The organism is Acetivibrio straminisolvens JCM 21531 (genome assembly GCF_000521465.1).
Classification (GTDB): Bacteria; Bacillota; Clostridia; order Acetivibrionales; family Acetivibrionaceae; genus Hungateiclostridium; species Hungateiclostridium straminisolvens.
The window spans coordinates 1-41,332 of the sequence record NZ_BAVR01000033.1; the positions used below are offsets into that span (position 1 = coordinate 1).

At 35.6% G+C, this 41,332-nt stretch carries 31 protein-coding genes, 2 tRNA genes and 7 pseudogenes; 21 read left to right on the top strand and 19 right to left on the bottom strand.

What is annotated here, in order from left to right:
* Positions 1–358 precede the first annotated feature (358 nt).
* Positions 359–3,139: a glycoside hydrolase family 9 protein gene (locus JCM21531_RS09800; protein WP_054847055.1), complete on the top strand. Its 2,781-nt coding sequence runs from the start codon at positions 359–361 to the stop codon at positions 3,137–3,139.
* A gap of 144 nt (positions 3,140–3,283) precedes the next feature.
* On the opposite strand, the pseudogene gyrA reads toward JCM21531_RS09800, so the two are convergent.
* The 11 genes and pseudogenes from gyrA to rpmH all read right to left on the bottom strand — a co-directional run bounded on the left by gyrA (position 3,284) and on the right by rpmH (position 13,529).
* Positions 3,284–5,766, bottom strand: a pseudogene (gene gyrA / locus JCM21531_RS09805) (DNA gyrase subunit A).
* Between the two features lie 248 nt (positions 5,767–6,014).
* Positions 6,015–6,850: pseudogene (gene noc, locus JCM21531_RS09810) on the bottom strand (nucleoid occlusion protein).
* A 173-nt stretch (positions 6,851–7,023) separates the two neighbouring features.
* The gene (gene rsmG / locus JCM21531_RS09815) at positions 7,024–7,752 is read right to left on the bottom strand and encodes a 16S rRNA (guanine(527)-N(7))-methyltransferase RsmG (RefSeq protein WP_038289377.1); all 729 of its coding nucleotides are present in this window, start codon (positions 7,750–7,752) and stop codon (positions 7,024–7,026) included.
* Positions 7,753–7,771: 19 nt separating this feature from the next.
* The gene (locus tag JCM21531_RS25075; protein ID WP_500784528.1) at positions 7,772–8,371 is read right to left on the bottom strand and encodes a tRNA modifying enzyme MnmG family protein; all 600 of its coding nucleotides are present in this window, start codon (positions 8,369–8,371) and stop codon (positions 7,772–7,774) included.
* 147 nt (positions 8,372–8,518) lie between these two features.
* A pseudogene (gene mnmG, locus JCM21531_RS25080) lies at positions 8,519–9,662 on the bottom strand (tRNA uridine-5-carboxymethylaminomethyl(34) synthesis enzyme MnmG); the annotation flags it as partial.
* A gap of 21 nt (positions 9,663–9,683) precedes the next feature.
* The gene (mnmE, locus tag JCM21531_RS09825) at positions 9,684–11,063 is read right to left on the bottom strand and encodes a tRNA uridine-5-carboxymethylaminomethyl(34) synthesis GTPase MnmE (RefSeq protein ID WP_038289379.1); all 1,380 of its coding nucleotides are present in this window, start codon (positions 11,061–11,063) and stop codon (positions 9,684–9,686) included.
* A 205-nt stretch (positions 11,064–11,268) separates the two neighbouring features.
* A pseudogene (jag, locus tag JCM21531_RS09830) lies at positions 11,269–11,888 on the bottom strand (RNA-binding cell elongation regulator Jag/EloR).
* Complete coding sequence (locus tag JCM21531_RS09835) at positions 11,889–12,755, bottom strand: YidC/Oxa1 family membrane protein insertase (protein WP_038289382.1); 867 nt, start codon at positions 12,753–12,755, stop codon at positions 11,889–11,891.
* 20 nt (positions 12,756–12,775) lie between these two features.
* Positions 12,776–12,991 carry a membrane protein insertion efficiency factor YidD gene (yidD, locus tag JCM21531_RS09840; RefSeq protein WP_038289385.1) on the bottom strand — a complete coding sequence of 72 codons (216 nt, stop codon included), beginning with the start codon at positions 12,989–12,991 and terminating at the stop codon, positions 12,776–12,778.
* A complete protein-coding gene (gene rnpA, locus JCM21531_RS09845) occupies positions 12,973–13,338 on the bottom strand; it encodes a ribonuclease P protein component (RefSeq protein WP_038289388.1) in 366 nt (121 codons plus the stop codon). Before rnpA ends, yidD begins: the two co-directional genes overlap by 19 nt.
* Positions 13,339–13,394: 56 nt before the next feature.
* The gene (rpmH, locus tag JCM21531_RS09850; RefSeq protein WP_038289391.1) at positions 13,395–13,529 is read right to left on the bottom strand and encodes a 50S ribosomal protein L34; all 135 of its coding nucleotides are present in this window, start codon (positions 13,527–13,529) and stop codon (positions 13,395–13,397) included.
* Positions 13,530–14,158: 629 nt separating this feature from the next.
* Between rpmH and dnaA the strand changes: the two genes are divergently transcribed.
* From dnaA to JCM21531_RS09915, 13 genes and pseudogenes are all read left to right on the top strand, one after another.
* On the top strand, positions 14,159–15,490 hold the full coding sequence (gene dnaA, locus JCM21531_RS09855; protein ID WP_038289394.1) for a chromosomal replication initiator protein DnaA: 1,332 nt from the start codon (positions 14,159–14,161) through the stop codon (positions 15,488–15,490).
* Between the two features lie 320 nt (positions 15,491–15,810).
* The gene (gene dnaN, locus JCM21531_RS09860) at positions 15,811–16,914 is read left to right on the top strand and encodes a DNA polymerase III subunit beta (RefSeq protein WP_038289396.1); all 1,104 of its coding nucleotides are present in this window, start codon (positions 15,811–15,813) and stop codon (positions 16,912–16,914) included.
* A gap of 11 nt (positions 16,915–16,925) precedes the next feature.
* Entirely contained in the window at positions 16,926–17,132 is a 207-nt protein-coding gene (gene yaaA, locus JCM21531_RS09865; RefSeq protein WP_038289399.1) for a S4 domain-containing protein YaaA, read from the top strand.
* Positions 17,133–17,151: 19 nt separating this feature from the next.
* Positions 17,152–18,259 (top strand): annotated as a pseudogene (recF, locus tag JCM21531_RS09870) (DNA replication/repair protein RecF).
* Between the two features lie 160 nt (positions 18,260–18,419).
* Entirely contained in the window at positions 18,420–18,686 is a 267-nt protein-coding gene (gene remB / locus JCM21531_RS09875) for an extracellular matrix regulator RemB (RefSeq protein ID WP_038289403.1), read from the top strand.
* A gap of 60 nt (positions 18,687–18,746) precedes the next feature.
* Complete coding sequence (gene gyrB, locus JCM21531_RS09880; RefSeq protein WP_038289405.1) at positions 18,747–20,672, top strand: DNA topoisomerase (ATP-hydrolyzing) subunit B; 1,926 nt, start codon at positions 18,747–18,749, stop codon at positions 20,670–20,672.
* Positions 20,673–21,840: 1,168 nt separating this feature from the next.
* Positions 21,841–22,616: pseudogene (locus JCM21531_RS09885) on the top strand (ParA family protein).
* The gene (locus tag JCM21531_RS09890) at positions 22,613–23,485 is read left to right on the top strand and encodes a ParB/RepB/Spo0J family partition protein (protein WP_038289408.1); all 873 of its coding nucleotides are present in this window, start codon (positions 22,613–22,615) and stop codon (positions 23,483–23,485) included. The pseudogene JCM21531_RS09885 and the gene JCM21531_RS09890 overlap by 4 nt, the downstream one beginning before the upstream one ends.
* A gap of 414 nt (positions 23,486–23,899) precedes the next feature.
* The gene (locus JCM21531_RS09895) at positions 23,900–24,406 is read left to right on the top strand and encodes a DUF4446 family protein (protein WP_038289450.1); all 507 of its coding nucleotides are present in this window, start codon (positions 23,900–23,902) and stop codon (positions 24,404–24,406) included.
* A 21-nt stretch (positions 24,407–24,427) separates the two neighbouring features.
* Positions 24,428–25,168, top strand: a complete 741-nt coding sequence (locus JCM21531_RS09900; RefSeq protein WP_038289412.1) for a tetratricopeptide repeat protein — start codon at positions 24,428–24,430, stop codon at positions 25,166–25,168.
* Positions 25,169–25,274: 106 nt separating this feature from the next.
* Complete coding sequence (serS, locus tag JCM21531_RS09905) at positions 25,275–26,546, top strand: serine--tRNA ligase (protein WP_038289415.1); 1,272 nt, start codon at positions 25,275–25,277, stop codon at positions 26,544–26,546.
* Between the two features lie 226 nt (positions 26,547–26,772).
* Positions 26,773–26,863: transfer RNA gene (locus tag JCM21531_RS09910), tRNA-Ser, on the top strand.
* Between the two features lie 9 nt (positions 26,864–26,872).
* Positions 26,873–26,964: transfer RNA gene (locus tag JCM21531_RS09915), tRNA-Ser, on the top strand.
* 110 nt (positions 26,965–27,074) lie between these two features.
* On the opposite strand, the pseudogene JCM21531_RS09920 reads toward JCM21531_RS09915, so the two are convergent.
* The 3 genes and pseudogenes from JCM21531_RS09920 to JCM21531_RS09930 all read right to left on the bottom strand — a co-directional run bounded on the left by JCM21531_RS09920 (position 27,075) and on the right by JCM21531_RS09930 (position 30,441).
* Positions 27,075–28,473: pseudogene (locus tag JCM21531_RS09920) on the bottom strand (MFS transporter).
* Between the two features lie 281 nt (positions 28,474–28,754).
* On the bottom strand, positions 28,755–29,684 hold the full coding sequence (locus JCM21531_RS09925) for a stalk domain-containing protein (RefSeq protein WP_038289419.1): 930 nt from the start codon (positions 29,682–29,684) through the stop codon (positions 28,755–28,757).
* Between the two features lie 187 nt (positions 29,685–29,871).
* Positions 29,872–30,441: an S-layer homology domain-containing protein gene (locus tag JCM21531_RS09930; protein WP_038289422.1), complete on the bottom strand. Its 570-nt coding sequence runs from the start codon at positions 30,439–30,441 to the stop codon at positions 29,872–29,874.
* A 217-nt stretch (positions 30,442–30,658) separates the two neighbouring features.
* Between JCM21531_RS09930 and JCM21531_RS09935 the strand changes: the two genes are divergently transcribed.
* Positions 30,659–31,189 (top strand): DUF1269 domain-containing protein, encoded by a 531-nt coding sequence (locus tag JCM21531_RS09935; RefSeq protein ID WP_038289425.1) that lies wholly within the window; start codon positions 30,659–30,661, stop codon positions 31,187–31,189.
* 69 nt (positions 31,190–31,258) lie between these two features.
* On the opposite strand, the gene JCM21531_RS09940 is transcribed toward JCM21531_RS09935, so the two are convergent.
* Positions 31,259–32,971, bottom strand: a complete 1,713-nt coding sequence (locus tag JCM21531_RS09940; RefSeq protein WP_038289428.1) for a VanW family protein — start codon at positions 32,969–32,971, stop codon at positions 31,259–31,261.
* A 337-nt stretch (positions 32,972–33,308) separates the two neighbouring features.
* Complete coding sequence (locus JCM21531_RS09945) at positions 33,309–34,580, bottom strand: M14 family metallopeptidase (protein ID WP_038289431.1); 1,272 nt, start codon at positions 34,578–34,580, stop codon at positions 33,309–33,311.
* A 184-nt stretch (positions 34,581–34,764) separates the two neighbouring features.
* On the opposite strand from JCM21531_RS09945, the gene JCM21531_RS09950 reads away from it, so the two are divergent.
* The 6 genes from JCM21531_RS09950 to JCM21531_RS09975 all read left to right on the top strand — a co-directional run bounded on the left by JCM21531_RS09950 (position 34,765) and on the right by JCM21531_RS09975 (position 38,822).
* The gene (locus JCM21531_RS09950; protein ID WP_038289434.1) at positions 34,765–35,088 is read left to right on the top strand and encodes a YaaL family protein; all 324 of its coding nucleotides are present in this window, start codon (positions 34,765–34,767) and stop codon (positions 35,086–35,088) included.
* Between the two features lie 162 nt (positions 35,089–35,250).
* Positions 35,251–35,529: a pro-sigmaK processing inhibitor BofA family protein gene (locus JCM21531_RS09955; RefSeq protein ID WP_038289437.1), complete on the top strand. Its 279-nt coding sequence runs from the start codon at positions 35,251–35,253 to the stop codon at positions 35,527–35,529.
* A gap of 260 nt (positions 35,530–35,789) precedes the next feature.
* Complete coding sequence (locus JCM21531_RS09960) at positions 35,790–36,368, top strand: 2-oxoacid:acceptor oxidoreductase subunit gamma family protein (RefSeq protein WP_038289439.1); 579 nt, start codon at positions 35,790–35,792, stop codon at positions 36,366–36,368.
* Positions 36,365–36,673, top strand: coding sequence for a 4Fe-4S binding protein (locus JCM21531_RS09965; protein ID WP_038289441.1), 309 nt, complete (start codon positions 36,365–36,367; stop codon positions 36,671–36,673). The genes JCM21531_RS09960 and JCM21531_RS09965 overlap by 4 nt, the downstream gene beginning before the upstream one ends.
* A 16-nt stretch (positions 36,674–36,689) precedes the next feature.
* The gene (gene porA, locus JCM21531_RS09970) at positions 36,690–37,874 is read left to right on the top strand and encodes a pyruvate ferredoxin oxidoreductase (protein ID WP_038289442.1); all 1,185 of its coding nucleotides are present in this window, start codon (positions 36,690–36,692) and stop codon (positions 37,872–37,874) included.
* Between the two features lie 12 nt (positions 37,875–37,886).
* On the top strand, positions 37,887–38,822 hold the full coding sequence (locus JCM21531_RS09975; protein ID WP_038289444.1) for a thiamine pyrophosphate-dependent enzyme: 936 nt from the start codon (positions 37,887–37,889) through the stop codon (positions 38,820–38,822).
* 86 nt (positions 38,823–38,908) lie between these two features.
* Here JCM21531_RS09975 and JCM21531_RS18350 read toward each other — a convergent pair whose 3' ends face one another.
* The 3 genes from JCM21531_RS18350 to JCM21531_RS09985 all read right to left on the bottom strand — a co-directional run bounded on the left by JCM21531_RS18350 (position 38,909) and on the right by JCM21531_RS09985 (position 40,775).
* Positions 38,909–39,031 (bottom strand): cyclic lactone autoinducer peptide, encoded by a 123-nt coding sequence (locus JCM21531_RS18350; protein ID WP_094184775.1) that lies wholly within the window; start codon positions 39,029–39,031, stop codon positions 38,909–38,911.
* A 94-nt stretch (positions 39,032–39,125) separates the two neighbouring features.
* Positions 39,126–39,965, bottom strand: a complete 840-nt coding sequence (locus JCM21531_RS09980; protein WP_038289446.1) for a hypothetical protein — start codon at positions 39,963–39,965, stop codon at positions 39,126–39,128.
* 90 nt (positions 39,966–40,055) lie between these two features.
* Positions 40,056–40,775 (bottom strand): helix-turn-helix domain-containing protein, encoded by a 720-nt coding sequence (locus JCM21531_RS09985; RefSeq protein WP_038289448.1) that lies wholly within the window; start codon positions 40,773–40,775, stop codon positions 40,056–40,058.
* Positions 40,776–41,332: the final 557 nt, after the last annotated feature.

Below are 41,332 nucleotides of genomic sequence, written 5' to 3' on the forward strand. Positions count from 1 at the left end.
CTCATTTTAATTCGTCTGCAAGATTACTATGCCAAGATTTTTATGTATTAAATTTTGCTGCTTCGCAACAAGAGACATTATTTTAAAAATGAATTTCTATAGTGAAAAGTATTTAAGCTCTATTTGTGTATAAATCCAAACTCAATCTGCAACGGATTATCCGGGCATTTTAACAAAAATGCCTTTTTATATTTTAACCAGATTGCAATAATTTCTCTTGGGGAGGTGACAAACTAAACGTCAAACGGAAAGTTCATAAATAAGCTATATAAAAAATTTATTGGGGAGAGTGAAAACTGAGTATGAAAACAGACTTAATGACTGTAAAAAAGTACAGATTATTCTTTTGATAATCTGTATGTTAAGTTCGATTGTTGCCTTACCTTCATACGTATCTGCCGAAACGGAATTCAATTTTGCAAAAGCATTGCAGCTGTCTCTTTATTTCTACGATGCAAATAAATGCGGTGAAGGAATAACCGGAGGAAGGCTTGAATGGAGAGGGGACTGTCACGTAGAGGATAAGGAAGTTCCTCTGATTCCAATGACAGAAGATTATTTCGGTACCAATATGTCACAGGAGTATATTGATAAATACAGACATATATTTGACCCCGATGGAGACGGTACCGTAGACCTAAGCGGTGGAATGCACGACGCCGGAGACCATGTAAAGTTTGGACTTCCGGGTACATACGCAGCATCAACCGTAGGTTGGGGTTTCTATGAATTTAGAGATGCTTTCGAAAAAGTTGGCGTAGACGATCATGCTAAAGAAATTTTGAGATGGTTTAATGACTTTTATCTTAAGGCTACTTTTTTAGATGAAGACGGAAATGTAATTGCTTATTGTTATCAGGTGGGAGAAGGAAATATCGACCACAACTTCTGGAATCCGCCTGAACTTCAAGACTCAAAGGTTCTTGATTTGTTTGCAAGACCCGCTTACTTTGCAACCCCTGAAACTCCTGCAAGTGACCAATGTGCAGGTGCTTCGGCTTCCCTTGCAATAAATTATCTCAACTTTAAAGAGGAAGACCCTGAGTATGCCCAAAGATGTCTGGATGCTGCCATTGCCCTTTACGATTTTGCAAAGAAATACAGAGGACTTGGTGAATCCGGAGGATTCTACGGTTCTTCTTATGACCATGACGAATTGGCATGGGCCGCTGTTTGGCTCAACATTGCAACCGGGAACATGGAATACATAGATGATATTGTTTCAGTTGACAGCGAAGGATTTTATACAGGTTACATGCAAAGAATCATTAGAGACACTACCAACTCATGGCAAAACATATGGGTTCACTGTTGGGATACTGTATGGGGCGGAGTATTTGCAAAGCTTGCTCCTATAACAAATACAGAAAGAGACTGGTATATCTTCCGCTGGAATCTGGAATATTGGTCCGGAATTCCCCATGAAAATCCCAATGACACAACATTCCTTGCCAAGAGCCCTGCCGGCTACAGCGTTGTAAATGCTTACGGATCTGCCAGGTATAATACGGCAGCTCAGCTCTGTGCTCTTGTTTACAGAAAATATACAGGCAGAACCGATTTTGCCGATTGGGCAAAGGGTCAAATGGAGTATATTATGGGTGATAACCCTATGAACAGAAGCTATATTGTAGGTTATTCCGAAAACAGTGCAAAACACCCGCACCATCGTGCAGCACATGGTTCGAAGACATTAAGCATGCTGGATCCCGAAGAGCATCGTCATACACTGTGGGGAGCATTGGTTGGAGGTCCTGACCTTGATGACTTCCACGTGGACGAGACCCCGGACTACGTATACAATGAAGTTGCGGTAGACTACAATGCTGCTTTTGTAGGAGCTTGCGCAGGATTATACCACTATTACGGGGAAGAATTAGGCCATAAACCTATTCCGTACTTCCCTCCAAAGGAAGACCCTGTTGAGGAGTATTACATAGAAGCAAAAGTTGAACAGGAAAACAAAGAAAGAACCCAGGTAACCATTAAAATCTATAATGATACTTGTCGTCCGCCGCGTTTTGAAACCGGTATGATGGCACGTTATTTCTTCAATATTTCCGAACTTTTGGATGCGGGTCAAACCCCCGAAGATTTGACGGTAGAGATTTATTACGATGAAAACAATGCAAGTTATGACGGTCCTGCAACTATGAGAGGTCCTGTCAAGTATGATGACAGCGGTACTTATTATGTGGAGTTTGACTGGACCGGCCGTATTATTTACGGTACCCGTGAACTTCAATTTGCACTGATATCCAAACAGGATTCCAACTACAAAAGCAACTGGAATCCGGAAAATGACTACAGTAGAGAAGGATTGGGCAAAGAATATATTAAAACCGAAAGAATCCCTCTATACCTACACGGTGAAAAAGTATTTGGAAATGAGCCTGAAAAAATTTCACCATCGCCGACACCGTCACCTAGCCCGGGTGTTACACCATCACCACAAAAGCCTTCTTTAGAAGTTCTATACAAATACGGCGATACGGAAGCAGCTACAAAGGATATCAGAGGTTCTATCAAGGTAAAAAATACCGGGACCAAACCGGTTAACCTTTCAGATGTAAAGGTACGCTACTGGTTTACCAAAGATTCGGCCTCAAGTCAGGAATTTGTATGTGACTATGCTCATTTATCCGAAAACATGATTACGGCTAAATTTGTTGACCTCGAAAATCCGGTAGAAAATGCAGATAACTATCTTGAGATTGGTTTCGACAGCAGTGCAGGTATTTTGGGACCTGGCTCCGATACCGGAGAAATTCAGTTCAGAATTGTCAAGGGCGGTTTTGAATCCTATGATCAGTCCAACGATTATTCCTGCAACACTAAAGCAAAAGATTTTATTGCAAATCCGAATATAACTGCGTATGTGGATTCAGTTTTAGTATATGGAAATCCGCCGATAGATGAGGAGGTTGTTGTTATAGTGTATGGAGATTTAAACGGAGACGGAAAAGTAAACTCTACTGATCTGTCCCTTATGAGAAAACGAATTGTCAGGGAAATTGACAAGTTTGATGTTCCCGATACACATGCAGACTTGAATTTAGACGGAAAAATAAACTCTACCGATTATTCTATATTGAGAAGATATATTTTAAAAGCAATTGATGAATTACCTTTAAAATGATAAGCAAGTAACTCCAACAAAACCATAGAGTCGGAAAGCAAGTTCTTTCCGGCTCCTTTTTATTTAGCATACCTTTGTTCCGCCACCGGAAAAATAAGCCTTCCCGGCCGGGAGGCTTATTTTTTCCATATTTACATATTTAATTTATTCTTTTTCTTCATCATCTTTTTCTTCTTCATCTTCATTTGCTATTCTCGCAATGCTTACAACAGAGACACCATCATCCATTCTCATGAGAGTTACGCCTTGAGTTGCTCTTCCTAAAATACTTATATCTTTTGCCTTTATTCTTATAATGCTTCCATCAGAGCTTATCATCATTACATCGTCATCTTCAGACACAAGCTTCATGCCGGCAAGCTTTCCGGTTTTCTCGGTAACCCTGTAAGTAAGAATACCTTTGCCCCCTCTAATCTGGACCTTGTATTCATCAAGCTCCGTCCTTTTACCAAAGCCTTTTTCGGTCACTACAAGTACGCTGGCATTCTCAATATCTGCGCTCATGCCCACTACTTCATCATCTTCATCAAGTGTAATGCCTTTTACTCCCTGTGCCGCTCTTCCCAATGGTCTTACATCTTTTTCGTTGAATCTTATAGACATACCTTTTCTGGTTACCAGCAGAATATTCTTTGTTCCGTCAGTAAGCCTTACATCGATAAGCTCATCATTTTCTCTCAGGGAGACAGCCGTAAGTCCGCCTTTTCTAATATTGTCATATTCCATTAAATCCGTCTTCTTCACTATGCCGTGCTTTGTTGCCATGAACAAATAGAAGCCTTCCTTGTATTCAGATATAGGAATTACTGTAGTAACCTTTTCATTCTGGTCAAGCTGCAGAAGGTTTACTATTGCCATTCCTTTTGCCTGCCGCCCGGCTTCAGGGATCTCATAGGTTTTTAATCTGTAAACCTTACCCTTGTTCGTAAAGAACAGCAAATAGTCGTGGGTTGAAGTTATAAACAGGTGCTCAACGAAGTCTTCTTCCCTGGTACTTAGTCCCATTATTCCTTTGCCGCCTCTTTTTTGGCTCTTATAAGTACTGGTAGGAAGTCTCTTTACATACCCAAAATGAGTAAGGGTTACAACATTCTCCTCAACTTCGATAAGGTCTTCAATTTCTATTTCATTTTCATCGGGAATAATTTTTGTCCTTCTTTCATCCCCGTACTTCTGCTTTATTTCCCCAAGCTCTTCTTTTATGATATTTAATACCATAAATTCATTTGCAAGAACGTCTCTATAATATTTAATCTTCTCCAAAAGCTCATTATACTCATTGTCGATCTTTTCTCTTTCTAGAGCTGTAAGTCTGCCCAGTCTCATATCTACAATTGCCTGTGCCTGTTTTTCGGTAAATCCGAATCTTTCTATCAATGCCTGTTTGGCATCGGATTCATTTTTTGAACTTCTGATTATATTAATTACCTCATTGAGGTTGTCTATGGCAATTTTCAATCCTTCCAAGATATGAGCCTGGCTTCGGCCTTGTCAAGATCAAATTTTGTCCTTCTTACTATTACATCAACCTGATGCTGGATATAATAGTCTATGGCTTGTCTTAAATTAATAACTCTTGGCTCAAACTTCTTTTCGTTATTTAGGACAAGCGCTACCATATTTACATTAAATGCATCCTGCATTTGAGTATTTTTGTAGAGCTGATTTAAAACAATATTTGCATTTGCATCTTTTTTAAGTTCAATAACAATTCGCATTCCGTCCTTGTCAGACTCATCTCTTAAATCTGCAATACTGTCTATTCTCTTTTCTTTTACCAAGTCCGCTATTCTTTCAATTAATCTGGCTTTATTGACCTGGTACGGAAGCTCTGTTACAACTATCCGCTGCTTGTTGCCCGACATCGGCTCAATAGAGGTAACAGCTCTTACAACGATTTTTCCTCTTCCTGTGGCATATGCGTCTTTAATACCCTGCTTTCCGACTATTGTACCGGCTGTAGGAAAATCAGGACCCTTTATTATCTTCATAAGCTCATCAAGAGTCACTTCCGGGTTGTCTATTACTTTAATTACTCCGTCAATAACTTCAACCAAATTATGAGGAGGTATATTGGTAGCCATGCCCACAGCAATACCTGAAGAGCCGTTTACCAATAAATTTGGAAATCTTGAAGGCAACACTACCGGCTCTAAGTGATGATCGTCAAAGTTCGGCTTGAAATCAACAGTATCTTTGTTAATGTCCCTGAGCATTTCCATAGAAATCTTGGACAGCTTTGCTTCGGTATACCTCATCGCAGCCGGAGGGTCTCCGTCAATAGAACCAAAGTTGCCGTGTCCGTCAATCTGCATATACCTTAAGGAGAAGCTTTGAGCCATACGCACCAAGCTGTCATAAACTGCCGCATCTCCATGGGGATGATATTTACCCAAAACTTCACCGACGGTTGTGGCACACTTTCTATATGCCTTGTCCGGAGTAAATCCTAAACCATACATCGCATAAAGTATCCTTCGGTGAACAGGCTTAAGACCATCCCTTACATCGGGCAGAGCACGGTCAACAATTACGCTCATGGCATAATCAATAAAAGACTTTTTCATCTCCGACTCAATATTAACAGGTATTATCCTTTGCTCTTTTATATCCTTTGTATCCGACATTAAAATTTACCTCTCTCCTATATTTAAAAATGGAATATAATTAACAAGTTAGCAACACAACAGAAATAACTATAAAGCCCTTTGATAATTAAGAATAATATCCATAACATATATTTTAATAGAGTTTTAAAAAACTGTCCACTTTTTTCACAATTTCAACAATTTCACTAACCAAAATGGTACAAAAAACAGGTATGATAATAATCATTCCCTGCTTTCTGTAAAATAATACTATTTTTAGCCGAATCCTATTTTGGAATCCTTATAACAAACTCAACATAATTTCCCCTGTCAAACTGGGCAGCTTTTGCGTCCACTCCAGACTTTTTCATAAGGATTATTGCCTGTTTTATGGTATTTATAAATATACGTATATCTTTAATTGCTCTCGTAAACTTTATTTTGTTTTTCTTCTCATTTTCCTGCTGCATTGTATATTTCTCTATCGCCTTTTCAACAAGCTCTTCGGTCTTCTTTACATTAAGGCCCTTTTCACATACTTTCTTTAAAACCTTTAATTGAAGCTGTTCGTCATGAAGCTTTAAAAGGGCTCTTGCATGCCTTTCGGTAAGATTGTTGTCCGCCAATATTTTTTTCACTAGCGGAGGAAGTTTTAAAAGCCTTATTTTATTGGCTATGGTTGATTGGCTTTTGCCTATTTTGCTGGCAAGCTCTTCCTGGGTAAATCCGTGCTCATTTATTAGATTGCTGTATCCTTCAGCCTCTTCCATATAACTTAAGTCTTCTCTCTGTAAGTTTTCGATAAGTGCCAAAACCGCAGAATCGTTGTCGTCTACATCTACAACAATACAGGGTATGGTGGTAAGCCCTGCCATAGTGGCGGCTCTAAGCCTTCTTTCCCCTGCTACAAGCTCGTACATATTGGCCGATATTTTCCTTACATTAATGGGTTGAAGAACTCCATACTGCTTAACCGACTCGCATAATTCTTCCAAAGCTAATTTGTTGAATTGCTTTCTGGTTGATAGGGATTTGGTCTTATGTTTTCAATATTCACATAAATAATGTTTTTTTGTTCTTCTTCCTTCTTTGCTCTTGCAACTTGTAATCTGTTTTCCAACATAGGGCACCATCCTTTGTAAATTAATTTTGTTTTTATCCTTAGTTAAACTTAAATTTGTTACCATTAAAAGTTAATTAATTTATAAAGGAGATATTCGCCCGCTATTTTGCAATTCCTTTTTTTTAAACAAAGAATCGTTCGTCCAAATGCGCTATATTACTGCATTTTGAGACTTATATCAATGGATTTTTTGATGGTTTGCCCGACTTTCTCGGATATTTTGTCGGAGTTTGTCTAAACTTTTTTACGATGACGACATTTCTTTTAATATCACTAAACGGCAGATTGAACTCCAAGACATCCTCAATCTTTCCTCCAAGTATGTCCAAGGCTTTTTTGGAATTTTCAATTTCCTCCGTGTTGCTTCCCTTCATAGCAATAAAATAACCTCCAACCTTGACAAAGGGAAGACAGTACTCCAATAAAACAGGCAAATTTGCTACTGCCCTTGCAGTAGATATATCGTACTTTTCCCTGTAATCCGGATCCAGTCCCTTGTCCTCGGCCCTTGAATGTACGGAGGATATTTCCTCAAGATTGAGAATGTTTATTACTTCATCCAAAAACTTAGTCCTTTTTTCTAGGGAGTCCAATAGCTTAACCTTAAGTTCCGGAAAAACTATTTTTACAGGAATGCCCGGAAATCCGGCTCCTGTACCGACATCAATCAATGTTGATTTTCTGTCTTTGATAATTGGGCATATGCTTATGGAATCGATAAAATGCTTTAATATTATCTCTTCTTCATCTTCTATGGCAGTGAGATTCATCTTTTCATTCCATTCCTTCAGCACACCCATATATGTAAAAAATTTATCAACCTTTTCATTGTCAAGTTCAACACCAAAGCCGGATGCTCCTTTGATTAGAAGCTCTCTTAACTCCAATTCCCTTTCACCCATCGTAGAAACTCTCCTATTTTTATGATTTTTGCCTTCTTTTTTGCTCAAGATATACAAGCAGCACCGAAATATCCGCAGGAGACACTCCCGAAATTCTCGATGCCTGACCTACCGATTCGGGCTTAATCTTGTTAAGCTTTTGCCTTGCCTCAAGTCTAAGTCCGTTTATCTCATCGTAGTCTATATCCTTGTCCAGCTTTTTTTCTTCAAGCTTTTTAAACTGCTCAACCTGCTGCATTTGCCTTTTTATATAGCCTTCATATTTTATTGATATTGATACCTGTTCTCTTACTGCAAAAGTCAAATTAGGCCTGTTTTCGTCTATTTCTCCTAAAGTCTCATAATCAAGCTCAGGACGTCTTAAAAGGTCTGCAAGCTTAACACCGCTTTTTATAGGAGTACTGTTGTACTTTTTAAGGAAATTAATCACTTTCTCCGTTGGAGCAATATTAGTCCTTTTTACTCTTTCGATTTCTTCTTCTATAAGCCTTCTCTTCTCCTCAAACTTTTTATACCTCTCCTCGGATATAAGTCCAACTTCATACCCTATTGGAGTAAGTCTCAAGTCTGCATTATCCTGTCTTAAAAGAAGCCTGTACTCAGCCCTCGAAGTCATCATCCTGTAAGGCTCGTTTGTACCCTTTGTAACAATATCATCTATCAAAACCCCTATATATGCCTGGGAACGGTCTAAAACCAAAGGCTCCAATCCCTTTATCTTTCTTGCTGCATTTATACCGGCAATAATACCTTGGGCTGCAGCTTCTTCATATCCGGAAGTTCCGTTTATCTGTCCCGCTGTAAAAAGACCTTCCACTTCTCGAAGCTCCAGGGAAAGTTTCAGTTGTGTAGGATTTATGCAGTCGTATTCTATAGCATAGGCACTTCTCATTACCGAAACATTTTCAAGCCCCGGAACCGATCTCATCATCTCAATTTGCACATCCTCAGGAAGACTTGTAGACATGCCCTGCAGATACATTTCCTGAGTATTAAGTCCCATGGGTTCTACAAAAACTTGATGACTTTCCTTGTCTTTAAACCTTACAATCTTGTCCTCTATAGAAGGACAATATCTAGGACTATTCCTTCTATCAGACCTCCAAAAAGGGCGGAACGGTGGAGATTTTCCCTGATTATTCTGTGGGTTTCACTGGTGGTATATGTAAGATAGCAGGATACCTGCTCCTTTTTTATCTCGTCGTTTTCAAAGGAAAAAGGCACAATTATTTCGTCTCCCGGCTGTTCCTCCATCTTTGAAAAATCAACGCTTCTTCTATTTACTCTGGCAGGTGTACCGGTCTTAAACCTCAAAAGTTCAATTCCCATTTCCTTAAGGCTATCCGAAAGCTTGTTGGCTGGGAACAGTCCGTCCGGCCCTCCGCTGTAACTCACATCTCCGATAATTATTTTTCCTTTAAGATATGTTCCCGTCGCAAGAATCACTACTTTGCTTTTATATATCGTCCCTGTATGGTTTTTACACCCGTTACCGCTTTTTTACCTTCAATTTCATCATATAAGATTTCAACTATTTCAGCCTGTTTGACATCCAGGTTTTCCTGCTGCTCAAGTGTATTCTTCATCTCAATCTGATAACTTCTTCTGTCCACCTGAGCCCTCAATGAGAAAACCGCAGGTCCCTTTGCAGAATTCAATATCTTGGACTGAATAAAAGTCTTATCGGTGTTTTTACCCATTTCACCGCCCAAGGCATCTATTTCCCTTACCAGATGCCCCTTTGCGGTACCGCCTATATTTGGATTGCAAGGCATATTGGCAATGCTGTCCAAATTTATCGCAAATACAACCGTTTTAACGCCCAGCCTTGCACAGGCAAGAGCCGCCTCACAACCGGCATGTCCTGCCCCTACAACTGCAACATCATATTCCCCAGCTACAAATCCCATATTCTATCCCTTCCAATTCTTTTATTTTCCCAAGCAAAATCTGCTGAAAATTTCATGCATTACATCTTCACTTACCGATTCTCCCGTTATCTGCCCAAGATAATCGGCAGCGTCGGTAATATCTATACTGACAAGATCGAGAGTCATAAAATTTTCAATAGCGTCCATTGCCTTCTCAATACTTGATACTGCCATATCAATAAGATTTTTATGTCTTATATTCGTAAGCAAAACCTCTTCATTTATGTTTACCTCTCCCTGTACAAACAACTCTGTTATTGTACTTTCTAACTCGTTTATTCCCGTACCTTCTTTCATTGAGGTTTTAATATATTTTTTTCCTGCAAGAAGACTTTCAATCTTACAAATTTGATCTTCATCCACAATATCCGTTTTATTTATCAAAATAATCAACTTTTTATCCCCAAGCATGGTTAATATTTTATTGTCTTCCTCATCCATTCCTCTTTTTGCATCAATCATCATTATAATGAGATCGGCATCATTTATTGCTTTGTGGGTCCTTTCAACCCCTATTTTCTCAACAACATCTTCCGTTTCCCTTATACCGGCAGTATCTATTATCCTCAAAGGAATGCCGTTTATATTAATATACTCCTCAATTATATCCCGTGTGGTTCCGGGTATATCGGTAACAATAGCTTTGGATTTTCCCGAAAGCTCATTTAAAAGCGATGACTTTCCCACATTGGGTTTTCCGATTATTACTGCATCAATTCCTTCCCTGATAATTCTTCCTTTTTCAAAACCCTTGATTATATCGCAAAGCTTTTGCTTTATTTCTCCTATCTCCTTATATATCATCTGACCCGTTATTTCTTCAATATCGTGCTCCGGATAATCAACCGTAACTTCAATATGAGCTAAAAGTTCGATGAGCTTTCTTCTTGCATCTTTAATCTTTTGGGACAGTTTTCCCTCAAGCTGGTTTATTGCTGCCTTGGAGCTTTCGTTGGTTTTTGAGTTTATCAGGTCAATTACTGCTTCAGCCTGAGAAAGATCAATTCTGCCGTTTAAAAACGCCCTTTTTGTAAATTCTCCGGGTTCGGCAAGCCTGGCGCCTTGTTTTATGCACAGTTCCAAAATATTTTTTAATACTACCATTCCTCCATGGCAGTTTATTTCCACCACATCTTCCCTCGTAAAGGTTTTTGGCTTTTCCATCTTTGAAAGGAGAACTTCGTCAAGCACAGCTCCATTTTCGGGATTTACAATTTTTCCATAGTTAATGGTATGGGAACGAATAAGCTTAAAATCCCTGTTTCCTTTAAATATTTTTTCCGCTATTTCAAAAGCTTTGTCTCCGCTTATTCTAATTATTCCAACCCCTCCCGTACCATGGGGAGTAGATATCGCAGCTATTGTATCTTCCTTATACATCAGGCTTCCTCCAAATTATCGACAGTACTTTTATTATATCCAAACTTTTAAAAAACAGCTAATCAATAAAAATAGACTACAATAAAGAATCAATAGAAAAGCCAAAAATGGTTCAAGAAAAATTTATCTTGAACCATTTAAAAGTTCCAAATTATTGGCACATATAATATTTTTTCTTTCCGATTGGCTTTCTTATCCGCTTCTATTATTTTAAAGCTATAATAACTTTCCTGTTGGGCTCTTCACCTACACTGTATGTTTCTACATACTTATGATTTTGAAGGGATGAATGTATAACCCTTCTTTCATACGGATTCATTGGTTCAAGAGTAATATCCTTTTTGTATTTAATCACCCTGTCAGCTAATCGATTGGCAAGCTTTACCAGGGTCTCCTCTCTCTTTTGCCTGTAATTTTCAATGTCGATAACAAGTCTTTTATATCCTTGCTTGCTTTTATTAACAACAAGGCTGGTCAGATACTGAAGTGCATCCAATGTTTCTCCTCTTCTTCCTATTATTATTCCGATGTCATCACCCTGTATCCTAAGGAGAATAGTATCTTCACTCTCTTCAACCAAAACATCTGCACTTACCTTCATTTTACTGAATATATCCAGTAAAATTTCTTTGCCTTTTCTCCACCCGTCTCTTTCAAAGTGACCTTTACCCTTGCCAGCTTGCTTCCTATTAATCCGAATATGCCTTTAGTTCCTTCTTCCAAAACTTCTATTTCAACATTGTCTTCAGTTGCATTCAACTCTGCAAGAGCCAGATCAACAGCTTCCTTAACCGTCTTAGCGGACTTTTCTACAAACTGTGGCATTTAACTATTCGAGTCCTCCTTCTTCTTGAAAATAAATTTATTTATTATTAACTCTTGAATTATCTGAAAAACATTACTAGTTAACCAATACAATCCCAAAGCTGCCGGAGCCTGAAAAGCAATAATACCTGTCATTATAGGAGCAACAAACATCATGCTCTTATTCATTGAAGCAGACATATCATCTTGTTTTTGATTATTGGAGTTCTTAGAATTCTTTAAATTCTGAGTCCTCGCCATAAGCAACTTACTTGATAAGTAAGTTGAAACAATCGCAAGTACCGGTATCAGCAATAACGGAAGATAAGTTGCCACATCTTCAGTAAAATTCAACTTCGGTATCTTACCCAAATCAATTTTCATAAAACCAAGATTTTCAACCACATCAAGTTTTCCGCTTCTTAATGCAGCTTCTATTTGAAAATATATACTTTTCATGTTTATTTGAGGCAAGCCGTTGGCGGCCTGATTCAACTGATTTACCAAAGTCTCTATCTGTTCTTTGGTCATATTGAACATATAAGTCAAAGGTTCTCTAATAACATAATACAATGATACCATTATGGGCAGCTGGATAAGAGCAGGCAAGCAACCGCTGGCAGGGCTAAAATTATGCTCCTTGTAAATTTTAAGCAATTCCTGATTCTGCATCTGAGGATCATTTTTGTATTTTCTCTGAATCTCCTGTATCAAAGGCTGCATTTCCTGCATTTTCATAGATGACTTATACTGCTTTATGGACAAAGGTAACAATAACAATTTAACAAATATCGTAAATATAATAATTGCCAGCCCATAACTGCCAAAGGATAAATTCTCATAAATAAAAACCAATATCTGTCCTAATAACTGTGAAATAATACCCATTTTCCTTTTTTCCCCTTTTGTTATTTAACCGGATCATACCCTCCAGGATGAAAGGGATGACATTTTAATATCCTTTTTATAGCCATAAATCCCCCTTTGATTATACCATACTTGCTGACAGCATCGATTGCATACTGTGAGCAAGTAGGATAAAATCTGCAGCTGGGTGCGGCTTTTAGAGGAGAAATCCATCTTTGGTACAACCTAATTATAAATATTACCCATCTTTTAAACAATACCATTTCTCCTGTTCGAATACATCAAGCTTTTTGAGCAAAAATTTCATTTCTTTCCTAATATCTGTGAAATCCGGCATTTGCTCATTTGTTCTCGCTACAAAAACAAGGTCATACCCATTTTTTACAAACTCTTCGTAATGTCTGTAATTTTCTCTAATGAGCCTTTTTATTCTGTTCCTCTTAACGCTTTTCCCGAATTTTTTACCTACAGTTATACCCAATCTTTTTATATCAAGCCCATTTTTCATAACATACAGTACTATATTCTTTCCTGCGTAAAATTTACCTTTTTTATACAGCCTTAGAAATTCGGAATTTCTCTTTATTGGAACAGTATTCTTCATTGATTCTCCTTAATTTTATTTAACAGTTTAAATAAAAAGACCACATTTATGCGGTCTTACGCTGAAAGAACTTTTCTTCCTTTCAATCTGCGCCTTCTCAATACTTTTCTGCCATTTGCAGTTTTCATTCTTTTTCTGAAACCATGTTCTTTTTTTCTTTGTCTTTTCTTAGGTTGAAATGTTCTTAACACAACAAACACCCCCAATCCTTTCCTGTAAATTGCTATATAAAATTCAAAACTACCAACTTCTCAAGTAAGTAAGTTTTATATCAATATCAGCTTCAAAATACAACTATAACGAAAAAAAACCCTATTGTAATTGTAAATCACTAAAAATACCTTATCAATTATATATTAAATTAATTATCAATGTCAAGAAACTATTTTTGTGGATAATTATTAAATTCATTTAATTTTTTTGTGGATATCTTTTCGTTTTTTTGTTGAATATTGCCCCAAAGTCTGATAATATATTAAATACCTGTTGATAACTCACAAATTATCAACAGAAAATGTTAATAACTCTGTTGGCAACCTGAGTAAAAACTTTTTAATATTTTTCTTGCTTTATTAAACTACATTTTTTCCATTATATTATATGTGTTTTTTAGTAACTTATACAAAATTATTTCAATTATATGCTTAAGTTGCCTTTATTTTGTCAAAGATTTTGTATGTATACAAATTTTTAATTACTTTTTTAATTTTTTTATTCTAATTTTAAACCAATGATAAATTGTTTTATATACTATAAGACAAATAGTTTTTAATGATTAAACATTATTATTTTTATTCTTTTAATGGTTTTGGAGGAGTTTATGAATACCCAGTTAAACGAAATATGGCAAAAAACTTTAGGGCTACTTAAAAACGAGCTTACAGAGATTAGCTTCAATACATGGATCAAAACTATTGATCCCATGTCTCTGACAGCCAATACCATAAACCTTGCTGTCCCTGCTGATTTCAACAAGGGAATTCTTGAGTCAAGGTATCAGGCCCTTATAAAAAATGCCATTAAACAAGTTACTTTTAAAGAATATGAAATTGCATTTATAGTACCTTCACAGGAAAATTTAAACAAGTTGTCAAAGCAGGCTGAGAGTACCAACAATGAAGATTCTCCTTTGTCAATACTGAATCCTAAATATACATTTGATACTTTTGTTATAGGAAACAGCAACAGATTTGCTCACGCAGCCGCACTGGCCGTGGCTGAAGCACCGGGAAAAGCATACAATCCTTTATTCATTTATGGAGGAGTGGGTCTTGGAAAGACACACCTCATGCATGCCATTGGACATTACATATTGGAGCAAAACTCTTCTCAAAGGGTTTTGTATGTTTCATCCGAAAAATTTACCAACGAACTTATTAACGCCATCAAGGACAACAGAAATGAAGAATTCAGATCCAAATATAGAAATATTGATGTGCTTCTAATAGACGATATACAATTTATTGCCGGCAAGGAAAGAACAGAGGAAGAATTTTTCCATACCTTTAATGCCCTTTACGAGGCAAACAAACAGATAATTCTCTCGAGCGATAAGCCTCCAAAGGAGATTTCTTTGGAAGACAGGCTAAGGTCAAGGTTTGAATGGGGCTTGATTGCGGACATGCAGGCACCGGACTTGGAAACAAGAATAGCAATACTTAGGAAAAAAGCCCAGCTTGAGAACCTCAACGTTCCCAATGATGTAATTGTATTTATTGCCGACAAAATTGCATCAAACATCAGAGAACTTGAAGGTGCCCTAAACAGAGTCATAGCTTATTCATCCCTTACTGAAAACGAGATTACCGTTGATTTGGCCAACGAAGCGTTAAAAGACATACTGTCGGCAAACAAGGCAAAAGTTTTAAATTGTACAACCATCCAAGAAGCGGTGGCAAGATACTTTGACATACGGCCGGAAGAATTTAAATCAAAGAAGAGAACAAGGGACATTGCATTTCCAAGACAAATTGCAATGTATCTTTGCCGAGAACTCACAGACATGTCCCTTCCCAAAATAGGAGAGGAATTTGGGGGAAGAGACCATACCACAGTAATACATGCGTGCGACAAGATAAGCGAAGAAATTGAAGATAACTCTGAAACCAGGCGCGCTGTGAGTGAAATAAAGAGAAATTTACTCGGAAAATAATTACTTGTTGATATATATTGATAAAACTTAAACTTTTATACACAAATTCAACCTATTATTTTTTTAAACAAAGAGATATCAACAGAAATTGTTGATATGGGGACAACTTCATGTGATTAATTTGTGTACAACCTGATTAAAGTTGAATCATTGTTAAAGCTGTTGATTATCGGATACAAAATATCTACAATTTAGTAACAGGTCAAATCAATTTATTTACCTTGTTTTGACCCACTTATGCACAATATCAACAACACTTATTACTATTATTACTGATTTTATAATTATTAACTTATATAAAAACAGGAGGCTTTTTCGATATGAAAATAATTTGTTCCAAAGAACAGCTAATGGAAGGAATCAATATCGTGCAAAAAGCAGTTCCGACAAAAGCTACTTTACCTATACTGGAAGGAATATTGCTTGAAGCTTACGATCAATTCAAAATGACCGGAAATGATTTGGAATTGGGAATAGAATGCTTTATAAACGCCGATATCATGGAAAAGGGATCCATTGTTCTAAACTCCAAAACATTTGGTGATATAGTCAGAAGATTGCCTGATTCGGAAGTATTAATTGAAGTTAAAGAAAACAATACCGTTATTATCGAATGCGACAACTCCCATTTCGAATTAAGGGGTATGCCTTCTGATAGCTTCCCTTCACTGCCTTCAATTGAAAGAGTAAATATGATCAAGGTAAGTCAAAAAGCAGTCAGGGATATGATAAGACAGACATTGTTTGCCGTAAGTACGGATGACAACAGACCGATACTCACAGGTTCACTGATAGAATGTATAGGAAACGAGATTACCTTTGTTTCAATAGATGGATTCAGAATGGCCATAAGAAAAAATTTCAACAATGAAGGTTTTTCGGAATTCAGTGTTGTTGTACCGGGAAAGACTCTTAATGAAATAGTAAAAATTTTACAACCGGTTGATGAAGATATCAATATATACAGCTCTCAAAACCAAATACTGTTTGAAATTGGAAATTGCAGGGTTGTGTCAAGGCTCTTAGAAGGCGAATACTTAAATTACAAAAGCATTATACCAACGGAGTACGAAACCAATGTAAGATTAAAAACCGAAGACCTTTTGTCCAGCCTTGAAAGGGCCTCACTAATTACATCGGATGAAAAGAAGTATCCTGTAAAATTCAGTATTTGTGACGACAAAATCATTATTACTTCCAATACCGAAATAGGTGCGGTAAGGGAAGAAATTAGAGTTGAAGTAAACGGCAGCAACATGGAAGTTGGCTTTAACCCAAGATATTTTATCGAAGCACTCAAAGTTATAGATGATGAGATAATTGACGTATACTTTAATTCAAGTATCGGACCATGTACAATAAGACCCCTTGAAGGAGACAATTTTGTATACATGATACTTCCGGTAAGAATAAAAAATGATTAGAAGGTGTATATATGGAAAACGTTAAAATCAATACCGAGTTTATCAAACTAGATCAGTTTCTGAAATGGACAGACATAGTTTCGATGGGCTCCGATGCGAAATCATTAATACATTCCGGTTTGGTAAAAGTTAACGATGAAGTTGAACTAAGAAGGGGAAGAAAATTAAGGGTAGGAGACATTATCGAAGTAAATAGTAAAAAGTTCCAAATAGTTTAATTTTTTTGGAGGTTGATTATTGTACATCGATAAAATATCGCTTAAAAACTTTAGAAATTATAAAGATGAATCAATAGAATTTTCTAAAGATTTAAATATAATTTATGGCCAAAATGCTCAGGGAAAGACAAATATAATTGAGGCTGTATTTTTATGTGCTTCCGGACGTTCGCACCGTACCTCAAAGGATGCCGAGCTGGTAAACATTGACGGTACGGGCTTTAGTATTTTACTTGAGCTTAAAAAGGCTGAAGGCAAGAAAAATATCGGAATTGAATATGAGCGAGGTAAGAAAAAAATAGTAAAAATAAATGAGATTCCCGTTAAGAAAATTGGAAACTTAATGGGTAATTTACTGGCTGTTATTTTTTCACCCGAGGATATTTTAATAATAAAAGAAGGGCCTTCACAAAGAAGAAGATTTATCGATATCACTTTGTGTCAGCTAAAGCCATCATATTTTTACGATTTGCAGCAATACAACAAAATTCTTTTGCAGAGGAATACTTTGCTTAAGGAAATACAAAATAAACGAAGTCTTTTAGATACTCTTGAAGTATGGGATTATAAAATCGCCGAACTGTCTTCAAGAATAATGATATCAAGAAATGAATTTATAAAAAGGCTGTGTGAAATATCCAGGAGAATACACTTTAAATTGACGGATGGTAGTGAAACCATGGAAATTAAGTATTCTCCGTCCATAGACTTACATAATTTATCGGATCCCTTGGAATTAACGAATGAATTTGTAAGACAGTTAAATAATGTTAGAGCATCGGAACTGAGAAGATGTGTCACACTAATAGGTCCCCACAGATGATTATGAGATGTTGTTAAATGGGCTAAGTTTAAAAATGTTCGGATCCCAGGGTCAGCAAAGAACATCAGTGTTATCTCTCAAACTTGCAGAAATAGAGATAATTAGAAGTGAGACTGATGAAAATCCTGTTCTTCTGCTTGACGATGTAATGTCGGAGCTGGATTCTAAAAGGAGAGAATTTTTGCTGGAAAATATAAAAGACATCCAAACTTTTATTACTTGTACAGATAAAGATTTATTTGAGAATAGAAATTTTGGAGATAATTTATATATAAGAGTTCAAGCAGGAAGAGCTTATTATTAAAAATGTATTATTATAGTTCTTATGTTGTATGAAGGAAAAAAAATTGCAGTTTGATTTAATTTAGGATAAAATAAAAAGGTTGAGAGTAAAAAAGATAAACAAATAACTAAGTTGTGATATAAATAATTAGCAATAAATATTGCCGGTTGGAGGAATAGTAATGTTTTTGCATATCGGAGGAGATCGTGTAGTACCTTTAAAAAATATAATAGCTATATTTGATATGGAAACTACAACCATATCTAAGGACACAAAGGATTTCTTGGCTATCGCTGAGGAAGAAGGCTTTATACAGACTATCTCATCGGATATACCGAAATCTTTTATAATCACCGAGATAGATAAAAAGAGTATTATTTATCTGTCACCGATTTCTTCGGTTACATTACAAAAACGTGCAGGGTATTTGGATGATTTTTCAAGGTAGAAAAGAAATATTAAGTTGTTTTTGAATATTATTTTACCGCTGCAAATATAGGAGGGAAAAATGCAAGAGATTAATAATGAATTGAACAGGTATGATGAAAGTAATATACAGGTTTTGGAAGGTCTTGAAGCTGTAAGAAAAAGACCCGGAATGTATATTGGCAGCACCTCTTCAAGGGGACTACACCATTTGGTGTATGAGATAATGGATAATAGTATAGATGAAGCTCTTGCCGGATTCTGTAATGAGATAAATATTATAATAAATAAAGATAATTCCATTACAAATATTGATAACGGAAGGGGTATACCGACAGGTATACATCCTAAGCTTGGCATATCAACTGTTGAAGTTGTCCATACTATACTGCATGCCGGAGGAAAGTTTGACGGTCAGGGATACAAGGTATCCGGAGGACTTCATGGTGTTGGTGCGTCTGTTGTTAATGCGCTGTCCGAGTTTCTTGAAGTTGAAGTTTTTCGTGACGGACATATATACAGGCAAAGATACGAGAGGGGAAAACCGGTAACTCCGGTGGAGATAATCGGAGACACAGAAATAACCGGAACAAAGACTACATTTAAGCCTGACCCGGAAATATTTGAAGTAACGGAATTTGATTTTGAAGTTTTGCTGACAAGATTAAGAGAGCTTGCTTTTTTGAACAAGGGTTTGAAAATTGTATTAAGGGACGAAAGACCTAATGAGCCTGTTGTAAAGCAGCTTCATTATGAAGGTGGAATAGTTTCTTTTGTAGAATACATGGACAGAAATAAAGACCCATTGCATGAGCCTGTTTATTTTGACGGGTATAAAGACGGTTCTTATGTTGAGATTGCAATGCAGTATAACAAGGATGTATATATTGAAAATATTCACAGTTTTGCAAATAATATCTCAACAGCAGAAGGAGGAACCCATCTTACAGGATTTAAGACGGCTATAACAAAAGTTCTCAATGATTATGCCAGAAAATTTAATTTCTTAAAAGAAAATGATAAAAATCTTTTGGGTGAAGATGTAAGAGAAGGTTTGACTGCTGTTATCAGTGTAAAAATTCCGGATCCTCAATTTGAGGGACAGACAAAGACCAAGCTGGGTAACAGTGAGGTTAGAAGTATTGTTGAAAGTATAATAAATGAAAAGTTTGCAAGTTTTCTTGAGGAGAATCCGTCAGTCACCAAGCTTATACTTGATAAATGCTTAATGTCTGCAAGAGCAAGGGAAGCTGCACGAAAGGCGAGGGAACTTACAAGAAGGAAGAATGTCCTTGAGTCCACTACATTACCCGGAAAACTTGCGGATTGTACTGAAAGAGATCCGGCTCTTTGTGAGATTTTTATTGTTGAGGGAGATTCCGCGGGGGGTTCCGCAAAGCAGGGTAGAAACAGGAAATTTCAAGCTATTTTGCCCCTTTGGGGTAAGATGCTCAATGTTGAAAAGGCCCGTATGGACAAAGTCTATGGAAACGATAAGCTTACACCGGTTATAACTGCTTTGGGAACAAATATCGGTCAAGATTTTGATATTACAAAACTTAGGTATCATAAAATAATTTTAATGGCCGATGCCGATGTTGACGGTGCTCATATCAGAACATTGCTTTTGACATTCTTCTATAGATATATGACTCCGCTGATTTCTAACGGTTATGTGTATATTGCACAGCCTCCGCTATATAAGATTACTAAAGGTAAATCGGAGTTTTATGCTTACAATGATGTTGAGGTAGAAAAAATAATAAAAGAAAACCAGTGGAAGAAAGAAGATTGTACTATACAGAGATTTAAAGGTTTGGGAGAAATGAATCCCGATCAGTTATGGACTACCACAATGGATCCTGAAACACGAACTATTTTGAGAGTTGAACTGGAGGATGCCATTGCAGCTGATGAAATTTTTACAATATTGATGGGAGATAAGGTTGAGCCACGAAAAGAATTTATACAGGCCAATGCAAAACTTGTAACCAATCTCGATATATAAAACAGGGTTATCCCTGTTTTTTTACTTAGCATCTTGGAATGAAATGAAAGAGGAAAAAGCGAAGGGACTCGATGTCCCGAACTTTTTATTTTTTTAAACCGGATATTGGTGCATATTTTTTCATTTGGGTTAATAACAGAAAGAATAATTGACTTGGATTTATTTTAATAGAGTTTTTTTAAGTAAGGTTTCCTGAAAAGTTCTTATTTTTAATGAATAAATAAATTTTTTTATATTTACAATACATAATACCTCAGGGTAAGTTTCTAAAAATTATTGGATTTGAAATTTTTGAAATTGTTTTTGATAAAAGATATCTTTTGATATTATTTCGGTTATATCTTTTTCTATTTTGTAGTTTTATTTTAGTACATATTTTAAATAATTTTGAGTTTTCAATATTTTATATGTATCAAAAAAAAGTTTTTTCGCAAAATTTAGTTATCTTATCTTCTTTTATACTCTATAAGCTGGATTTTTCGTGATATAATGTGTAATATATATTTTATAATATCTAAAATTAATATCTAGAATTCGTTTAAGGCCTTTATTGTAAAAGATATAGTTCGGACTTTTATTGTGCGGTTTATTTTATAAAATTTTGATTGATAAAAATGTTTCACGTGAAACATTTTTTTATTTGGATTCTTGGAATCAAATGAAATAGGTAAAAGCGAAGGGACTCGATGTCTCGGGCTTTTATTAAATTTATTATCAAACTAAAAAACATTTCTAAGGTAAAAACAACATAGTAAATGCATTTAGACATATAAAGAATTATATTTGATAATGAATTTAAACTATAGGTATATTTAAGAATACAATATTGTACAATAATAGAATGAAAATTGTGAAAAATTTAATGTAGAATTATCAAATCAGATATAATTATTCGTTTGTCAAATAATGAATATATGATATAATAAATTGATAAGTAAAATCATACTCAATAGGATGTATTTATACTAGAGTATGTAATTCATTCTGCAAAATAAGAATATTCATATTACTTAATATTTTTATTATCTCATTTTAAGTTTTTTTGTGTTTGAATGCGTAAATTTAACAGAAGCTAATCCTGGGTGGGGGAGTAGTACCCCCACTGAATTTTGAAAATAAACCTAAGATGTTTTTAGTATCGAATGTTGATAGCCAGGGAGTGAATATAATGTCAAAGGTAATTGCAGTAGCAAATCAAAAGGGCGGAGTTGGAAAGACAACTACTGCGGTAAATTTAAGTTCTTGTCTTGCTTATAAAGGTAAGAAGGTGCTGATTTTGGACATCGATCCTCAAGGAAATACCACCAGCGGCCTTGGTATCGATAAGAAAAAAATTAATAAGTCAACCTATGATATATTGATAAATGAAGCTGATATAAAAGATATTTTGATTGACACGCCTCTCGAAAATCTAAAATTGTGTCCTTCAAATATTGAATTAGCCGGTGCCGAGGTGGAATTGGTATCATCAATTTCAAGAGAGACAAGATTGAAAAATGCCCTTGAAGCAGTAAAAAATGACTATGATTTTATTCTTATTGATTGTCCTCCTTCTTTAGGTCTGCTGACATTGAATTCTCTTACGGCAGCCGATAAGATCCTGGTTCCGATTCAATGCGAGTACTATGCTTTGGAAGGCTTAAGTCAACTTATGGAGACTGTTAAGCTTGTTCAAAAACATTTGAATAAGGATTTGGATGTAGAAGGGGTAGTACTGACAATGTTCGATGCTAGAACAAATTTATCGATTCAAGTTGTTGAAGAGGTAAAAAATATTTTAAAAATAAAGTATATAGAACAATAATTCCTAGAAATGTCCGGTTAAGTGAGGCACCGAGCTTTGGGCTTCCGATAATATTATATGATTCGAAATCAAAGGGTGCGGAATGTTATCTTGAGCTTGCAGAAGAAGTTATAGAATATTCTGAGGAGGAAGTTCAATGAGTAAAAAAGGTCTTGGAAAAGGTTTGGGAGCGTTGATTTCCGGTGCTGGTGAAGAAGAAAAGGTTGACAGTGGAGTTATTGAGGTTAAAATAAATGATATAGAACCGAATTTCAGTCAACCGAGAAAGTATTTTGATACTGAAAAGCTTGAACAGCTGGCGGAATCCATAAGAAAACATGGTGTGGTGCAGCCGATAATTGTTCGGCGTGAAAATGATACTTATAAAATTGTTGCAGGAGAGAGAAGATGGAGGGCTGCCCGCCTTGCGGGACTTACAACGATACCTGTTGTTGAAAAGGATTTATCGAACAAGCAGGTTATGGAAATTGCCCTTATTGAGAACATTCAAAGAGAAGATTTGAATCCTATTGAAGAAGCGGAGGCTTACCAAAGGCTTTTAAATGATTTTAATATGACGCAAGAAGAGCTGTCAAATTCAATAGGGAAGAGTAGGTCGGCAATTGCAAATACTATAAGATTGCTGGGATTAACTGATAAAGTAAAGGAAAAACTAATAGAGGGTAGAATAACAAGCGGACATGCAAGAGCATTGTTATCTGTTGAAGATAAAGAGCTCCAAGAGAGACTTTGTGATGAAATAATAGATAAAAATCTTACTGTAAGACAGGTCGAGGTTCTGGTAAAAAGGAAACTTGCAGAAGTAAACAGCGATGAAAGCAAAAGAAATAAAAATGAAAACAATAATAAAGAGGAATACCTTAAGATAGAAGAGAATCTACAAAATATATTCGGTACTAAAGTAAAACTGATAACCAATAATAAAAAGGGTAAGATTATGATTGAATATTATTCTGATGATGAACTGGAAAGGATTATTGAATTACTAGGAAGTGTTGGAAATAAATAGGACGCTCTATTTTCCCTTTTAACAAAGTATTTTAAGGTGAGTAATATAAAATATCAATTTAGGCTTTATTTTTGTTGTAGGCGAATATAGAGCCTAATACTTGCTATAGAAATTTATGGGAGTATTTATAACAAAAAATGAAACATTTATTTTTAAATTCGTAAAAAACGCATTTATTTTCATTGGCAAAATTAAAATAACTTGATGAAATATTGTCTAAATGTTTCACGTGAAACATTTAAAAGCGATAAAAGATTAAATAAAATGTGTGCTAAAGCTGAAAAACACGAAATTGTATATGATGCCGAAATAAAGAAAAGATATGAAAAGAGAATATTAATGTAGACAAAAAAGATAAATAATGCATAATATACGAAGACAATAATAAAAAGAGAAGGAGCAAGTGTGGTACAAATGCCAAATACTATAACTGAGATGATTCAATTTTACAGCCCGTTTATATTGGCTGGAAATTCGATATTAATTCTGATATTGTTGATATCATTACTTATAATCAGTAGTAGATTAAAAGAACTCAAGAAAAAATATAAAAAATTCATGAATGGATCTGATGAAAAAAATATTGAACAACTGTTACTGGATAATATAAACCTGTCAAATGACATATCATTAAAGAATAAAGAAATAGAAAACAGAGTAAGCAGCCTGGAAAGAGATTTGCAACGTTGCATACAAAAAGTTGGAGTAATCAGATATAACGCATTTGACGATGTAGGAAGTGATTTGAGTTTTTCAATAGCGTTGCTAGATGAAAATGACAATGGAGTTGTAATAAGCGGAATATATTCAAGAGAGAGCTCGACAACATATGCAAAGAAAATAGTAAATGGAACTTCTAAACACGTACTTTCGGCAGAAGAATTGCAGGCTATATCCGAATCAAAGAAAATAAATTATTAAATTATGTAATGGGTGAATAAAATGTATAAAAACAAAGACAGCAAAACATTGTGGGTCTATTCGATAATATTATTTGCTTGTGCAGCTATTGTACTTTTATGGACGGGATATAGTCAGATAAAAATTAATAATGACCTCGAAGAATTTCAAAACAGACTGACTGATAAAGAAAATGAAAATAACATATTTCAATATAATTTGAGTTCTGCTTTAGCTCAAAATGAGAAGCTAAAGGAAGAGATAAATCAGCTTAAAGACAAAGTGGAAGAGGTACTTAATGAAAATGAATCATTAAAAAAAGAAGTTTCGGATTTGGAGGATAAAAGAGAAAGCGAGAAAAATCTCTATGAAGAGATAATAAAAGCTGATCTGGAATATTCAGAAGGAAATATTAAAGAATGTGCAATTATATTGCATAAGATAGATAGCAAAAGTATAACCAGTGGTAATTTGCAAATAAAATATGAGGATTTGGTCAATAAAACATATAAGAAGGCATCGGAATTATTTTATTTGGAAGGATATAATAATTATAGGAATAAAAAATATGATGAAGCCATAAATAGTCTAAATCTAGCATTAAAGTTTAATGATAATGAATATTATACAGATGACTGTTACTATTTTATAGCATACTCGGAATACTATATTGGAAATTATGATAAAGCGAAAGAAGCGCTAAATACCATTATAAGTAATTATCCAGGCAGTAGTTATTATAAAGATGCGAAGGATCTTTTGAGAATAATAGAAAATAAATAAAGTTTAAAATAAAAAAATTAGCAGATAGTTTTATTAGTCATAAATAAAAAATAGAAATAAGTAAATTTATATAAAATTATATAATTAACAGTAAGGAGTAATGATTATGCTTGATATTAAATTGATAAGAAGTAATCCGGAAATTCTAAAAAAGGCACTACAAAAAAGAAAGGACAGCTTTGATGTAGAAGAGCTGCTCAACCTTGATGAGAAAAGAAGAAAAACACTTGTGGAAGTTGAACAGTTAAAAAGTAAGCAAAATGAAACTTCAAAGCTTATTCCTAAATATAAAAAAGAAGGCAAAGATGTATCATCTCTGATGGATGAAATGAAAAGTCTTTCGGATAGTATAAAAGTGTTGGACGGAGAAGTTAGAAAAATTGACGAAGAACTAAACGCAATTCTTCTAACAATACCCAATATACCGAATGAAAGCGTTCCATTGGGAGACAGTGATGAAGACAATGTAGAGGTAAGAAGATGGGGTGAGCCTAGAAAATTTGATTTTACTCCAAAGCCTCACTGGGAAATAGGAGAAAATCTTGATATACTTGATTTTTCTAAAGCTGCAAAGGTTACAGGAGCAAGATTTACATTTTACAAAGGATTGGGAGCAAGACTTGAAAGAGCATTGATGAATTTTATGCTTGATTTGCATGTAGATAAACATGGATATAAAGAAGTATTTCCACCTTTCTTAGTACATAGAAACAGTATGATTGGAACAGGACAACTGCCCAAATTTGAAGAGGACGCATTTAAAGTAAGTAATACCGATTATTTCCTTATACCGACTGCTGAAGTGCCTGTTACCAACATGTATAGGGAACAGATAATTGATGTAAAAGAGCTTCCCATAAAGCACGCTGCATATTCGGCTTGTTTCAGAGCAGAGGCTGGTGCTGCAGGCAGGGATACAAGAGGACTTATAAGGCAGCATCAATTTAATAAAGTAGAATTGGTAAAATTTACAACACCCGAAACATCTTACGAAGAATTAGAAAAGCTGACAAGGGATGCTGAAGAGGTATTGCAAATATTAGGAATTCCATATAGGGTTGTGAAGATATGCGTAGGAGACCTTGGTTTTACGGCCGCAATGAAATATGATATAGAAGTATGGATGCCAAGCTACAACAGGTATGTAGAAATATCTTCATGCAGTAATTTTGAAGATTTCCAGGCGAGAAGAGCAGGAATTAAGTTCAGAAGAGGGCCAAATGAAAAGCCGGAATTTGTCCACACATTAAACGGTTCGGGAGTCGCAATAGGAAGGACAACTGCCTGCATACTTGAAAACTATCAGCAAGAGGATGGATCTGTTGTTGTACCGGAGGCTCTTAGGGAGTATTTAAGAGGTATCAGCGTAATAAAATAATTTATTTGCACAGGTATTCTCTTTCGGGGGAATATCTGTGCTAAAGTTTAAATATAATATATACTACGGACTAAAGTAATGTAAGTGAATAAATGTTGTAGTTCCAATCCGTAAAATGGGGATTATACGCGAAAAAATAAAAAATAAAAAATTACCTAAATAAGGTACAATAAAAGTATTGACAAAAGCATATATATCGTGTTATATTAGTTTGTGTCGCAAAGATGGAGAGATGGTCGAGTTGGTTTAAGGCACCGGTCTTGAAAACCGGCGTAGGTGTGAGCCTACCGTGAGTTCGAATCTCACTCTCTCCGCCATATTATTTTGGAGAAGTACCCAAGTAGGTCGAAGGGGACGGTTTGCTAAACCGTTAGGTCGGGTAACCGGCGCGAGGGTTCGAATCCCTCCTTCTCCGCCAGAAAAGCACTTCGATAAATGGAGTGCTTTTTATTTTGCCTCTTGAAATGAAAGAGCAAAAGCGAAGGGACTCGATGTACCGAGCTTCTATTTAATTTCTTGGTAAGTCTTTTACGGTATATTTTTTGCTCTCTTTCTAAGAATTGACCGTACCTTTGTTATATCCCTTTTACTGTTCTTTGAAACTTTATAATAAGCAATTACCGACGGAATAACAAAAAGCTGAAACAATATCATTGTAATTACATAATTATCAGGCTCATTTGAAAAAGAAGAAATAATGCCCAAAACTATTCCCATAAGAGCGTTGCCGCATGAACGAGCAATTCCGTTTATGAAATTGGATATACTGAAGCTTGTTGCTCTATGTTCGGGAAGATTGACATCGGTAATAAGAGCAAGCCAGTTGGGAATGTTTGCTGACTGGGCAGCAGATGCAAATACTGAAAAAAGAAACACGCATAATACCCAGGGATTAAAGACAATTGGCCAAACAAAGAGACTAAAATGGAAAATGCGCTGCCTCCGTCCGGTAGACTAAGGTTGTTTAGTGGAGTTATAAATACTAATATATAAAGGGGTAAGATGAAAAATATGAGAGAGCCGTTAGAAGTGCTCTGGCCCTCAAAGTTTTTTTCTGCAATTTGTCGCCGAGGTATCCGAAATAAGTCGATGAAAGCCCTCCAAGTTGAAAAAGAGCATAAAAGTAACTTGCAGCAATTAAGGATGTTTCCTCACTATAACCCTGAGCTTTAATTTTGGCAGTATACAGTGTGGGAAGCCATAATAATGTACCGAGAGTAATATTAAGAAAAAAACCCTGAATCATAAGCCAAAAATTACTTTTCTTTGTCAAAATGTTTTTAATGCCTAGAAGGCTTATATTGTAATTGTAGCTTTTAAACTTAACTCCTCTAAGTTCAGGTTCTGCTGCACCCTTTACCGGCTCTTTTACGAAGAAATACAGAAATATAAAAAGTACGCCTAAAAAGGATATAATCATAAACGGAATACGCCATCCCAGCTTTGATGAGACAATAGGAGCCATAACCGATCCTGCAATGCATCCAAAGCCTTGGGAAAGACCCCACAAGCTCATAATAGTTCCAAGATACTTCTTCGGTACATAATCCGTTAATACGCTAAAGCCGATAGAACTGTTGCATCCAAGACCAAGTCCGGTAAAAATCTGAAATACAACCAGATGAAAATAACTTTGGCTTAAAGAGCTAAGAAAAAGGGATAACGACCAGATTAGAGTACCGATAATTATAAGCCTTTTTCTATTACCTTTGTCAGCAAGATAGCCCCAAGCAATACTTGATAATGCCGTAAAAAGTATTGTTACGGCAGAAACACTGCCCATGACAGAAATGTGTACATTAAGGCTATTAGCTATAGAAGAAAATAAAGGCGGAAAAAGACCTATAACAGCATAATCCAGGGAAGCAAGTGCAATGAATATGAATACCGTAAAAATTGTACTTAATTTGGCTTTGCTTTTTATCATAGTACTTAACCCTCACATATGTACTAAATATGTTATGATACTTCTAATAAGTTTATTGATGTATTATTTTAAATAATATAGAAATGTTTTGTTTTGTCAATAGGAAATGAAACAAAATGACAATCGAAAAAGTTCTTTATGGATTGAAAAATAAAAAGACAGCTTTTTAAATAAAAAATAAGATGTACAAGCGGCGAAAAAAGCGAGCTTATACATCTTATCATTGTATGTAATTAAATATACTATACAAGCTTCGAACTAAATAGCTGTAAATTCATTCTTTACTTTAGGCGGAAATACAAAAATGAGTCTTCATAATCCAAACTTGCATCTTTTTCTACAACAAGATAATTTTCTGCATTTTTAGTCAAAGGTATTATTGCCTTTCCTGTATAGGAAAACTCACATACTTCTCCGGCTTTAATCATTTTTATAAAACCTTTACTATCTAAAACAGCCTCCTCAGCTTTATCCGATAAGGATCCCTCAAATCCAAAATCTGTACCTCCGATTACGTACTGACCGGTAGGTGTTTCAGTACCCCATATTCTTCTATAGAAAGGAAGATTCATAAATTCCTCACCGTATTCAACTTTTGCGTTTGACACTGTAACTTTGACAGTAACCATAGCATAGTCGAAATTGCTTGCATTTGAATTTAAACTGAATCCAAGGCTTTCAATATAATCAAGAGTCACAGGCTGTACATCTAAAACAGTAAAAGAGTAATCGGCAGAGGCATAATTATCAATATATTCTTCTCTTGCCGACCAATAATATGTATCACCAAACTTTACAGGATCATCAATGGTTCCTTTATTCTTATTGGTAGTGTTTGAAGGTTTTGATGTATTGGTATTGGGCGTAGGTGATGTCTGAGGCTTTGGTGTACCGGTATTGGCAGGATTTTCAGCATTAGATGTTAAATAGATTGACTGAGTATTGCCGTCCCATTCAATATCAACACCAACCAATTCGCTGATAGCCCATAAAGGTAAATATGTTCTTCCGTTAATAATAACAGGTGAAATTTTCGAGCCGTCGGTATCTGTAAATGCTTGCAGTTCACCGTTATAATAAATTTTAATGTTGTCATTTGCAGTTGCATCAACTTTCCTTAGTGCGCTGTAACCCCATACTGTGCCTGCAGCAATTATGCTTGTAACGAGCAGAACCACTACAATCAAAGAAAATCTTGTCATTTTTTTCATCCCTTACATCTCCTTTGTAATTAATTTTAATATGCAATATAATTATGCAATACAATAAGGATTATATCATAATTTTCGGAAATATTTAAAGTGAAATCCAGATTTAAAATTAAGGGTTTAAATTTATAATTTGCACAATAAAAAATTTGATAAAAAAACATCCTTAATAATAAAGGATGTTTAGATATTAACGATTAAACTTTACAGTAAGAGCATTGTACACAATTACCGACATTTCTCCGCGGGTAAGCTTGTGGTTCGGTTCAAGCTTGAGATTGGTTGACAGCTTGAGCTCCAAAGCTTTATTTACTACATTTTCAGGCCATTCGCCTTTCAATGTCTTTTCATATCCAAGGGCACGAATAACAACTGCCAATGCTTCGGCGTAAGTTACATCGTTGTTGGGAGCGATGGTATTGTCGGGATAGCCGGAAACAAGATCGTATTTAATTGCAAGTTTGATATTGTTGAAAGCCCAATGATTTTTATTAATATCGGTAAAAGTTACTTTTACATTGCCAATGTCGGTATCGGTGTTGTATCCCATCAAATTTACAACTAAAGTTATAAATTCGCTTCTTTTAATTTTGTTCTCCAGCCTTAAGGTGCCGTCCTCATAACCTTTCATTATTCCTAAAGTTACGAGGGCATCGGCATTTTTTGCTTGTATCTCGGGAATTGACTGTGCCCCAACGCTAAGTGAATTTAGACAAAGTATTGCAGCTAAGATTAAAGATAGAATTATGTATTTTTTCACGTTATCAACTCCATTATAGTGTTTTAATTAGGTCAGTATACTTAAATTATACACCATAAAGAATAAAACAAACATTAAATAATAATTACAATTATCTCACAAAATAGTCTGCAACCAAGATTATATTACTTTAGAACCAAAAAAATACATACATATGCGGAATAATTCAAACTATAATAACTAAAACTAAATTCAGTACAAGAAGGGAGGAAAAACTATGTCAAAAACTATTGCAGCAATTTTTGATAATTATAGCAGTGCAGAAAGAGCAGCGCATCAAATAAAGGAGCAGGGTCTGAGAACTGATGATATTTCAATAGTGACAAAGCAGGGCGAAGAAGATAACAATGCAAAAGGATTGTTTATGGGAACAGGAGACTTGACTGCCAACATGACAGCAGGAAGAAATGGAGGCGGCATAAACGATAATATATCAAATGGAGTTATATCGGGAGGAATACTTGGAGGACTGGCAGGGTTGCTGATTGGTGCAGGTAGTATGGTTATACCCGGGCTGGGAATAATAGCTGCAGCTGGCCCGATAACAGGCCTTATTTCCGGAGCAGTTACCGGAGGCATTGTAGGCGGACTTATTGATTTGGGTATTCCCGAAAACAAAAGCCGGCAATATGAAACAGATATAAGGGCAGGAAAAACTCTTTTCAGCATGAAAGCCGATGATGACAAGGTTGAACAGATTAGTTCAATACTAAGAGACAATGGTGCAGTAAGTGTGGATAGCTACTAAATTTTGTCTTAGCATAAAGATTTGAAAAAAGCGAAGGGTTAATTCCCCTCGCTTTTATTTTCTTGGAATTTATTCAGATACAAGAGTTTCATCTATAATTTCATTTGAAAGCGTCGGTTGGGGTGTAGGTTCGGATGTCGGCGATATTGCTGTCGGAGGAGCTGGAGAATGTGTTTCTGTCGCCTTGGCAGCTTTTTTGGTACCCCTCTTGATTATGGTTTCATAAGGAACATAGGTGCTTCTATGAATCTTATCGTTGCTCACAATATTACCGTTAATTTTTACTATTTTATATGTGTCCACCGTATATCCCGTATATCCCGACTGAACAACTACTGTCTGGCCTTCTTCAAGATTCGGGTCGTCTATATATTTCACAGGTGACGGCTTCGAACCCACCTGAACGTGTTTTATTTCTATGGTTTTTCCCGGTTCTTCCTTTGTGCCGTAAATTGTGAAAGATATGGTGTTGTTTTTAACATTAGATACAATCTTAACCGGCCAGTTAGTATTGTTTTTAAATTTGAAATCCAATTCATTGTAGGCTACAGCAGCATCTCTTCCCAAAGGGATATACGATACGGTAAACATGTGATTTTGTCTTTCTATTGTTTCGAGGTCGGCAAAAAGCACCGCACTGTACAGTGTTGACGAGACTTGGCATACTCCTCCGCCGACTCCGTCCACTATTTTACCGTTAACATACTCTTTTGCGATCTTAAATCCATTTCCCACGGTTCTGGGGCCAACTACATTATTGAATGAAAACACTTCGCCGGGGGCAAGTATTTTGCCGTTTATTTTTGATGCGGCAACACCTATATTTACTCCTCTGTTGTAGTTATTTTGACCGGATGTTGAGAATGAAGTGCTTGATGTTGCAAGAACATCTTTAAAAAGCTTTGAGTTTACTTCATCCGTTGTAATTTTCGGCTGCGTAAATTTTACCGGAAGCAATATTTCCTTGTCTATGGAGTTTTCATTTTCCTTTATTATGCCTTCAAGCTCCGATTTTGAAATTTCACGGCCAAATTCATGGGGAATAACTTTTACATTGTTGTTTTCAACAGTTACTGTTGCGTCAACCGGTTCTGCTGCAATCTGATTGTAAATATCGTCGACGTCAATAGCTTTAGGCATGATTGTTGTAACGGGAACATCAAAGGTTCCGCCGGTGCATGTTTTAATTGAGTTGTTGATAATTTCCAAAGCTTTTTCCTTATCTATTGCTTTGCCGGGATGACCTATAGTGAGGGATACCTTATTGTCCTGTACGGAAAGATTTGCTTCTTTGACCGAAACCAGTGTTCTTGAATAGAAATCGTCAATTATCTCATTAACTTTGTCGGGATTATAGGAGTAGTCTAAATTAAGTCGAACACCTTCCCTGCTGCTTTTTAAAATCTCAGACAACCTTGCAAATATGTTTCCTTTTCTGCCAACATCAAAAGCTTTTTGAGCAGCTTCCTCAATTTCGTATTTCAAATCTATTTTAGACAAATCAACTTCCGCAGTCACACCGTTGTCATTTAAAACAATTTTTAAATTCTTTGACTTCTCAGCGTAATTTAACTTAAGAGAATCACAAACGTCGTTAAAGGTCATTTGACTGATGTTGATATCATTTATAAACACACCTTTATATACTCTGTCATAGGAGAGTGTGGAATAAATAAAAAATACGGATACAAACAGGCAAACTGATATTAACACCAATAAACTGATTAGTATTATTTTTGTTTTTGGGTTTAAACTCTTTTTTTGAACAACCGGGTCAGTCATAAAAAACACTCCAAATCAAATTTATTTTAATAACTAATAGTAATTACATATATAGACGTATTTTTATAAAGCTTAGTTCAAGTAAACTGAATTGATTGCAACAAATATGTGAAATTACCATTATTCCTTATCTTGGGATAATTATATTATCGCAAGTTTAATTAAAAAAAACAATATATTATTAAATGAAAATATGTAAAACATTGCATTTTAATAATCTTCCTCCTATAATGTTATTATCGGTCAAAAGGGTTATATTACTTATGTTTTAAGCTGCTATATCGAACAATATTTCGGAGGAACATTTTACCAATAAAAATACAAAAATTTGCAACTATTATATTATAGGAGCAAGAAGCAGAATTTCTTCGTTATTATTATAAATTGTATTGAATTGGGATATTGGAAGAGGATTTTGCCCCAAACCTACTTCGATAGTAAATCCCGGTCTTCCGTATTCTTTTATGAACCAGTCCTTAAATCCGGCATAGGCTGCAATATAAGGAACATCCGAAACGGCATATCCGCTTGCCCTTGCAAAAGCATTCGCAATTGTCAGAGATTCGGGCGGAGCCATATTTAAATAGTTCCAGAATATTACCCTTCCCTGGGAGTGATATGCCAGTACCAGTCTGAAATCATGGTTTATGGTGAAGTTTACCATAGCAGAAGATTCGGGCTCTGAAAGGGGATACGGGCCTCCATACCTTGTAGGTCCGGGTCCGAATATACCCAGTGCTTGTTCTTGTGCTTTTGCTTCTTCCCAACTTGCAGGATAGTTTCTGTTTAAATCAACTCCCCTTATATTTGCACTCCATACTTGAGAAAATGGCCGCCCTGTGGTATTCCAGCGCAATAAATCTGCGTAATACGGATTTGTGGGACTAAGTCCGTTTAGGACAAGATCCACTCCGTCCGGATTTACCATAGGTACTATGTATATACTGCTTTGATTCCAGATCTGCCTTACATTGTAGCCCCGAATACTACTTACTGTTGAATATGCTTTTAAAAAGTTTTCTGCAAACTTCATAAGAAGCACGGTCGTTATCCACTCAATAGCGTGGTGGGCAGCATTGTAAAATACCTGCCTTGGTCCGGTTCCAAGTCTCAGATAATAAAGGTTTCGCCCTAGGACACTTGTACCTGCGGTTCCTGTTTCCAAAAAAGGATATCTGGCTTTAAGCCCCTGAATATCCCTTTCCATTATGTCGTAAGTGTAGTCAATATCGGTAAACACAACGTCGATACCATAGGGAACTACCAGCCTTTGTCCTACATTAATAACATTCGGGTTTATTCCCGGGTTGGCTGTAATTATCGAGCTAAGAGATGTATAAAATCTTCCGGCAATAGTGTAGAGAGTGTCTCCGGGTCTTACATAATAAATTGCATAACCCCTTAGAAATTGCTCAAAGACATTCCAGGTTGCCGGCCCTACAATTCCGTCCGCTACAAGCCCGTTATTTCTCTGAAATGCAATTACTGCCTGCTGAGTTCGTGTTCCGTATATTCCGTCTACAGCGCCGGTGGGATAACCGATTTTATTAAGAAGGCTTTGAACAAGTTTTACATCAGGTCCGGTAGAACCTAGCCTCAATGTTTGCACAAACACCACCACTTTTATATTTTATTGCTACTACAGTGTATTAAAGAATAAAGTATTTGGTTAATAATCACTGCAAAATGTATAGTCAAGGTAAAAACTGCTTATACTTAATAATGTATGAAACTGTATTTGATTTCAGAATATTATGAAATTAAAGCTTTAAAAAATTATATAAGGTGATTATATGGACTTAAACATACAGAAAAATCTTAATATCAGATTTTTGAAAAACGCTATAATTTCAAAACTATCCGGTCTATTGGTGAAAGGAAAAACCGAATTGACGGAAGACAGGGAATTTAGAGAAATTGAAGAACTGTTAAAATGCATTAAAGACGCAAAAAGAGAGTGGATTAGAGCTAATGCCAATTTTGAGCATGCCGTTGACAGTGAAATCATAGATTTTTACGCCTATGAGATAAAAGCATTACAACTAAGATATGAGTATCTTTTGAAAAAAGCAAAAGAAAAAGGAATTAAAGTAAATGAAGAAGGGTTAATTGTCTGATATTTTAAAGCTCCACTTTTGTTATGATTGTGCCTTTTTGAGTAATAAATTTTTGACCAAGCTTATATATTTATATGAAAGGATTTATTTTCATTAAGCAGGGTGAAAAGTAAAACCTGTTAACACAAATAGGTACAAAGGTGAAAGTGGAGTGAGAATGCAATGCTTATGTTTATTGAATATAGCACAGTGTTTGCTTATGTTATTGGAATAATTCTATTATATTTTTTGGGCAAGTACTTGGTAGTTCCGATGAAAACTGTCTTAAGACTCATATACAACAGTCTTATTGGAGGAATCTCCATTCTGGTGATAAACTTTGTAGGGGGAAATTTCAACTTTCACATTGCATTAAATCCTGTAACTGCATTTATTATAGGTACACTGGGGATACCTGGGGTATTTATGATATCAATTCTAAAAAAACTTTTCGAAATATAAAAATTGCTTTAAATTCCCATTAAAATTTTCAGCCAAAAAAAATAAAACTTCGTGTAAATGTATAAGAAATTGTATACAAAGAACATAGAGAGAGCAAATCAACTCAGATACCAAGCCTTTTACAATTCAGCTTTCTTGACAAAAAATTGACAAACAATTATACTTGAAACTGTATTAATCTATTTTTTTTGATAATACAAAAAAAGGCTGAATTTTTTCAGCATTAAACTTCTCATAAATAAAATAAGGAGGATTACCACATGGGCAAGGTTGTTGAAATCAGATGGCATGGGCGCGGCGGACAAGGTGCTAAGACTGCATCGCTTTTGCTGGCTGATGCTGCATTCAATACCGGAAAATACATTCAAGGTTTTCCGGAGTACGGTCCTGAAAGAATGGGCGCACCGATCACGGCTTATAACAGGATAAGCGACGAAAAACTCACCATTCACAGCAATATTTATGAGCCAGATTATGTTGTAGTTGTAGATGATACTCTTTTGACATCCGTTGATGTTACAGCAGGTTTGAAAGAAGACGGAGCTATTATTGTCAACACTCCAAAATCTCCTGACGAAATTAGACCGCTGCTTAAGGGCTATAAGGGAAAAGTTTGCACAATTGATGCAAGAACCATTTCTATTGAAACTCTAGGAAGATATTTTCCAAACACTCCGATGCTTGGTGCAGTTGTAAAAGTTAGCAAGATAATGGACGAGAAAGAATTCCTCGAGGATATGGTTGAATCCTTCAAGCATAAGTTTGCAAGTAAGCCTGAGGTTGTTGAGGGCAACATAAAAGCTCTCGAGAGGTCAATGCAGGAGGTGAAGGGATTATGAGCAAAAAGGAATTGAGAGATGTAAGACCTGATGTTACTTGGAAGGATATAACACCTGGCGGAACAATAGATTCTCCCGGAAACGCACATCTTTTTAGGACAGGCGATTGGCGTTCGATGAAGCCGGTTTGGAATGAGGAAAAATGCAAACAATGTTTGCTTTGCAATCCGGTATGTCCTGATTCATCCATAATGGTAAATGAAGAAGCAAAAATGACAGGTATAGATTATGATCACTGTAAGGGATGTGGCATTTGTGCAAAGGCATGTCCTTTCAAAGCCATAGACTTTGTAGAGGAAGTATAAGGAAGGGGGATGCAAAATGGGAATTAGAGAAAGGCTTAGCGGTAATGAAGCAACAGCAATTGCTATGAAACAGATAAATCCTGACGTAGTTGCGGCATTTCCAATAACACCATCTACAGAAATACCTCAATATTTCTCGACATTTGTTGCTGATGGTGTTGTTGATACGGAATTTATAGCAGTAGAATCGGAGCACAGTGCAATGTCTGCATGTATAGGTGCTCAAGCTGCAGGTGGAAGGGCAATGACTGCCACATCTGCAAATGGTTTGGCATATATGTGGGAGGCTTTGTATATAGCGGCAAGTTCAAGACTTCCAATTGTATTGGCAGCTGTAAACAGAGCACTTTCAGGTCCTATCAATATCCATAACGACCACAGCGACACTATGGGAGCAAGAGATTCGGGATGGATACAGATATACAGTGAAAACAATCAGGAAGCTTACGACAATATGCTTATGGCCCACAGAATCGGTGAGCACCCGGATGTAATGCTTCCTGTTATGGTTTGTCAAGATGGATTTATTACTTCTCATGCTATAGAAAATATTGAATTGGTAGAAGATGACAAAGTTAAGGCTTTTGTTGGAGAATACAAGCCGGAACAGTATCTTCTCAACAAAGAAAATCCGATTTCTGTAGGTCCGTTAGACCTGCAAATGCATTATTTCGAGCATAAGAGACAGCAAGCGCAGGCAATGGCAAATGCCAAGAAGGTAATTCTTGAAGTATCTGAAGAATTCTATAAGCTTACAGGAAGAAAGTATGGTTTGTTTGAAGAGTATAAAACCGATGATGCCGATGTTGTCATCGTTGTTATGAACTCTACAGCCGGTACTGTAAAATATGTTGTTGACCAGTACAGGGAAAAAGGAATAAAAGTAGGTTTGATAAAGCCAAGAGTGTTCAGACCTTTCCCTGTTGATGAGTTGGCTGAAGCTTTATCAAAGTTTAAGGCAGTAGCTGTTCTTGACAAGGCAGACAGCTTCAATGCAGCCGGAGGACCTTTATTTACCGAAGTAACAAGTGCTCTTTTCACAAAGGGAATATTTGGTCCTAAAGTTATAAACTATATTTTCGGACTTGGCGGAAGAGACGTTAAATCTAATGATATAGAAGTTGTTTATGAAAAATTATTAGAAATTGCAAGCACAGGTAAAGTAGACTCAGTATACAATTACCTTGGCGTTAGAGAATAGGAGGTGCGGTAAATGGCTTATAATTTGAAAGAAGTAGCTAAAAAACCGGAAAGGCTTACCGGCGGACACAGGATGTGTGCAGGCTGTGGAGCTCCGATAGTTGTTAGACAGATATTAAAGGCATTAAAGCCTGAAGACCATGCAGTTATATCAAGTGCGACAGGTTGTTTGGAAGTTTCAACTTTCATTTATCCATATACAGCATGGAAGGATTCTTTCATTCATAGTGCTTTTGAAAATACCGGTGCTACAATCTCCGGTGCAGAGGCAGCATATAAAGTAATGAAGAAAAAAGGACAAATTCAAGGGGAGACTAAGTTTATCGCATTCGGTGGAGACGGCGGAACATACGATATAGGATTCCAGGCATTGTCAGGAGCTATGGAAAGAGGACATGACATGGTTTATGTTTGCTACGACAATGGAGCATACATGAACACAGGTATTCAAAGATCTTCTGCAACTCCGAAATATGCAGATACTACAACTTCACCTGCAGGAAAGAAGATACCCGGTAAAATGCAGTCAAGAAAAGACCTGACAGAAGTAATGGCAAACCATCATATACCTTATGTTGCTCAAACTGCTCCTATAGGTAATATGAAGGACCTTTACGAAAAGGCTGAAAAGGCTATTTATACACCTGGACCTGCATTCCTTAACGTATTGGCGCCATGTCCAAGAGGATGGAGATACAATACTCCTGATTTGATGGAACTTAGCAAGATGGCTGTTGAAACATGTTTCTGGCCGCTTTATGAGGTTATTGACGGTAAGTATATAATAAACTACAAGCCGAAGGAAAAACTTCCTGTTAAAGAATTCTTGAAGCTCCAGGGAAGATTCAAACACCTCTTTAAAGCCGGTAATGAATATATGTTGGAAGAAATACAGAAGGAAGTTGACAGCAGATGGGAAAGACTTCTCAAATTAGCCGGAGAAGCTTAAAAGTAATTAAGTTAAACAAAAATAAAAAAGACCTGGGTGTTTGCTCAGGTCTTTAAATTTGAAAAATTAATTTATCTAAAAAAACATCATTTGAGAAGCACCTTCGGTACTTTGGGTTGATGCAGGAAGAAAAAACAGGCAGAACTTGCTGACAGAATGGCAAAGAAAGTTACAACAAGAGACACTAGACATAATGTTTTTTTAAGCATTTTAGATTACTCCCCCTCTTATACATAATTCATTTGAAATTATGAAGCCGCAAATTATATTAAAAACATTTTAAAAATAGATTTATACAATAAGCTAGTGCTTATCGATATGTGATTTTAAGCTAATTAAAGCATCTTTGGCTTCACCAATGTTTTGCTCATCTACGAGTCTATATATATATTCTATACTTTGTAAAATTTCATTATTATTAAGAGTACTTCTATTTTTATAAAACTCATGAATATTTTTTACAGCTAAAGTCAAAATTATAGTTACAAAAAGAGAGACAAAAATATTTAATTTTAGCAAATATACATTTTGATACAAAGTCATTATAGTTTTTTCAAAGATCAGCATTCGAGTCATAAGAAATGCTAGAAAAGCAATAGTGCATAGCGATATTAAATAAACAATCAACTGAAGATAGTATACTTTTGTCCTAATGTTTGTATTCTCCATATTTACCACCTTAAACTTAAAACGATAAATCGAGACTGCCAAAATTATATGTAGTGAACGTATGATTGAAACAAAAATTGCAAAGTTTAAGGCATTTTGATATAGTTCTTTTTCACCGTCGATTCCGAGTATCATTGTAATAATAACTGAAAAAGGTATTTCAACAAGCATTATCAATGAAAATCCAAGTACTGATGCTGTTACTGCTTCGTAGAAGTTAAACTTCATGATGAGTATGATTAATATGATGTCAACAAATAGCACCAATAGAGGACCCTCGGATACAAGTCCAAGTTTTTCACGCAGGATATAGCTGATAAAAGTAACCAATATAGCTGTTATAAGTATTCTGTAGTGGTTGGAGCGTGTTTTTAAATAACTGTATTTGCCTATTGAAAAAGTTCCTAAAAAAACGAAGATCACCTGCTCAGAAAAACTAACCAAAATAAATTGCAGTAATGACATATTTTGCATTTATAACACTCTCCCGTACTTATATTAATCTACTAAATAATTAACATTTAGTCAATTATTTCCTAACATTTCTTTGCAGTCCTGATAAATTTACTTTGCCTTTTTTAGTTCGTTCGCAATGGTGTCTATCAAAAGCTTTAAAGTATTGGGACTTATGTTTTTCTTTCGGGCTTCCATTGCTACTTTTATGTATGGTATATTTTCTTCGGAGCTAAGGAAGTTCTTGATGTCATCTTGAAGTTTGCAAAATGCCGCAAACTCCTTGTCAAAGGACTGTGATGTTGCTTTTAAGAAAGTTTCATTGTATTTGGCTCTTTCTTTTTGAAGGCTTTCTTCCGTATTAAGAACATACCAAAAATCCGGTGTAACATGAGCATATTTCGAAAGGATGTTTATTGTTCCCGGAAAAGGTTCAATATCGCCATCTATGTAGCTTTTTATTTGGGAAGGCTTGATCTGGTATCCTGTCTTTTGATATATGTCATCGGAAAATTCTTCGATAGTCATATTTCCCATGATAAGCGAAATGTTTTTTACAAAAATGTCATGGTCAAATTTTTTTTGTAATTGAATATCATCACTCAAGTACCCTGCTGCTTTCATAAGTTCCTCGTAAGGATAGTTATATGCCTTTGAAATAATCTTTAGAGTTTCAGGCTTTGGATTGGAATCTTTGCCTGTGCGGGGGTCAACGCCTCTTTCAAGGATACTTAAGTATGAGTAACTAATGCCCATCTTTTTTGCAGCCTGTCTTATAGACCACTTTTTACTTAATCTTATTTCTTTGAATAGCTTACCTAAATTACTCATGTCGCCCATCCTATATCCATAGTTTGAAAATAAAAATAATTTGCTTTGTAAAAAACAAGTTAAATCTGTAAACCGGCAATAAAAGCAGCTTTAAATAAGTAAAGTGTTAAGCGATAATACAAAATTAAGAGATTAAAAAGTAAATAAAAAATTACAATATAATAATAAATTTCATAAAACATGAAAAAAGAATATATTTTTATTCTAAAACATTTGACAAAATATTTCAAAGTAAATTTTCATAAATAAGGCTAATTACAAAAATACTAGCATATTATGGATATAAATTGTATGTTTATAAAGTTAAAGATGTACTAGCAATATATATTTTTTTAACCCAAATATTGACATGAAAATGAAAATAGTATAATATTACATAAGAATATTGATTTTGTGGGTAAACATTACTTTTATTAGAGATATGTGTATTTTAAATGATCTGTGCTTTAATATAAAAAATAAAAATTTTGCATTTTCACATGGGGTTTATCTGTCGTAATTTGTAATAGTACAAAGCTATTTTATTGAAAGTAGCAGGGCTTATTTCCAAGACAAAA

What these genes read in the sequence shown, in the direction of transcription:
- JCM21531_RS09950 (WP_038289434.1), top strand. Translation starts at nt 34,765, where the DNA reads ATGGACTTAAACATACAGAAAAATCTTAATATCAGATTTTTGAAAAAC.
- mnmE (WP_038289379.1), bottom strand. Translation starts at nt 11,063, where the DNA reads ATGTATAAGGAAGATACAATAGCTGCGATATCTACTCCCCATGGTACG.
- rsmG (WP_038289377.1), bottom strand. Translation starts at nt 7,752, where the DNA reads ATGGGTGAAAGGGAATTGGAGTTAAGAGAGCTTCTAATCAAAGGAGCA.
- JCM21531_RS09965 (WP_038289441.1), top strand. Translation starts at nt 36,365, where the DNA reads ATGAGCAAAAAGGAATTGAGAGATGTAAGACCTGATGTTACTTGGAAG.
- JCM21531_RS09985 (WP_038289448.1), bottom strand. Translation starts at nt 40,775, where the DNA reads ATGAGTAATTTAGGTAAGCTATTCAAAGAAATAAGATTAAGTAAAAAG.
- JCM21531_RS09980 (WP_038289446.1), bottom strand. Translation starts at nt 39,965, where the DNA reads ATGCAAAATATGTCATTACTGCAATTTATTTTGGTTAGTTTTTCTGAG.
- JCM21531_RS09800 (WP_054847055.1), top strand. Translation starts at nt 359, where the DNA reads ATGTTAAGTTCGATTGTTGCCTTACCTTCATACGTATCTGCCGAAACG.
- JCM21531_RS09960 (WP_038289439.1), top strand. Translation starts at nt 35,790, where the DNA reads ATGGGCAAGGTTGTTGAAATCAGATGGCATGGGCGCGGCGGACAAGGT.
- JCM21531_RS09835 (WP_038289382.1), bottom strand. Translation starts at nt 12,755, where the DNA reads ATGGGTATTATTTCACAGTTATTAGGACAGATATTGGTTTTTATTTAT.
- JCM21531_RS09955 (WP_038289437.1), top strand. Translation starts at nt 35,251, where the DNA reads ATGCTTATGTTTATTGAATATAGCACAGTGTTTGCTTATGTTATTGGA.
- serS (WP_038289415.1), top strand. Translation starts at nt 25,275, where the DNA reads ATGCTTGATATTAAATTGATAAGAAGTAATCCGGAAATTCTAAAAAAG.
- gyrB (WP_038289405.1), top strand. Translation starts at nt 18,747, where the DNA reads ATGCAAGAGATTAATAATGAATTGAACAGGTATGATGAAAGTAATATA.
- dnaN (WP_038289396.1), top strand. Translation starts at nt 15,811, where the DNA reads ATGAAAATAATTTGTTCCAAAGAACAGCTAATGGAAGGAATCAATATC.
- dnaA (WP_038289394.1), top strand. Translation starts at nt 14,159, where the DNA reads ATGAATACCCAGTTAAACGAAATATGGCAAAAAACTTTAGGGCTACTT.
- remB (WP_038289403.1), top strand. Translation starts at nt 18,420, where the DNA reads ATGTTTTTGCATATCGGAGGAGATCGTGTAGTACCTTTAAAAAATATA.
- JCM21531_RS09890 (WP_038289408.1), top strand. Translation starts at nt 22,613, where the DNA reads ATGAGTAAAAAAGGTCTTGGAAAAGGTTTGGGAGCGTTGATTTCCGGT.
- yaaA (WP_038289399.1), top strand. Translation starts at nt 16,926, where the DNA reads ATGGAAAACGTTAAAATCAATACCGAGTTTATCAAACTAGATCAGTTT.
- rnpA (WP_038289388.1), bottom strand. Translation starts at nt 13,338, where the DNA reads ATGAAGAATACTGTTCCAATAAAGAGAAATTCCGAATTTCTAAGGCTG.
- porA (WP_038289442.1), top strand. Translation starts at nt 36,690, where the DNA reads ATGGGAATTAGAGAAAGGCTTAGCGGTAATGAAGCAACAGCAATTGCT.
- JCM21531_RS09895 (WP_038289450.1), top strand. Translation starts at nt 23,900, where the DNA reads ATGCCAAATACTATAACTGAGATGATTCAATTTTACAGCCCGTTTATA.
- JCM21531_RS09935 (WP_038289425.1), top strand. Translation starts at nt 30,659, where the DNA reads ATGTCAAAAACTATTGCAGCAATTTTTGATAATTATAGCAGTGCAGAA.
- JCM21531_RS09975 (WP_038289444.1), top strand. Translation starts at nt 37,887, where the DNA reads ATGGCTTATAATTTGAAAGAAGTAGCTAAAAAACCGGAAAGGCTTACC.
- JCM21531_RS25075 (WP_500784528.1), bottom strand. Translation starts at nt 8,371, where the DNA reads ATGATGACTTCGAGGGCTGAGTACAGGCTTCTTTTAAGACAGGATAAT.
- JCM21531_RS18350 (WP_094184775.1), bottom strand. Translation starts at nt 39,031, where the DNA reads ATGCTTAAAAAAACATTATGTCTAGTGTCTCTTGTTGTAACTTTCTTT.
- JCM21531_RS09940 (WP_038289428.1), bottom strand. Translation starts at nt 32,971, where the DNA reads ATGACTGACCCGGTTGTTCAAAAAAAGAGTTTAAACCCAAAAACAAAA.
- JCM21531_RS09925 (WP_038289419.1), bottom strand. Translation starts at nt 29,684, where the DNA reads ATGAAAAAAATGACAAGATTTTCTTTGATTGTAGTGGTTCTGCTCGTT.
- JCM21531_RS09900 (WP_038289412.1), top strand. Translation starts at nt 24,428, where the DNA reads ATGTATAAAAACAAAGACAGCAAAACATTGTGGGTCTATTCGATAATA.